The organism is Parabacteroides sp. AF14-59, from assembly GCF_003479515.1.
Taxonomy (GTDB): Bacteria; Bacteroidota; Bacteroidia; order Bacteroidales; family Tannerellaceae; genus Parabacteroides; species Parabacteroides faecis.
Genome location: NZ_QUHH01000003.1, coordinates 156,199 through 207,613, shown reverse-complemented (window position 1 = coordinate 207,613; position 51,415 = coordinate 156,199). Strand labels below are relative to the sequence as shown.

41 protein-coding genes, 3 tRNA genes, 1 rRNA gene and 1 other RNA gene (2 of these 46 running past the window's edge) are annotated in these 51,415 nt (G+C 44.7%); 19 read left to right on the top strand and 27 right to left on the bottom strand.

The window, feature by feature from the left end:
- From DWW23_RS04955 to DWW23_RS04925, 6 genes are all read right to left on the bottom strand, one after another.
- Positions 1–40, bottom strand: a tRNA-OTHER gene (locus DWW23_RS04955) (it extends 62 nt beyond the left edge of the window).
- A gap of 15 nt (positions 41–55) precedes the next feature.
- Positions 56–129 (bottom strand) — tRNA-Ala (locus DWW23_RS04950).
- Positions 130–184: 55 nt separating this feature from the next.
- Positions 185–258 (bottom strand) — tRNA-Ile (locus DWW23_RS04945).
- Between the two features lie 175 nt (positions 259–433).
- Positions 434–1,960, bottom strand: a 16S ribosomal RNA gene (locus DWW23_RS04940).
- Between the two features lie 489 nt (positions 1,961–2,449).
- Entirely contained in the window at positions 2,450–3,310 is an 861-nt protein-coding gene (locus tag DWW23_RS04935) for an RNA polymerase sigma factor RpoD/SigA (RefSeq protein ID WP_005641668.1), read from the bottom strand.
- A gap of 143 nt (positions 3,311–3,453) precedes the next feature.
- Positions 3,454–5,031 (bottom strand): Do family serine endopeptidase, encoded by a 1,578-nt coding sequence (locus DWW23_RS04925; protein ID WP_122352166.1) that lies wholly within the window; start codon positions 5,029–5,031, stop codon positions 3,454–3,456.
- A gap of 495 nt (positions 5,032–5,526) precedes the next feature.
- Here DWW23_RS04925 and rnpB point away from each other — a divergent pair.
- From rnpB to DWW23_RS04910, 3 genes are all read left to right on the top strand, one after another.
- Positions 5,527–5,883, top strand: an RNA gene (gene rnpB / locus DWW23_RS04920) — RNase P RNA component class A.
- A 44-nt stretch (positions 5,884–5,927) separates the two neighbouring features.
- Complete coding sequence (locus DWW23_RS04915) at positions 5,928–7,304, top strand: YihY/virulence factor BrkB family protein (protein WP_122352165.1); 1,377 nt, start codon at positions 5,928–5,930, stop codon at positions 7,302–7,304.
- Between the two features lie 10 nt (positions 7,305–7,314).
- Complete coding sequence (locus DWW23_RS04910; protein WP_122352164.1) at positions 7,315–8,682, top strand: MATE family efflux transporter; 1,368 nt, start codon at positions 7,315–7,317, stop codon at positions 8,680–8,682.
- A gap of 65 nt (positions 8,683–8,747) precedes the next feature.
- On the opposite strand, the gene DWW23_RS04905 is transcribed toward DWW23_RS04910, so the two are convergent.
- A complete protein-coding gene (locus tag DWW23_RS04905; RefSeq protein ID WP_122352163.1) occupies positions 8,748–9,350 on the bottom strand; it encodes a riboflavin synthase in 603 nt (200 codons plus the stop codon).
- A gap of 87 nt (positions 9,351–9,437) precedes the next feature.
- Here DWW23_RS04905 and DWW23_RS04900 point away from each other — a divergent pair, with 87 nt between their 5' ends.
- From DWW23_RS04900 to DWW23_RS04885, 4 genes are read left to right on the top strand one after another with little or no spacing between them, the layout of a single operon-like run.
- Positions 9,438–9,779, top strand: coding sequence for a TM2 domain-containing protein (locus tag DWW23_RS04900; RefSeq protein WP_122352162.1), 342 nt, complete (start codon positions 9,438–9,440; stop codon positions 9,777–9,779).
- 10 nt (positions 9,780–9,789) lie between these two features.
- Complete coding sequence (locus DWW23_RS04895; RefSeq protein WP_122352161.1) at positions 9,790–10,161, top strand: DUF2752 domain-containing protein; 372 nt, start codon at positions 9,790–9,792, stop codon at positions 10,159–10,161.
- A gap of 51 nt (positions 10,162–10,212) precedes the next feature.
- Complete coding sequence (locus DWW23_RS04890) at positions 10,213–10,545, top strand: NINE protein (protein ID WP_122352160.1); 333 nt, start codon at positions 10,213–10,215, stop codon at positions 10,543–10,545.
- Between the two features lie 53 nt (positions 10,546–10,598).
- Positions 10,599–11,237 (top strand): hypothetical protein, encoded by a 639-nt coding sequence (locus tag DWW23_RS04885; protein ID WP_122352159.1) that lies wholly within the window; start codon positions 10,599–10,601, stop codon positions 11,235–11,237.
- A 69-nt stretch (positions 11,238–11,306) separates the two neighbouring features.
- Here DWW23_RS04885 and DWW23_RS04880 read toward each other — a convergent pair whose 3' ends face one another.
- Together DWW23_RS04880 and DWW23_RS04875 are read right to left on the bottom strand one after the other, a co-directional pair.
- Positions 11,307–12,953 (bottom strand): diphosphate--fructose-6-phosphate 1-phosphotransferase, encoded by a 1,647-nt coding sequence (locus DWW23_RS04880; RefSeq protein ID WP_122352158.1) that lies wholly within the window; start codon positions 12,951–12,953, stop codon positions 11,307–11,309.
- A 97-nt stretch (positions 12,954–13,050) separates the two neighbouring features.
- Complete coding sequence (locus tag DWW23_RS04875) at positions 13,051–13,701, bottom strand: DUF1349 domain-containing protein (RefSeq protein ID WP_122352357.1); 651 nt, start codon at positions 13,699–13,701, stop codon at positions 13,051–13,053.
- An 89-nt stretch (positions 13,702–13,790) separates the two neighbouring features.
- On the opposite strand from DWW23_RS04875, the gene DWW23_RS04870 reads away from it, so the two are divergent.
- On the top strand, positions 13,791–14,543 hold the full coding sequence (locus DWW23_RS04870) for a response regulator transcription factor (protein ID WP_122352157.1): 753 nt from the start codon (positions 13,791–13,793) through the stop codon (positions 14,541–14,543).
- Positions 14,544–14,563: 20 nt separating this feature from the next.
- On the opposite strand, the gene DWW23_RS04865 is transcribed toward DWW23_RS04870, so the two are convergent.
- The 7 genes from DWW23_RS04865 to DWW23_RS04835 all read right to left on the bottom strand — a co-directional run bounded on the left by DWW23_RS04865 (position 14,564) and on the right by DWW23_RS04835 (position 23,401).
- Positions 14,564–15,796: a phosphatase PAP2 family protein gene (locus tag DWW23_RS04865; RefSeq protein WP_122352156.1), complete on the bottom strand. Its 1,233-nt coding sequence runs from the start codon at positions 15,794–15,796 to the stop codon at positions 14,564–14,566.
- Between the two features lie 64 nt (positions 15,797–15,860).
- Positions 15,861–16,931, bottom strand: a complete 1,071-nt coding sequence (locus DWW23_RS04860) for a HAMP domain-containing sensor histidine kinase (RefSeq protein WP_199664119.1) — start codon at positions 16,929–16,931, stop codon at positions 15,861–15,863.
- Complete coding sequence (locus DWW23_RS04855) at positions 16,928–17,602, bottom strand: response regulator transcription factor (protein WP_122352154.1); 675 nt, start codon at positions 17,600–17,602, stop codon at positions 16,928–16,930. Before DWW23_RS04855 ends, DWW23_RS04860 begins: the two co-directional genes overlap by 4 nt.
- Positions 17,599–18,015 carry an EamA family transporter gene (locus DWW23_RS04850; RefSeq protein WP_075556725.1) on the bottom strand — a complete coding sequence of 139 codons (417 nt, stop codon included), beginning with the start codon at positions 18,013–18,015 and terminating at the stop codon, positions 17,599–17,601. The genes DWW23_RS04855 and DWW23_RS04850 overlap by 4 nt, the downstream gene beginning before the upstream one ends.
- A gap of 52 nt (positions 18,016–18,067) precedes the next feature.
- Entirely contained in the window at positions 18,068–21,193 is a 3,126-nt protein-coding gene (locus tag DWW23_RS04845) for an efflux RND transporter permease subunit (RefSeq protein WP_122352153.1), read from the bottom strand.
- A 9-nt stretch (positions 21,194–21,202) separates the two neighbouring features.
- Entirely contained in the window at positions 21,203–22,096 is an 894-nt protein-coding gene (locus DWW23_RS04840; RefSeq protein WP_122352152.1) for an efflux RND transporter periplasmic adaptor subunit, read from the bottom strand.
- Between the two features lie 15 nt (positions 22,097–22,111).
- Complete coding sequence (locus DWW23_RS04835) at positions 22,112–23,401, bottom strand: TolC family protein (RefSeq protein ID WP_122352151.1); 1,290 nt, start codon at positions 23,399–23,401, stop codon at positions 22,112–22,114.
- Between the two features lie 357 nt (positions 23,402–23,758).
- On the opposite strand from DWW23_RS04835, the gene DWW23_RS04830 reads away from it, so the two are divergent.
- The 4 genes from DWW23_RS04830 to DWW23_RS04815 all read left to right on the top strand — a co-directional run bounded on the left by DWW23_RS04830 (position 23,759) and on the right by DWW23_RS04815 (position 27,389).
- On the top strand, positions 23,759–24,373 hold the full coding sequence (locus DWW23_RS04830) for an HU family DNA-binding protein (RefSeq protein ID WP_122352150.1): 615 nt from the start codon (positions 23,759–23,761) through the stop codon (positions 24,371–24,373).
- Positions 24,374–24,450: 77 nt separating this feature from the next.
- Positions 24,451–26,010 (top strand): ATP-binding protein, encoded by a 1,560-nt coding sequence (locus tag DWW23_RS04825; protein ID WP_122352149.1) that lies wholly within the window; start codon positions 24,451–24,453, stop codon positions 26,008–26,010.
- A gap of 23 nt (positions 26,011–26,033) precedes the next feature.
- Positions 26,034–26,930, top strand: coding sequence for a HEPN domain-containing protein (locus DWW23_RS04820; RefSeq protein ID WP_122352148.1), 897 nt, complete (start codon positions 26,034–26,036; stop codon positions 26,928–26,930).
- 78 nt (positions 26,931–27,008) lie between these two features.
- Positions 27,009–27,389: an MmcQ/YjbR family DNA-binding protein gene (locus tag DWW23_RS04815; RefSeq protein ID WP_122352147.1), complete on the top strand. Its 381-nt coding sequence runs from the start codon at positions 27,009–27,011 to the stop codon at positions 27,387–27,389.
- 85 nt (positions 27,390–27,474) lie between these two features.
- Here DWW23_RS04815 and DWW23_RS04810 read toward each other — a convergent pair whose 3' ends face one another.
- The 5 genes from DWW23_RS04810 to DWW23_RS04790 all read right to left on the bottom strand — a co-directional run bounded on the left by DWW23_RS04810 (position 27,475) and on the right by DWW23_RS04790 (position 40,240).
- Positions 27,475–29,799: a GH92 family glycosyl hydrolase gene (locus tag DWW23_RS04810; protein ID WP_122352146.1), complete on the bottom strand. Its 2,325-nt coding sequence runs from the start codon at positions 29,797–29,799 to the stop codon at positions 27,475–27,477.
- Between the two features lie 302 nt (positions 29,800–30,101).
- Positions 30,102–32,390 carry a GH92 family glycosyl hydrolase gene (locus tag DWW23_RS04805; protein WP_122352145.1) on the bottom strand — a complete coding sequence of 763 codons (2,289 nt, stop codon included), beginning with the start codon at positions 32,388–32,390 and terminating at the stop codon, positions 30,102–30,104.
- Positions 32,391–32,412: 22 nt separating this feature from the next.
- A complete protein-coding gene (locus tag DWW23_RS04800) occupies positions 32,413–34,749 on the bottom strand; it encodes a GH92 family glycosyl hydrolase (protein WP_122352144.1) in 2,337 nt (778 codons plus the stop codon).
- A gap of 17 nt (positions 34,750–34,766) precedes the next feature.
- Entirely contained in the window at positions 34,767–35,894 is a 1,128-nt protein-coding gene (locus DWW23_RS04795; protein WP_122352143.1) for a basic secretory protein-like protein, read from the bottom strand.
- A gap of 284 nt (positions 35,895–36,178) precedes the next feature.
- Positions 36,179–40,240, bottom strand: a complete 4,062-nt coding sequence (locus DWW23_RS04790; protein WP_122352142.1) for a hybrid sensor histidine kinase/response regulator transcription factor — start codon at positions 40,238–40,240, stop codon at positions 36,179–36,181.
- Between the two features lie 188 nt (positions 40,241–40,428).
- Between DWW23_RS04790 and DWW23_RS04785 the strand changes: the two genes are divergently transcribed.
- The 5 genes from DWW23_RS04785 (at position 40,429) to DWW23_RS04765 (ending at position 44,008) form a co-directional block, all read left to right on the top strand.
- A complete protein-coding gene (locus DWW23_RS04785) occupies positions 40,429–41,538 on the top strand; it encodes a TlpA disulfide reductase family protein (RefSeq protein WP_122352141.1) in 1,110 nt (369 codons plus the stop codon).
- 14 nt (positions 41,539–41,552) lie between these two features.
- Complete coding sequence (locus DWW23_RS04780) at positions 41,553–41,999, top strand: OsmC family protein (RefSeq protein ID WP_122352140.1); 447 nt, start codon at positions 41,553–41,555, stop codon at positions 41,997–41,999.
- A 123-nt stretch (positions 42,000–42,122) separates the two neighbouring features.
- A complete protein-coding gene (locus tag DWW23_RS04775; RefSeq protein ID WP_075556747.1) occupies positions 42,123–42,815 on the top strand; it encodes an iron-sulfur cluster assembly scaffold protein in 693 nt (230 codons plus the stop codon).
- Positions 42,808–42,999, top strand: a complete 192-nt coding sequence (locus DWW23_RS04770; RefSeq protein ID WP_122352139.1) for a hypothetical protein — start codon at positions 42,808–42,810, stop codon at positions 42,997–42,999. The genes DWW23_RS04775 and DWW23_RS04770 overlap by 8 nt, the downstream gene beginning before the upstream one ends.
- A gap of 7 nt (positions 43,000–43,006) precedes the next feature.
- Positions 43,007–44,008, top strand: coding sequence for a GGGtGRT protein (locus tag DWW23_RS04765; RefSeq protein ID WP_122352138.1), 1,002 nt, complete (start codon positions 43,007–43,009; stop codon positions 44,006–44,008).
- A 114-nt stretch (positions 44,009–44,122) separates the two neighbouring features.
- Here the strand turns inward: DWW23_RS04765 and DWW23_RS04760 are convergent, their stop codons facing one another.
- On the bottom strand, positions 44,123–44,755 hold the full coding sequence (locus DWW23_RS04760; protein ID WP_122352137.1) for a hypothetical protein: 633 nt from the start codon (positions 44,753–44,755) through the stop codon (positions 44,123–44,125).
- A 2-nt stretch (positions 44,756–44,757) separates the two neighbouring features.
- On the bottom strand, positions 44,758–45,276 hold the full coding sequence (locus DWW23_RS04755) for a DsbA family protein (RefSeq protein WP_233564266.1): 519 nt from the start codon (positions 45,274–45,276) through the stop codon (positions 44,758–44,760).
- A gap of 110 nt (positions 45,277–45,386) precedes the next feature.
- On the opposite strand from DWW23_RS04755, the gene DWW23_RS04750 reads away from it, so the two are divergent.
- Positions 45,387–46,613 carry a DUF763 domain-containing protein gene (locus DWW23_RS04750; RefSeq protein ID WP_122352135.1) on the top strand — a complete coding sequence of 409 codons (1,227 nt, stop codon included), beginning with the start codon at positions 45,387–45,389 and terminating at the stop codon, positions 46,611–46,613.
- A gap of 237 nt (positions 46,614–46,850) precedes the next feature.
- On the opposite strand, the gene DWW23_RS04745 is transcribed toward DWW23_RS04750, so the two are convergent.
- Positions 46,851–47,318 carry a hypothetical protein gene (locus DWW23_RS04745; protein ID WP_122352134.1) on the bottom strand — a complete coding sequence of 156 codons (468 nt, stop codon included), beginning with the start codon at positions 47,316–47,318 and terminating at the stop codon, positions 46,851–46,853.
- Between the two features lie 9 nt (positions 47,319–47,327).
- Positions 47,328–49,058: a serine protease gene (locus tag DWW23_RS04740; protein WP_122352133.1), complete on the bottom strand. Its 1,731-nt coding sequence runs from the start codon at positions 49,056–49,058 to the stop codon at positions 47,328–47,330.
- 434 nt (positions 49,059–49,492) lie between these two features.
- Between DWW23_RS04740 and DWW23_RS04730 the strand changes: the two genes are divergently transcribed.
- Positions 49,493–49,804, top strand: coding sequence for a hypothetical protein (locus DWW23_RS04730; protein ID WP_147382550.1), 312 nt, complete (start codon positions 49,493–49,495; stop codon positions 49,802–49,804).
- Positions 49,805–49,969: 165 nt separating this feature from the next.
- On the opposite strand, the gene map is transcribed toward DWW23_RS04730, so the two are convergent.
- Together map and DWW23_RS04720 are read right to left on the bottom strand one after the other, a co-directional pair.
- Complete coding sequence (gene map, locus DWW23_RS04725; RefSeq protein ID WP_122352130.1) at positions 49,970–50,821, bottom strand: type I methionyl aminopeptidase; 852 nt, start codon at positions 50,819–50,821, stop codon at positions 49,970–49,972.
- Between the two features lie 85 nt (positions 50,822–50,906).
- A protein-coding gene (locus DWW23_RS04720; RefSeq protein ID WP_122352129.1) for a hypothetical protein crosses the window boundary here: on the bottom strand, positions 50,907–51,415 show its 3' portion. The gene runs 22 nt beyond the window's last position; 509 of the gene's 531 nt are visible here — the last part of the coding sequence; the start codon falls outside the window, past its right edge; its stop codon occupies positions 50,907–50,909.

Genomic DNA, 51,415 nt, shown 5'->3' with positions numbered 1-51,415 from the left:
TATAATTGAAAGTTGAAAATTAATTCAAGAATAATTTCTCTGTTTCAATCTTGAGTGGAGAATAACGGATTCGAACCGTTGACCCTCTGCGTGCAAGGCAGATGCTCTAGCCAGCTGAGCTAATCCCCCGTTTTAGAGATTCTGTTAACTGTCAACTTTCACTTGTCAACTGTCAACTCTTTCGTAGTCCCAGGCAGAGTTGAACTGCCGACCTCTACATTATCAGTGTAGCGCTCTAACCAACTGAGCTATAGGACTGTCAACTTTGCCTTGGTTTCCCTCAGCATCATTTTTCTCTCTTACCGACGTTTTATTGTCGGTAGATCTATATTTTATACATATTCAACCGTAGTACAAGTCAATCAATACCTGACTTGTTATAATTTTCAATTGTCAATTTTCCATTTTCAATTGATCGGACTCTTCGCTCCAGAAAGGAGGTGTTCCAGCCGCACCTTCCGGTACGGCTACCTTGTTACGACTTAGCCCCAGTCATCGGTTTTACCCTAGGCCGATCCTTGCGGTTACGGACTTTAGGTACCCCCAACTCCCATGGCTTGACGGGCGGTGTGTACAAGGCCCGGGAACGTATTCACCGCGCCATGGCTGATGCGCGATTACTAGCGAATCCAGCTTCACGAAGTCGGGTTGCAGACTTCGATCCGAACTGAGACATGGTTTAGAGATTAGCATCCTGTCGCCAGGTAGCTGCCCTTTGTCCATGCCATTGTAACACGTGTGTCGCCCCGGATGTAAGGGCCGTGCTGATTTGACGTCATCCCCACCTTCCTCACAGCTTACGCTGGCAGTCTCTTTAGAGTCCTCAGCATGACCTGTTAGTAACTAAAGATAAGGGTTGCGCTCGTTATGGCACTTAAGCCGACACCTCACGGCACGAGCTGACGACAACCATGCAGCACCTCGTAAATTGCTATTGCTAGAAAGAGTGTTTCCACTCCGGTCAACTTACGTTCAAACCCGGGTAAGGTTCCTCGCGTATCATCGAATTAAACCACATGTTCCTCCGCTTGTGCGGGCCCCCGTCAATTCCTTTGAGTTTCACCGTTGCCGGCGTACTCCCCAGGTGGATTACTTAACGCTTTCGCTGTGCCGCTTACTGTCTATCGCAAACAGCTAGTAATCATCGTTTACTGCGTGGACTACCAGGGTATCTAATCCTGTTTGATCCCCACGCTTTCGTGCTTCAGTGTCAGTTATGGTTTAGTAAGCTGCCTTCGCAATTGGAGTTCTGCGTGATATCTATGCATTTCACCGCTACACCACGCATTCCGCCTACCTCAAACATACTCAAGTCTTCCAGTTTCAACGGCAATTTTATGGTTGAGCCACAAACTTTCACCGCTGACTTAAAAAACCACCTACGCACCCTTTAAACCCAATAAATCCGGATAACGCTCGGATCCTCCGTATTACCGCGGCTGCTGGCACGGAGTTAGCCGATCCTTATTCATAGGGTACATACAAAACAGGACACGTCCTGCACTTTATTCCCCTATAAAAGAAGTTTACGAACCATAGATCCTTCATCCTTCACGCGACTTGGCTGGTTCAGGCTCTCGCCCATTGACCAATATTCCTCACTGCTGCCTCCCGTAGGAGTCTGGTCCGTGTCTCAGTACCAGTGTGGGGGACCTTCCTCTCAGAACCCCTATCCATCGTAGACTTGGTGAGCCGTTACCTCACCAACTATCTAATGGAACGCATGCCCATCTATCAGCGATAAATCTTTAACAAATATCCCCATGCGGGACCCCTGTTTTATGCGGTATTAGTCCGACTTTCGCCGGGTTATTCCCCTCTGATAGGTAGGTTGCATACGCGTTACTCACCCGTGCGCCGGTCGCCGACAGAGTATTGCTACCCCTCGCTGCCCCTCGACTTGCATGTGTTAAGCCTGTCGCTAGCGTTCATCCTGAGCCAGGATCAAACTCTTCGTTGTATAAATTGTTTTGTCTTGCTCAGAATCCGTTGTTTATTTCAAGTTTTTGACGGTATTAATTTTTAATACTTGTACTACTTGTTGATATGTAAATCTTTCAAAGAACTCTTTCTGTTACACTCGCCAGATTTTTAGCGAACGTGGATGCAAAGATAAAGACTTTTATTCTACACTTCCAAATGTTTTGGAAAGTTTTTCTAAAAGTTTTTTTCATCATGTTTTGCTCTGCCATTCTCTCTCGAATGCGGATGCAAAAGTAGTGCTATAAAACATACGCTCCAAACTTTTTAGAAACTATTTTTTAGATAATAACGTTATCATCACACTATAATTCTGAAGGACTGACTATTAGATATCAAAAAAAAATATTCATAAACTTCACGCTTATTCGAGATAACAATTATTCCCTATATATTATGTACAAAAAAACAAAAGCCCCGTATCCTTCTGGATATGGAGCTTTGTTTACCTCTTTGGTTTTACCCGAGGTCAACCTAAATACGATTTGAGGAGCTTGCTACGTGTTCCTTGTCTTAATCTTCTGATTGCTTTTTCCTTGATCTGGCGGACGCGCTCTCTAGTGAGGCCAAATTTGTCGCCAATCTCTTCCAATGTCATTTCTTGACAGCCAATACCGAAAAACATTTTGATTATTTCACATTCTCTTTCGGTTAGTGTAGCAAGTGCTCGGTCAATTTCTTTTGCCAATGACTCGTTCATCAACGATCGGTCAGCGATAGGAGCGTCGTCGTTCACAAGCACGTCCAAAAGACTGTTGTCTTCGCCTTCAACAAACGGTGCATCCACAGAGATATGCCTTCCGGACACCTTTAGAGTATCTGAAATTTTATCTACAGGAATATCCAGTTCGTCTGCCAATTCTTCGGGAGAAGGTCTACGTTCATTTTCCTGTTCAAATTTAGAGAAGGCTTTACTGATCTTATTCAGCGAACCTACCTGATTCAACGGAAGACGAACAATTCTCGACTGTTCTGCCAAAGCCTGCAAAATAGACTGACGAATCCACCATACAGCATACGAAATGAACTTAAACCCTCTGGTTTCATCAAATTTCTCAGCCGCTTTAATCAACCCCAGGTTACCTTCGTTAATAAGGTCAGGTAAACTTAATCCCTGGTTTTGATATTGCTTAGCTACAGAAACGACGAAACGCAGGTTAGCTCTGGTTAATTTCTCCAATGCTCTCCGGTCGCCTCTTTTAATTGCCTGTGCCAATTCTACTTCCTCTTCCACTGTAATAAGATCTTCACGGCCTATTTCCTGAAGATACTTATCAAGCGAAGCACTTTCGCGATTGGTAATGGACTTTGTGATCTTTAACTGTCTCATCCAATGTTTTTAATTGAGAAATATCAGGGTGCAAAGATAATATTATTTTTATTGACAAAATTGGTCGAGTGCACCCTACACCCGACCAATTATAAACCTTTAACAATCTTCCCGCCAAATAAGACGAATATAACTTTATTTTATTATTCGGCTAGATCAATAGCATATACTTTTGTACGTCCGTTCGGATAGAAACCTTTCACTACGATGTAACGATCGTCTGCATTTCCTTTCAAGACCTTATCTACCAACTTTTCCAGTTGTTCGGGTGTAGAGATCTTCTGGTCATTGACAATCATGATAACAAAGCCTTTCTGGATTCCGGCATCTTTCAATTTACCTTTCAACAATCCTGTTACTTCAATACCATAACTTACACCAAGTTCACGTTTTTGTTTATCCGTCAACGCTTTAAAAGCGGCTCCAAGAACATCTGCACTGTTATCACCTGCGCTCTTCACTACAGATGTACTACCTTGTGCATTACGAAGTTCTACATTAAATGTCTTACTGCTACCATTACGGTCTACAGTGATCTGAACTTTATCACCCGGGCGATATTTGCTGATCTGTTCCTGCAATGCATTAGCATTTTTAATCTTAGCTCCATTAACAGCAATGATCACGTCACCCTTCTCGATTCCGGCTTCCTTAGCAGAACTTCTTTCAGCAAAATCTGAAACACAAGCTCCTTCAGAAACTTTAATCTTCGATTTCAATTCGGTCAGTTCTTCTTTCAATTTACTATCCAGATTCGGATAACTCAGCTGATCGGCAATATCACCCACACTCATCATCAATACACCGAGGATTGCACGCTGAACAGTTCCATACTGTTTCAAATCGCTAGCCACTTTACCAGCAATACTGATAGGCACTGCAAATGAATATCCGGCAAAGTTTCCTGTTTCAGAATAGATAGCTGTATTGATACCAACCAGTTCACCTTTCGTATTCACCAAAGCACCACCACTGTTACCAGGGTTTACTGCTGCATCTGTCTGGATGAACGATTCGATTTTACTTCTATCGCCTCCCATAGAGATACCGCGTCCTTTTGCACTAACGATACCGGCAGTTACAGTCGATGTCAGATTGAAAGGGTTACCTACAGCCAGAACCCACTCTCCTACTTTCAGTTTCTCAGAATCTCCGAACGGAATAGTCGGAAGATCTTTTGCATCTACTTTAATCAATGCAATATCTGTTGTAGGATCGGTTCCGATCAACTTCGCTGAGAATTTACGGTTATCATTCAACGTTACTTCCAATTCATCAGCACCATCAATCACATGGTTATTAGTGATTATATATCCATCAGTAGAAATAATGACTCCTGAACCAGCTCCTACACGAGGTTGCGGCTGAGGACGCTGGAAACCTCCACGGCCCCCGAATCCAAAGAAGTACTCAAAAGGATCCATATACTGCTGCTGGCCTCCGCCATCTGCAGATTGTTTAGCATTCGTTGTTGCCTTGATATGTACAACTCCGTGCACAGTACTCTCCGCAGCAGTAGTAAAATCGGTATTCTCTGCAGCAACTGCATTCATACCCGTCAACCGATAAGGCTGATTAAAAGTATTCGCCGCAGTCGAGTTCGAGGCATTATATACTGATTGATTTTTATTCATCAAATAAGCACTCGTCCCAACTGCCGCACCCGTACTGATCGCAGCTACGAGAACAAAACCAAGCACATTTTTCCACATCTTTCTCATACTCTTTTTATTTTATCAAACATTTAAATTTAACACTTTTCTTTCGACAAAGAAAACTCAAAAAACGTGCGATTATTCCATTTAGCCTTGATTTTTTATCACTTTTAACGGCGAATTATCCGGGGTTAACTGCGCTTAACAGTACTGTGCATTGCAAAGTACCTTTTTAACAATCATTCCCCTGCCAAATGGTCATGCTTTCAGTAATATAACAGTAAGAACGGCAGAAAGTTCAACTAAGTTGACAGTTGACAAGTGACAGTTGACAGATTAAAGAAAGAGTTTCCTTTACTTATCAAGTAACCTTTGATCCACTTATTAAGTAACTCTTCGCCAACTCGATAAGCAGACATCTCTACTACTTACTAAGTAAACCAGCCCTTATTCGGTAAGTAACCCAAAGACAAACAGATAAACACCCTGCCCTTATCTTTACCCAAAATTGTCAACCGTCAACCGTCAACTGTCAACTAAAATACCTATCTTTGTCGCATTGCAGCCTGCCGGTCTGTCGCTCATCTTCGGATGTGAGGAAAGTCCGGGCAACACAGAGCACCATACTTCTTAACGGGAAGCAGTCCGCAAGGGCTGAGTAATGTAACAGAGAATAACCGCCGGATCCGTCCGGTAAGGGTGAAAAGGTGAGGTAAGAGCTCACCGGATCCTGTAGCAATACAGGATGCCGTACATCTTATGGGTTGTAAGGTCATGTATACCGGCGTATGTAGGATTGCTCGTCCGATGCCGGGGGGTAGACCGCTAAAGCTTGCCGGTGACGGTAAGACAAGATAAATGGCAGACACTCCGACTCCGGTTGGAGCACAGGACCCGGCTTACAGGCAGGCTGCATTTTTTTATTCATCCGGCAAACACCTTTTGCCCTTACAAATCACAGCATGAAGAAGAAGACGGATAAAAAGACTGGTGATAAAAAACCTCTGATAGAACGGATCAACGCCTTGCTGACAAGAACCATTCGTTTTGTAACTTACGACATCTGGAGAATTACAGAGAATGAAGTAAGCGGCCTGAAAGAGCTTTATATCAACACGATCAAGACAATCATACTTGCTGTACGCGGATTCAACAGTGAGAATTTGCAAACCAAAGCATCAGCCCTTACCTACAGCACATTTCTAGCCATTGTTCCTTTATTAGCTGTATTAGTAGGTATTGCCAAGGGGTTCGGATTTCAGGCAACCGTCCGGAAAGAGTTGCTCTATTACTTTCCCGGACACGAAAACGAACTCAACAAGGCTTTCCAGTATGTAGAGAATTACCTGGCACAGGCACAAGGCGGTGTTATTATCGGAATCGGTCTTGTCTTGCTGTTTTATACGGTCATCAACCTGATCTCTTCCATTGAAGATACCTTTAACGATATCTGGCAAATAAAAAAGTCACGACCCTGGTATAGAAAAATATCCGACTACCTGGCTTTGTTCCTTATATTACCGGTACTGATGACAGCTTCCAGCGGACTTTCCATCTTTGCTTCTACCTTGCAAAATTCATTCCTGAGCAATTACCTGTTTTTCACCCCACTGGTTGAACTTGCTCTGAATGTAGTACCTTATATTATTACGATCATGGCTTTTACCGGTTTATACCTGTCTCTTCCCAACACAAAAGTCAGGTTCATCAACGGATTGATCGCAGGTATAATCGCAGGTTGTGCTTTCCAGTTCTTCCAGTTCATTTACATTACCGGACAAATCTGGGTAAGTAAGTACAATGCCATTTACGGTAGTTTCGCCGCCTTACCTTTATTATTACTATGGTTACAATTATCTTGGTTGATATGTCTTTTCGGGGCCGAACTGTCGTATGCCTCACAGAATGTAAAAAAGTTCAGCTTTGAACGCGACAGTAAAAACATCAGCCGCAGATATAAGGACTTCCTGACTTTGCTTATCTCTTCCCTGATCATAAAACGATTCGTTAACGGGGAAAAACCATATACGGCCGACGAATTGTCGGATGCCTACCGCATCCCTATCCGTCTTACTACAGATATTCTTTATTTGCTTACCGAACTAGGTATCATTATAGAAGTAAATTACGGAGATGATGAACGAGTCGTTTATTATCAACCCGCTATCGACATAAATAAAATAACAGTCGGTTACCTGTTCACCAAAATGGATGAATACGGTTCCGAAAATTTCAAGATAGATACTTCCAAACTTTTTACCAAAGAATGGCATGCATTACTAAAAACCCGGGAAGATATGATCAAAGCGAACGACAACATCCTTCTCAAAGATCTCTAAACAATTGAAAATGGAGGATGAAGAGCTGACAGTTCCGCCCAGGAACAAAAATGACCTGACACATGGTCCCGTGTGGAAAGTGATCGTACGTTTCGCTTTGCCGCTTCTTATCGGGAACTTGTTACAGCAACTCTATAATATCACAGACAGTATCATTGTCGGACAGTTTCTGGGAAAAGAGGCTTTAGCCGCCGTTTCTGCATCCTTCTTTATTTACTACTTTATCATTTCACTTGTCATCGGTGTCGGAAGCGGTACATCAGTGGTCGTTTCACAATTCTTCGGAGCTAAACAATATGACAAAGTACAGCGGGCATTTTCCTCCTTCTTTATATTTATGCTGGTGGCAGGCATTGCACTTTCAATTGCCGGGATCATATTTGCAGAACCGATCTTCCGTCTGACAAATACGCCGGAGGAAGTTATACCTGGTGCCGTTGCTTATTTCAGGATTTATATCGGAGGAACTTTCCTGTTCGTTACATTCAACAGTATCATCTCCATATTGAGAGGCGTAGGTGAATCCGTCCGTCCTATGATCTTCATTTTCATTACGACAGTATTGAATATCGTACTGGATTTACTTTTCATCGTAGGGTTCGACTGGGGAATTGAAGGTGCGGCACGTGCAACTGTCATAGCACAGGGAATCGGCATGTGTGTCGCATTGGGATATGTAAACAATACGCATCCCCTACTCTCCATCAAAAAGCAGGATCTACTGTTTGATATGACACTCTTCAAAGAAGGACTGAAAATCGGACTACCCACCAGCGTCCAGCAATGCGCAATCGCATTGGGCCTGATCGCACTTCTCGGGATAGTGAACAGTTTCGGCACCGATACACTGACAGCTTATGGCGCTGCCGGAAAAATAGATACCATAATAACACAGGCCGTCCTGACCCTGTCGGGAGCTTTAGCTGCCTTTTGCGGACAAAATATCGGAGCCGGACATTTCGACCGTGTCCGCAAAGGGCTCCGGTTTACCATGCTGGTCAACGTTATATTCAGCGTAATCACCTTTACCGCCGTTTACTTTTTCGGAGAAGAGATGATGCGTGCATTTACCAGCGATCCGGCCGTAATCGCTATCGGGAAAGAATATTTATTGATTATCGGAGGTTTCTTTATCGTCCACGGTGCCCTGAACATATACAACGGAGCCCTTCGTGGTGCTGGCGATACCATTTTCACGATGGTCACCAGCCTGCTTTGCCTGTGGTTGATCCGCATACCATTGGCTTACCAGCTAAGTGCCTGGTACGGACGACAAGGTATCTGGTGGGCAATTGGCATCAGTATTGCTATCGGATTGCTCATTACCTATATATATTACAAGATGGATATCTGGAAGAAAAGATGTGTCGTGAAATAACGATCGAACGTGCCGGGTCGAAGCCCGGTCGTTCGGTCGTTGTTTGGCTTATGAGAGGAAAACTTTCATTTGAACTGCATCATCTTACTGATGTATTTGCCTACGATATCAAATTCCAGATTGACAACCGTTCCCTCTTCGATCCGGCAAAAGTTCGTATTATCGTGCGTATAAGGAATAATAGCCACTTCAAAGCTATTTTGCTGCGAGTTGCAAACAGTCAGACTGACGCCGTTCACACAAACGGAACCTTTTTCCACCGTCATATAGCCCTGCTGCGCCATTGCCTTATCGAACGTATATTCAAACGTATAATACCAACTACCATCCGCTTCGCGTACATTCTTACAAACGGCAGTCTGATCCACATGCCCCTGCACGATATGGCCGTCGAGGCGACCGTTCATCATCATGCTTCGTTCAAGATTTACCAGATCACCCACTTTCAATAATCCCAGATTGGAACGGTCCAATGTTTCCTGAATGGCTGTCACCGTATACGTATCGTCGGTCAGGTTTACCACCGTCAGGCAAACGCCGTTATGTGCCACACTCTGATCAATTTTCAGCTCATTTACAAATGAACATTTCATTGTGATATGCAGGTTTCCCTGATCTGCGTTCAACGCAACCACCTGAGCAGCTTCTTCTACAATTCCTGAGAACATAGTATTGTGTTGTTTAAATTAATATTATCAGGTTCAAAGATACGAAAAAACACTATATTTGTCGTTAGTAAATCAATCTATAAAATTATGGACGCACAAAAAGTGGATATGTTCCTCATGACAAACAGCAGCAAATTGCCTGCCAGTCAGATGCCTTTTATCAGAGATCGTTTGTTAGCCTTAGATGAATCCAAGCTGATTTATTTACAAACCTGCGATTTCAAAGACCCGACAACGATACTGATCATCTCTATTTTTCTGGGATCACTGGGAATAGACCGTTTCCTGATCGGCGACGTCGGACTCGGTGTCGGCAAACTTGTTACCCTGGGTGGTTGCGGAATATGGATGATTATCGACTGGTTTCTGATCATGGACGCAACTAAAAAGAAAAACCTGGAACAGTTACAAAACATACTAATGCTCTAATTCCATTCTCGTGGAAATAAGAAATAAATATGTATATCCCGTCCTGGTCATCATGGCGGGATATATATTATTGTCATTCCCATGTATCTTTCACACAATTACCGGATATCCCTGTCCGGCATGCGGTACACGACGCGCCTTAACCAGCTTACTGAAAGGAGACATCTACACATCAGTCCTGATCAATCCGTATGGTTTACTGTTCACTTTACTGGCTATTTTCTATATAACCGGATTAGCTTCCGACTTCATACGGAAAAACCGTCAGTTCCGGGACTGGTTAAACAGATCGGAACATCATCTTACCAATAAATACGTTCTCCTACCGATCGTCTTACTAACGATCCTGAATTGGATATGGAATATCCATAAAGGGCTGTAGAAGACAAGAGAAATGACTATCTTTGCAAAACATTAATTAATCGACTAATATATGGAAGCTGAAAAAGTAGACCAGTTTCTTCTGGCCAATGAACATAAATTCCCTGAATATGAGATTCCGATCAATCGCCTGCTTAATCTCACTCCGGAACAAGAATTCCTTCTCACGACAACTCCTTTCAAAAGTCCGGGCAAGATACTTCTCGCCTCTATTTTCCTGGGAACAATCGGCTTAGACCGTTTTCTGCTCGGCGATATCGGAAAAGGGATCGGCAAACTTCTCACCGGCGGCGGACTGGGACTTTGGTGGATCGTCGACTGGTTCCTGATCACCGGTGCAACCAAACGACATAATATGAATATATTGATGAAAATAGTATCATAAGTCAACTATATTTTGTACATTGTCTCCGTATTAATATTAATAAAACAACTATTATGAAAACAACACAAAATCAGATTGATCAGCTTTCTAAATCAATGATGGATCATCCGATATGCGGCAGAGCGATGCTAATGTATACTCTGTTGACCGGATATTCACTTTTCGACTCCATCCAGATAAAAAAGGATTGTACAAAGACTGATATAACATATAAAGATGCAGAATTCATTGCTGATAAATTCGAAGAGGTAACCGGGATAAATATTGCTCCTACAAATCTTTTGTTCGATAAAAACCAGTTAGCCGACGATTTGCTTGACGACTATCAGGAATACCAGTTTTTGCTAAATAGCTACGATGAGAATACACGCTCCATGGTAATTTCATTTTATCATCATTTATTTTATAATCGCAGAGTGCCTCATGATACCGTTCAGATTTTACTAAATGCTTTGTCTGCATTTATACAGTATGCCTGCGGAAGTATCAATAAAAAGAATTTAAAAAAACAGATTATTGACATTGACCTTCAGAAGATGAAAATTGTCCCGGTAGACTCCATGTATGTACGTCACAATTTCATCTATATAGAAAAAGACTTCAATGATATTTGTCTCAAGAAGGCAAACAGAATACTGAAACAAGCAGGTGAAGAACCGCTGAGCAAATACTCAATTGATGTCAGCATATAGTCGTTACCTAAAAAAATAGAGGTAAAGCCTACGCCTTACCTCTATTATATAGACTATATTTCTAACTAATTATTTAGCCTGTTCCAACTGCAACGTCTTAGTCGGTTCGTCGCAAACTTCCGTCGGACCGAAGTACTGGATCGGACCCGGATAAACGTAGCTGGTAGTCAACGCCCATTCGTCGCGGTTGGCAGCGAATTTCTTGAAAGGAGCACCGTCCAGTTTCACCAAAGCTTTCTGGATAACCGGTTTCATTTCGCCATGACGTTTTTCCATGTTCATCATCATTGTTACAGGAATACCACCTGCGATCCACTTTTCAGCAGGAGCAGTCGTATTACGAACAGATGACATATAACCAGTCTTACCGGCAGCGATCAGGCAAGAAGCAGTGTAACCTAAAGAATAGCAGTAGTCAGCATCGTAGTTAGACGGAGCAGCGCAACGGCCTTCGTAACCAAAGAAGTGGTGCAAAGCAGAGAACTTACCGTTATATTTACCGGCTTTCTTCCATTCGTCCAATTTCTTACCTACCATTTCAGACAACAACTTTTCTGTTTCGATCAGAGAAACCTGAACGTTTCCGTGCGGGTCGCGATCCAAAGACAGCTGACGTGCAACGCCTTCCGGCAGAGAAGCATATAGGTCAGAGTTTTCTTTTGTCAGTTTGCTGATGATATAAGCACGCTGTTCGCTCTTCTTGATCATCTTGAATTCTGCATCGTGTTTAGCCAGGAAGTCGTTCAATTCGGCGATCAAACGTTTCATTGCCGGAACGAATTCGATCAGACCTTCAGGGATCAATACAGTACCGAAGTTGTTACCAGCTTCTGCACGTTTTGCTACGATTTCAGCAACATAAGTTACGATATCGTCCAAAGACATATTCTTAGCTTCTACTTCTTCTGAAACGATAGCCACATTCGGCTGAGTCTGCAAAGCACATTCCAGTGCGATGTGAGAAGCTGAACGTCCCATCAATTTGATGAAGTGCCAGTATTTCTGAGCTGAGTTACAGTCACGTTGGATGTTACCGATCACTTCTGAATATACTTTACAAGCAGTATCGAAACCGAAAGAAGTTTCAATTTGTTCGTTCTTCAAGTCACCGTCGATCGTCTTCGGGCAACCGATAACCTGTACACCAGCGTTGATAGCTTTGTAATATTCAGCCAATACGCAAGCATTTGTATTTGAGTCGTCACCACCGATAATAACCAGAGCAGAGATACCCAGTTCTTTCAGGATTTCAAGACCTTTGTCGAACTGTTCTTTTGTTTCCAGTTTAGTACGACCTGAACCGATCATATCGAAACCACCTGTATTACGATATTCATCGATAATATCAGCAGTCAGTTCCATATATTTGTGATCGATCAGACCACCGGGACCCAGGATAAAGCCATACAGACGAGAGTCTTTGTTTGTAGCTTTTACACCGTCGAAGATACCGGCAATCACGTTATGACCACCAGGAGCCTGACCACCTGACAGGATCACACCTACATTGATAGCAGGCATATTTTTCTTTTCGCTGCTCTTTTCGAAAGTAACGATCGGCATCCCGTACGTGTTAGGGAACAGTTCTTTGATTTCTTCCTGATCGGCAACTGATTGTGTATACTCACCGTCAACGGCTTTTACAGCACCTTTCAATGCAGCGGGTACCTTAGGCTGGTAAGCTGCTCTTGCAATTTGTAATGCGCTCTTTGTCATTTCTTAATCTGATTTATATAGAAATTATCTGATTTACTCCTAAAAGCGGTGCAAATATAGAATTTTTTCTTTAATCGTGAAAGAGGTACACAGAGGTTTATTCCGCATTTTTCTTCAGCCACTCCAATCTGCGCAGATCAGGCAAATGCTTTACCTGGAAATGTTCGAACTTTACATTAAAACCGTTCCCATCAGGACAAGCACCCATAAAGCCGACCTTTACCGGCGTATTATCCTGCAACCAGGCATTTCGCATCATGGTGTAGGTCTTGTCATCGAAAGAGTAGAATATTTCGACGGCATCCAACCGTCTGACTGCCTTGATCCAGATATAAGGGACAGGTTTATCCAGCGTTATCACACTCCAGTCGCTGGTCTTATGGGTAACGACCGTGCTCAGATTGAATTTACCGTCTACAAATTCGATACCGGCCTTGATATAATTCTCATGGTCTATACGCAGCATCAGTCCCGCCTGGTCGAAACGCTCCGTATAATCGCCCGTGATCTTCACTTTGGCTTCAAACTCGCCGCCATAAGTCGCATAATAGAAAGGCGCATCATCGACGGTAAATCCATAATGAGAGATACGCCAGTAATCGCTTTGCGGGGTGACGAACATAGACAATGTCTTGTCCTTGATCTCCCATTGTGCTGGTTCGTTGAACCACTGCATCTTTTCGAGTGTCTGTGCCGATGTTGTTTCCATTGCCAGTAAGGCGAATACGCCTAAGATTATTTTCTTCATTATTTTCATACATTTTATTTACCTTTGCAAAGGTAGACGCTTACCGATAAACATGCAATACTGATTAATAACCATTCTACCCGTCAGATATGGATATCGTAAACAAACTGAACGACGAATTACTGAAACAGACATTCACAGAAGAGCAACAGTTGTCGAACCGGCTCAATGAATGTAAACTGATCGCATCCACATATGCACAGATTGAAAATTCGATCGCAGTACTAAGTGATATGAAAACGAACACGAGCCATATCTACTACGGAGGAATGGCGGAAAAGCTGGGGCTGACCGAACGAGGCTCCAACAAAACGATCCACTCGATCTGGGAAGAAGAGATATTCAGCCGTATCCATCCCGACGACCTGCTGGAAAAACATCTGCAGGAACTCCGGTTCCTGGACTTTCTGAAAAGTATTCCGGAAAAGGAACGTGCCGACTATCATATTGTCAGTCATATCCGGATGCGTGATAATACCGACAAATATATCCATGTACTACACAGAATGTTCTACATCGCCAGCCAATCCAACGGCAGCATCCGGTTGTCTTTATGTCTTTACAACCTGACAGCCGATCCATCTTTAGACAGTGCCATTATCAACTCCGCCGACGGACAAATCCTTGAACTGCAGAAACAGACTTATAACGATATTTTATCTGTAAGAGAAAGAGAGATTCTACAGCTAATAGAACAGGGCATGATGAGCAAAGAGATTGCTTCCACCCTCTCGATCAGCATAAATACGGTAAACAGGCATCGGCAGAATATCCTGGAAAAGCTGCACGTAAGCAATTCCATCGAGGCATGCCGGATAGCCAAAGGGCTGAAACTGATCTGATGGCACCGATCTCTCCCTGATTAAAACGTTACCGAAATAGAACTCCCCACCGTAAGGATCTGTGTACACTTCTTATCGGACGGGGCAGCCACCGGCGTCAAATTGTAATCCAGAAAGAACTTTACCCCCAGATTCTGTTTAGCCAGAAACGTCATCGAACCGCCCGTTTCCATACTCATACCGCCCCTATTACCGATTGTCACGGTCGACAGGTCACACGCGGAATAGTGACCGTATCCGGCCAGCAACTTACTACCGACCAACAGACGGGAAGCCAACGGATAAGAGAAGTATGCTCCGGCATATCCCGCTATCCAATCCAACGACTCGTCTTCGGCTACCTCATTCAAGATCACAGACATATTCGCTGCCGTGAACTTTCCGCCGAACCCGACATACGGGTTGATGAACCAAGCACCCTCGACACCCGCACTGCTACCGGAAGAAAAACTCATCCGGGAATGACCATTTAAGCGATACTCGCCGGGAATAACACTAAGCCCCAGATGAAGCCCCAGAAATGAAGGAACATGGAAACGATCGAATGTCTCAGAAGAAGCGGAACGGTTCAGCCCTTTCTCTTTGAAGATCAGGTCAGCAAAGAAATATCCCAACTCCGTCGACAAGATACCGAAACCGGCCCCTGCCAGGATATCACTCAGCCAATGCTTGTTGTTTGCCATCCGCGTAAGCCCGGTCGCAGTGGCTACCGAATAAGCCCCGATACTATACCACGGACTTTTGAAACCATATTCTTTGCTCATCATTGTCGCCGTCATAAATGCCGTTGCCGTATGGCCGGACGGAAAAGAATGATCGTTGGAACCATCAGGACGCATCACTTTGGTATGAACTTTCAACTGCCCCACCACCGTCGACATGATCACAGCGGAAAAAGCATCCGAAACCAGCATCCGTCCCCACGAACTTCGACTTTCCACGCCTCCCGCTTTCATTCCCAGCATCACGGCAGCCGGAAGATATTGGGTATAATCATCGTAACGGCGGCTGAACGCAGGCAGGTAAGCATTCCTCAACTGCCGGAAATGATCGTCTTCACTTTTCACGATCAACCCTCCGACAACAAGCGGGACACCGATATAAGTCATCTGATAAGCCCGCGAAGAAGTCACCTTGTTTATAGTCCGCTGAAAGCCACTCTCACGGGGAAAGATCTTTACAGTATCGACCTGTGCATGCACACCCCAAGAGACAGATAATAAGAATAAAAAGAATAGTTTGCTACGCATCATTGAATATAACTATGAATGACGGCAGCAAAACTAGAAAGCAATTTTGTAGACAATTTGAATTTGGTCAGCCTACTTCCTTCTTGTCGAAAGATACGGTAAACCGATGCAAACCTTCCTTATATATATAATGTATATGCCAACCATGATATTCACATATAGCCTTTGCGATAGCCAACCCCAAACCGTTCCCCTGCACCTTCTCCGAAGGACGGTAAAAACGGCTGAACAACAACTGCTCGTCCAAACCCGCCTCCGCCGACGTATTCGCGATGGTCAGCCGACGATCCGTTACGGAAATAAAGATTTCCCCGCCTTTCACATTATGACGCACAGCATTTATAATCAGGTTATTTATCAGGCTTTCCAATAACGTCCGGTTGGCCTCTACCTGAACCGGAAGAGCTCCGAGATCCGTATGCACCGTTATCCCTTCCGTCAGCTTTTCCAGTAAAGGCAACATTTCTTTCAAAGTCCGCGCCACATCCATCTCTTCCATCTGTTTATACTGATCGTTCTCGATACGGGCAAGCAGCAACAGGTTTTTATTCAGGCGGGACAGGCGGCGCGTCACTTCATACAGGCTCTGGACGATCTCCGCCTGTTCTTCCGTCATATCGGACTGCTGCAACAACAGATCCAGTTTGCTTTGAAACACAGCTAAAGGGGTTTGCAGTTCGTGCGAAGCATTCTCCGTAAACTCCTTCTGCAAACGGTAGCTCTCCAGGTTCTTTTTCATCAGCTGGGTAAGGGCGGCATTCAGCCGGGTAAACTCCTGTGTGTCATTCGGCATAAACCGGGGAATACTTCCTCCTTCGAGAGAGAATCTCTCTATACGCCGGAGCGTATCGTCGAAAGGTATCCACAGGCGCTTGGAAATAAGCCTCATCATCAGGACAAGGGCAATACTCAACACACCGGTGATCAACACAAACTGCAGAACCACTCCGACCAGCAGATCCCTCTCCAGATCCATTGCCGGCAACGGATTTCCCGCCTCTACCGCCTCTATTATATCTATCAGATCCTCGGCATAAAAATACTTCGTCAGATAATAGAACAAAGGAGTAGCAAGCAACAACAACACAGCTGCACAGACGATAAACTGCGTCAGGCTTTTATGTAACAAACTTTTCATTCGATCCATTTATATCCGGTTCCATACACGTTCTTGATACAATCGTCCGCACCGGCTTCCGCCAGCTTGGCCTTCAGGTTCTTGATATGGGCATATACAAAATCCTGGTTATCCAGCATATCGGCCATATCACCGCTCAGGTGTTCGGCAAGGGCACTTTTAGAGATCACCTTGTTACGATTTCCGATAAAGAAAAGCAACAACTCATATTCTGTCCTGGTCAGAACCACTATCCGGTCCTTTACATGGACTTCTTTGCTTAACAGGTCGACACTGATATCGTTGCTACACAACGTATTGCTGCTTGAAAACTGCCTGCGGCGGATAATAGCATAAATACGCATACTCAGTTCAGGCAGATGGAAAGGCTTGGCAAGATAATCATCAGCCCCGATCTTCAAACCGTTCACCTTATCATCCAGAGAGTCTTTCGCTGAAACGATGATCACTCCCGCCGGATTGTTCTGCCGTTTTATCTCCCGCAGGATATCCAAACCGTTGCCTCCGGGCAGCATCAGGTCCAGCAGGATACAGTCGTAATCGTATAAATTGACTTTCTCCATCGCCTCCCCGAAAGTAAAAGCCTGCTCACACAAATAGTTCTCGGAATTGAGGAAGGCGGCAATGCTGCCGGACAATTCCCGTTCGTCTTCAATGATCAACAGTTTCATTTCACAATCATTAAAATGCTTCCACCGGTTATCAGCAGTCCGCCGATAATCACTCTCAAACTTACAGGTTCCTTCAGAAAGAGGAAAGAAAGACAGATCGTGAGAACAACGCTCAGCTTATCGATCGGAGCCACACGTGAAACATCCCCTTCCTGTATCGCCTTGAAATAAAACAACCAGGACAGTCCCGTCGCTATCCCCGACAGAATAAGAAAAGTCCATGTATGCCGGTTGATCTCTTTTATCTCACCGACATGATTACCGAAGAATACGATCCCCCACGTGATCAACAAAATAACCAACGTCCGGATAGCCGTTGCCAGGTCTGAATTAATACCTTTGACACCCACTTTCGCAAATATAGCCGTTAAGGCAGCAAAGAGAGCCGATAGAAGCGCATAATATTTCCACATAATACATACTGATTAGGATATGACAAATTTACATATTTCCTGAGAATTCTTTTTACCGTTTATAAATTAACATCATCAGGCTCGGCAGAACGATCAGCAGCAACGGCAGCCCGGCAACAAACCCTCCTATGACGGCTACAGCCAGCGGTTGCTGCATCTGTGCCCCCATACCGATACCGAGAGCCAACGGCATCAGTGCCAGGATCGCCCCTATGGCCGTCATCAGTTTGGGACGGATACGCAAAGCGATGGCATAATTGACAGATCCCGCCACATCGCCACCGGCTTTCCGGTTCATACGATACTGATGGACCGTGAAGATAGAGTTCTCCGCAATAATACCGACAATCATAATTATCCCCGTATAACTGCTGACATTCAACGGAACACCTGTCACCCACAATGCCAGCAGGCAACCACAGATACCCGTTACCGAGATAAACAGCACAGCCAATGAAATCCTCCACTGCCGGAACAAGGACATAAGTACACCAAACACCAACAAGATTGCCAGACCGAGAATCAACAATAACTCTTTAAACGATTGCTGTTGCTCGGAGTAAGCGCCTCCGTAGACAAGGCTGCAACCTGCAGGTAACGTCAATTGCCGGGCAAACGCCTGTTGCAGGTCACCCACCGCGCTACCCAGATCACGATTTTCCAGGCGTGCAGTCAGGGTGATGTTACTTTTCAGGTCTTCACGCCGTTGTTCTATTTCACCGGGAATGACTGTTACCCGGCAAAAGAAAGAAAGCGGGCGCGTACTTCCGTCGGGAAGGAAAATCAACTGGTTACGGAGCTTTTCGGGTGAGTTGTCCGCAAAGTCGGTAAAACGCAACAAGATACGCCTCATCTGTTCTCCCTCCTGAATAGAACCGATCTGTAAACCACCGGTCATAGCCGCCTGTGCCGGGTTAGGCTCGATGACGTCTGCATGAAGTCCCAACGGAACACCCCCTGTATATGCAGTCAGTTGCTCCTGAAAGTTTGTCAACGAGATACCGAATTGCGACAATCGTTCCTGGTCGGGGATAAAAACCAGGGAAGCTCCGGCAGGAATCAGTCCGTTATCGATATCCACTACGCCGGGCACAGTTCTCATCACCTCCTCCGCCCGGGCTGCCAGCTCCTGCAAAGTAGCATAATCATTTCCGAATATTTTCACTTCAATGGGTTTGGGTGTGCTCATCAGATCACCCAGCAGATCGGAAATACGTTGCCCGAAGTCAATGGTCATGGCCGGAACAACTAAAGAAAGAGAGTGACGGAGGTCACTGATCACCTCCGGCGTCGTCTTCGTCCTCACCTTCTTCAGTTGGATCAGATAATCTCCGAAATTACTCGGACGCGTCTTGAAAGACATCCCCAAAGCAGTACGACGGGAATAAGTATCCACATCGGGATGCGCCAGAATAATCTTTTCCATCTGCCGACAAAGACGATCAGTCTCTTCAATATCCGTACCGGAGGGAGAATGATAGTCGAGTACGATCGTCCCTTCATCCAGATCAGGCAGGAAACCGGTAGTCAGTCGTGAAGAAGCGAACCATCCGCTCCCTGCCAGAAAAAGGACAAAGCAGACGGCAATCCACGGTTTGCCGTAAAGTACGGTAAGCCAGTGAACTTTATGAACGGCTTTCTCTTCCATATTATTATCGGCCGGAGCATCTGCCCGCTTCGGTCCGAATGCCTTTTTATAGCCGATCATCAGATGAAAGACCGGAAGTAAAAGCCAGGTCACCAGAAACGAAGCCACCATCGTCAACTGCATCGTGTCGGACAACTCTTTAAAGAAACTTCCCGCCAACCCGCTCATCAGCCGGAACGGGAAATGAATCACGATGGTAGCCAGCGAAGAAGCGACCATTGCCGGAAACAGATTCCGTATGGCATGCCGGACAACCGTAAACCGGTCGGTTCCGGGACGCTCTTCATGCTCCCGGTAAATCTGTTCGATAATAACGATCGCATCGTCTATTATCAGTCCAACAGAAGCGGCTATGGCTCCCAACGACATGATATTGATCGTGATACCAGCCAGATAAACCAGTAAAATACTAAAAGCCAGTGTCACCGGAATGGTCAGCATAACCACCAGACTCGCACGCCAGGAGCGCAGAAAAAGAATCATAACTACAATGGCGAGGAACAATCCTTCATAAATCGTCTTTATAACGCTGTGTATGCTGTCGCCGACAAAAGCACTCTGATTGTAATAAGGTTTCAACTCATAGCCTGCGGGAAGCTGTTCCCGGACCTCATCTGCCCGAGCTTCCACATCCCGGGCAAATTCGAGCAGGTTGACTCCCGGCTGCTTGACCAGGTCGATCAGTACGGCATCATTCCCTCCGGCATTGATCTTCAGAAACTCCTGTTGTTCCTGCACTTCCACACAGGCGATATCTTTCAGGCGGACCGTACGGACACCGTCGTTGCGGATGATCGTGTTCTCCAGTTCCTGCATATCATTGATACGGGTATCGGTCAGGGTCAGATACAAACGGTTATAATCCGCCACATTCCCATTGCCCAGCACAAAGTTAGTCTGTTCAAAGACACTTTTTACCAACTCCGGAGTGATGCCGAGGGAAGACATCCGTACCGCATCCGGAATAACGACAAACTCTTTAGCCTTCCCGCCTCTCACGACCACGTTGCTGATCCCTTTAACCTGTGAAAAGACAGGCCGCACGATCAAATTACCCACATCCCGCAACGCGATACGGCTATGTGTTTTACTCTCCAGCGTATAACCGTACACCGGGAACAAAGACTGGTTCATCGCCTCGGCAGAAATGACAATCCCTGCCGGAAGGAAACTTTTTATCTCGTTAATCCGGCTTTCCAGTTGAGTTTTGAGCGCGTAGATATCCAGTCCCCAGTTAAAATACACTTCGATCACGCAACTGCCCCGACTGGTGCTGCTTTTCACCACGGTTACTCCCTGCACTTTCTTTACTGCACTTTCCAGAGGTTTGGTCACGGTAATCATCATCCTGTCTACCGGCTGCTGCCCCGCATCGGCAATGACGGTAATACGCGGGAACAACACTTCCGGAAACAGATTCGTCTGCATACGGGTATAACAAAAGATACCGGCCATCAGCAACAATAAACCGAAAAAGAGGATCGGTTTGCTATAGAGCTGATGAAAACTTCTTTTCTGTATTGTGTTCATTGCTGCTTTCTATTTGAGGATAACGACACGGGCACTGTCTTCCAATGCGTAACTGCCGCTCAGGACAATGCGGTCGGAAGCAGAAAACAAAGGGGATACTATCTCGATACTGTCCGCTGAACTATTTCCTATGATTACGGGAATCCGGACAGCAGTGCTATCGTCTGCCAGCTTCATCACCCAATAACCGGTCAGCATCTCATCGCTTTGTATGGCTGCTTTAGGCAGAAGCCTGATTTCATTTCCGGTATGTCCGGTATCGACCAGCACTTTGACGGTCAATCCTTCAGGCAAGAAAGACGAACGAGCGTGGGCCACTACCTGCTGGACCTGCGAAGCGGTGTTCATAGTCGCCAGCGGAGTCCGGATAACAGCCTTCAAGACCGTCGCATCCGGTAATACGATCGTACAGGTCTTCCCCGGTATAATATAACGGCTTTGTTCGTAAGGCACGTTCAACTCAAAGACCAGGCTGTTCAGATCGGCAAGCGTGCAAAGGGCAGTCCCTTCGGCAACGAAACTGCCTGTTTGCTGCATCACAGACGTTACGATTCCGGAGGCAGCCGCTCTGACAGCCACCATCCCCAACCTGTTTTCCTGCGGTTCACCGGACAAGGCACGGTGTTCCTTGCTTTCCAATTTGTAAAGAAGCTGACCAGCCTCTACCTTCATACCGGGTTGTACATTTACTTCAGAAATAAAGGAAGGGATAGGAGCCGTAACTATCGTTTTGTTCTGATAGACAGTCGTACCGGAAAGTACGATTTCGCTCCTGATCCTGCCGGGTGTAACATGTGTCAGCGTAACGGATGTCCGGGGCTTCTCATAGGAAGTCTCCGCATCGCCGGATGACCGCCCGCAGGCAGTCAGGCATATTGCCAGTAATAATACGATACATTTCATAAGATATGATATTTATTACCAATTCCAGTAATTAAAAGTATTGATGAGTAATTGACGGTTTGTCTCCAGTAATATATATTCTTTTTCTGCTTCTATCCTGTTCCTCAGCACGGTAATATAATCGATGACAGATAATTCGCCTGCCTGCATCTCTTTCCTGTAGCCCGCAAGTACCTGCCGGTATTCCGCCAGACGGTTTTGCAGCAACCGGCACCTTTCCCCGTAGGTCTTCAGTTCCGTCAGATATTGTTGCCTGCGTAACTCCTGTTGCATATTGAAATTGTCTTTATAGAAAGCGATGCTGTTCATACGGGCACGCGCCTGCTTCTCCATCAGCCGTTTTTGTTTGCCGTCATACAACGTCCATGAAAAGGTAAGCCCCGCACTCATCCCGAAATGCTTCTGCATGGAAGCAAACTCCGAGATACGCAGACCTCCGTCGACAAACAAATGGAGCTGTGGTTTATATTGTACGTTGAACGAATGCAGAGACATAAGCGTGTTCAGGCTATCCAACCGGTATTGCTCCATAAAGGCCGACGAAGCGGCAGGAAGCAGCCGTAGCGTCAAAGCCGGTTCTTCCAACAAAACCACCGCAGTATCTTTGATACCGCACAGCATATTCAAATCCATCAAATGCGTATAAAAAGATTGCCGCGAAGCGATCTTCATCTCCTGATTACTCTGCCGTTCTATCGTCACCAGTTGCAAATCCGAAAGCTTTGCCAGACCGCTTTCCGCCAAATGCCGGACAACGGCAGCCTGACGGTCGAGCAGTTGTCCGACAGAATCGGCAAAGGCTATCTGTTTACTATCCAGCAGGCAAAGAAGATACTGTTCCGTTACCACCCGCTCCAACTGATGTTGCTCCAGATGCATCTTATCGTTCAGTATCTCCGTATTCATCCGTGCTTGCTCGTCAGCTACTTTATAGGCACTGTGCCCCAGCAACGGCTGCGTCCAGGTCACTCCCGCCTGAAAATGACCACTGCTCTGTCCCAGATCATAACCATAATAATCGACCCCATCCTGCGGATTCCATTCAAAAGAAGTCTTCCCGTTATCCTTCGAGATGACAGGAACAAAGAGGTAATCTCCGTTCAGTGTTACCTTCGAACGAGTGTATAATGCTTTCAGCCGTTGTCGTTCATAAACCTCAATTTCTTTCTGATTCCTGTAATCCTGAATAAGAGGACTGTTCTCCCGCGCCGATTCCAGATAATAATCCAATGTATACGAAACCTGTTGTCCCTTTACTGAAAGCAGGCAACAACTAAGCCCCAAACCAATCAATAACGTCTTCATCTCTCGTTTTTTTGCGGCAAAACTAAGAGGGAATATTGAAGACATTTTGAAGATGACGGCGTAAGGACGCATCTACTTTACCGCGACCTGACAGGAAATGTCTGCATCTTAACTCAAATAAGCCTTGAGTTACTTGCTTTCTGACCCAATGTTCAGTATCTTTGGAAGGCGGGGAAGTTGTTGCCGACACTGTCGGCAAAATAAACGACAGTGTCGGCAAAGCTTTCGACAGTGTCAACAATATTGTCGACAGCGTCGGCAACAGATTATATAGGCAGATAAATAAGATTCGGACGCACCTTGTCTAAGATACATCCGAGGTAATAACAACTATATCAGTACTAAAATTAAACGATTATGGGAAGAATTAAATTCGGAGTATACAAGGCCCCTAACACCAGCGGCAAGGAGCAACAGTCTTGCGCCCGGCTTATATCCAAAGGGACCATGAGAATGGAAGACGTCTGTGAATACCTCTCTGATTCGAGTACCCTCACTTCGGCAGATGTGAAAGGAGCGATCGAGGCATTGATTACTTATATCGGAAGGAATTTATCCAACGGATATTGTGTGGAACTGGAAGGATTGGGGCACTTCTCCCCTGCCCTCAAAACGTTACAGAAAACGGATGAGAAAGGCCGGACTGTCTTCTTTGCGAGGGCTGACGGGGTAAACTTCCGCTGTTCCAAACGATTGAAAACATTGGTCAACAAGGAGCGACCGATAAAAATCAAAAGAGAAAATATGACTTCCAACGAACAGGAAGACCGGAAAAAGAAAATGCTCAGATACCTGCAAAACAATCCGTATATCAATCTGACGGATTATGCGTCGTTGAACGGTTGCAGCCGCTACCGGGCTACGGAGGATATGAAACAGTTTATGAAGGATGGAATAGTGATCAAGATGGGATACCGGACACACAGGGTGTATTCGTTGCCGCCGCAAGCAGAGGATATATCGCCCGCATAGACAAATGTGCCGACAGCAACCTGCGGCAGAATTCAAATTAAATAACTATATTTGCTACTTTATAAAGCAGTACAACTATGGCTAGATCAATCTTACGCAAATTCCCGATCGGGGTGCAGAGTTTCAAAAAGATCCGCGACAATCAATTCCTGTATGTCGACAAAACAGCCCTTGTTTATGAACTGGCCAACAGCGGAGGTTCTTATTTTCTGAGCCGTCCACGGCGATTCGGCAAAAGCTTGCTGATATCGACCTTCGAGGCCTACTTCAAAGGGCAAAAGGAGCTATTCGAAGGACTTGCCATCGAGCAGCTGGAAAAAGACTGGATCACCTATCCGGTATTGCACATAGATCTGAATGCCGAAAAGTTCGACGCCCCCGAACAGTTGGACGCCCTGCTCAGCAACCAACTGACACAATGGGAAGAAATCTACGGAAAAGGGGAGGATGAAACAACCCTTTCCCTTCGTTTTAAAGGGGTGATACGCCGTGCTGCCGAGCAAACAGGCCACCCCGCCGTTGTCCTGGTTGACGAATACGACAAGCCGCTATTACAATCGCTGCATAAAGAAGCACTCCATTCCGCCTACAAGGATACCTTGAAAGCGTTCTACGGCGTACTGAAAAGTGCCGACCAATATCTGAGATTCTATCTATTGACAGGCGTCACCAAATTCAGCCAGGTCAGCGTATTCAGCGACCTCAACCAGCTGAACGATATAAGTATGGACAAGCGCTATAACGAGATTTGCGGCCTCACCTGGCAAGAGATAGCCGACAATTTCGAACCCGAACTGAAAGAGTTGGCCGAAGACAACGACCTCACTCCCGAAGAGACACGCGAAACCATGACACGCCTCTACGACGGTTACCATTTCATGTTTGGGCAGGAAGGTATCTTCAACCCCTTCAGCGTCTTGAATGTGTTGGATAGAAGTCAATTCGACAACTACTGGTTTAAGACCGGAACCCCGACCTTCCTCGTTGAGCTGCTGAAAAAGACAGATTATGATCTGCGCGACATCGACGGCGTACAAATGGCAGTCGATGGTTTTGCCGATTATAGAGCCGACGTGCAACGTCCCATCCCGGTGATCTATCAAAGCGGTTACCTGACGATTAAAGACTACGACAAAGAATTCCGCCTTTATACCCTGGGATTCCCAAACGAAGAGGTAAAATACGGATTCCTCAGCTTTATCGCTCCCTTTTACACTGCTATCCCCTCTACCGAAAGTCCCTTCTATATCAGCAGATTCGTCATAGAACTTGAGTCGGGGGACGTCGATGCCTTTATGGAGCGCCTGCGTGCCTTCTTTGCCGATATTCCCTACGAACTGAATGACAAGACCGAACGCCACTATCAGGCCGTCTTCTATCTCGTCTTCAAGCTTATGGGACAGTTCACGGAGGCCGAAGTGCGCAGTGCCCGCGGTCGTGCCGATGCCGTGGTGAAAACCCGCGACTACATCTACGTCTTCGAGTTCAAACTCGACGGTACCGTGGAAGAAGCCCTCCGCCAGATCGACGATAAGGGCTATCTCATCCCTTACCAGTCCGATGGCCGCCAACTAATCAAAGTTGGTGCCAATTTCAGTGCCGAAGAGCGCAATATCGAAAACTGGACATCACAGTAATGTTGTACATAACATAAAGCATAATGAAAGACTCAATAGCTTATCTACCAAAAGACAAACAGGCAGAATTGAATTTTCTGGTTAAAGAGATATTAAAAAGATTACCTCAAACTGAGTTTATTATTCTTTTTGGTAGCTATGCAAGAGGGAACTATGTGCGTCGTAGCGTAAGAATAGAAGACGGCGGCATCCCTACGGTCAAAATATCCGATTATGATATTTATGTAATAACAAGCGGCATCAACAGCAAAAAGGCGGAGACCGTTCTGGATAATGTAGAAGATATATTCTTTGCCGGAAAAGATTTTGACCGGGATACACCTGTCGAATTTATCAACGATGATATTAAGATGTTGAATAAGTATCTGGAAGAAGGACGGTATTTCTATACACAAATTAAACAGGAAGGCATCATCCTTTATAATAGTGGAAATCATAAATTAGCTCGTAGAAGAAAACTGAACTTTGCAGAGATAAAAGAACAGGCACAGGCTTATCTTGATGAAAAGTATGATAGAGCCAATAGTTTTTTAAGACAGGCTAAGTATGCGTATGAATATGAAGATTACAGAATGGAAGCTTTCTTATTACATCAAGCCTGTGAAAATTATTACTATGCCATTCGGTTGACATTTACTTTACGAAATAGCAAGCAACATAATCTTTCCAAACTCTCCTCTTCCACTAAAAGGTATTCCGAGGATTTGAAAACAGTTTTTCCACAAGATACTCTTGAAGAGAAACGTCTTTTTACTTTACTTAAGTCTGCTTATGTGGAAGCACGGTATAATCCGTACTTTGTTGTCACTAAAGAAGACATCGATGCACTTGTCCCTAAAGTGGAATTGCTTAGAAATATTACAAAGCAAATTTGTACTGCAAAGATTAAAGAGTACGAAGAGCAGGGTAATACACAATAAATACTGTCAGACAAAGATCTGGTACTTTCAGACCACAGATGTTTTGCTAACTTTGTGTAGTTCTAATTAATCAGGATTATGAATATCGAAGAGTTCAGAGAATACTGCCTTTCATTGAAAGGAGTGCATGAGAAGATGCCGTTTACGAATGTGGCAGATAAATACAGTCGGGACGTCTTGTGTTTCTATATTGCGGACAAATGGTTTTGCTTTGTGAATATCGAAATCTTTGATTTCTGTTGTATCAAATGCAATCCGGATGAATCGGGAGAACTGCAAGGAAAGTATGCAGGCATTACGCCCGGATGGCACATGAACAAGAAGTATTGGATCAGTGTCCATTTCAATCAGGATGTACCGGATCAGAAGATTAAAGAGCTGGTGAAGAAATCGTATGAGATCGTAGTCGGAAGCCTGACAAAGAAAGAACGGGAGATGATAGAAGAAAGGGGTGCATGAAAGAAAAATCACACACCCCCTGCCCCCTCTCGGAGAGGGGTAAAGTTGCACTCGTCGTTACTTAAATTTCTAAATGGTCATAGTCTTATTTGTCAACAGGTTTCTGATAGAGCATTGTTTTGCCGGGTAAGGACAAAGAAGCCGGATAGGCATCGGCTGAGACAGCACGTTTGTAATTCGGCTTGTCGCTCATAACGAAATGCAGGGTTATACCGGATTGCACATCGTCGTATGTCAGATACGATTTGTTGTATTTCTTTCCGTTCACATACAATTCCTTGACGTACACGTTGTCTTTCGACCAGTTTTCGGTCGTCATGCGGATCTCTTTACCGTTGCTCATGGCAATGGTCAGTGCCTCGACGCAAGGTGAACCTACATTATATATATTACTGGACGGGGCAACCGGGTAAAAGCCTGCACAGTTGAACATATACCAGGCCGACATCTGACCACAGTCGTCATTACCGCTCAGAGAACCGGGTTCATTGCCATAGAAACGGTCGACTATTTCGCGTACCCACTTCTGGCATTTCCACGGCTTACCCAGGTAATTATACAGATAAGCGACATGATGGCAAGGCTCGTTGCCGTGCCAGTAACCGCCGATGCGTCCCTGAATGTCGTGGGCTCCCGGAATATCGTCCGGCAGCTCGACAGTAAAGAGTTCATCCAGCCGTTTCTCGAACAGCTTCTTTCCCGCCAGGTTGATATATCCCTGTACGTCATGCGGAACGGTCCAGGTGTACTGCATCGTAAAGCCTTCGGTGATATCGCCCCAGCCATTAACCGATCCCGGCCCCTGATAAGCAATCGGGGCAAACGGAGTACGCCAGTTTCCCTGACTGTCGCGGCCACGCATGTATTTGGTTTCCGGATCTATCAAAGTCTGATAAGAGAGGGAACGGTTCAGGAAATAAGTATAATCGTCCGTCTTTCCTAAAGCCTGGGCAGCGCGGGCAATACAATAATCGTCGTAGGCATACTCCAACGTTTTGGAAACCGACTCGGCTTCTTTATCGAAGGGGACATAACCGTTACGGTCGTAATCGGGCAGGCAATCGTAATGCTTATTCATTGCGGTTGTCTTCATGGCTTCGTATGCCCGTTCGTAATCAAAACCTTTGACACCTTTCACGATCATATCGGCCAGGACTGAAACAGCATGGTAACCGATCATACACCAGGTTTCATTGCCGTAGAAAGACCAGATCGGAAGCATGCGTTCCGTACTTTTATCGTAATGGGCAAGCATGGAATTTGCTATATCGGCGTTCACGTCCTGATGAACCAGGTTGAACCAGGGATGCAAGGCGCGATAGGTGTCCCACAAAGAGAAAGTCGTATAATTCGTAAAGCCTTTGGCTTGTTCGATATTCTTGTCCAGACCTCTGAAACTACCGTCGGCATCCTGGAAGATAAAAGGATGCAAAGCGGCATGATAAGCAGAAGTATAGAATGTCTCTTTTGTCTTCCGGTCGGCTGTCACGCGATACTTTTCCAGTTCCTGCTCCCATAAGTCGATACCTTTTTCTTTCAGGCCGTCGAAGGTCATCCCGTTCAGTTCCTGCATATTCAGTTTGGCACCGTCGGTGCTGACTGCGGAGACAGAAGTTTTTACAATGACTTCTTCACCGGCTTCCGTTTCAAAGGAAAGACAAGCCATCAAGTTCTTTCCCCAGGCTTCGTTCGTGCTTCTGAAACGGGAGGTATTGTAAATAACCGGCTTCTTATCCTGCATGATACGGAAGTCTTTCAGCTTTTTGGAGAAGACGGCGGTGAAATAGACATGGCGCTCCGGTCCCCAGCCTTTGACCAGTTTATAGCCGGTCAGGGTCGAATCGTTCTCAACACGAAGGTTAGACCATTCGCAGGATTGCCACAACGTATGGTTCAGGTCGATCATGATGAAAGACTTGTCCGATTTGGGATAGGTGAAACGGAACATTCCGCTGCGCAGCCCGGCTGTCATTTCGGCTTTCACACCGTAATCCTGTAACAGGACGGCATAGTAATTGGGAGAAGTCCATTCCTGATCATGGGTATAACGCGAGCGGTAACCTTCATCGGGGTTTTCGCGGGTTCCCGGGTCGAGTTTCATCTCACCGGTGCCGGGTATAAACAGGAAGTCGCCCAGATCGGGGATACCCGTTCCGCTCAGATGCGTCAGGCTGAAACCGAGGATGGAAGTATGGTTGTATTTATAGCCGGCTGCCGCATCGTAATATTTAGAGTCTGTATCCGGACTGATCTGGATACCGCCGAACGGAATCTGTGCACCGGGGTAGACATTCCCGTAACCGTCTGTTCCAACCAGAGGTCTGACGTAATCTGTCAGTTTCTCACTCCGGGCTGTAGTGGTCAGAACAAAACAGGAAATAGCGAGTAAGGTATATATTCGTTGTTTCATATCTTTGCAGAAGTGAACTATCCCATAATCAAAGTAACTTGATTATTACTGGTTTATTTGCCGTCAGTTTTAACTGACGGTTTACAAGCTATTTCTCTTTTGGCTTTAGCCACATTTCTCTTAAATAGAGAGACTGTTTAAGATGGGACTAAAGTCCGAAGAGATAAACTATTTACTGATCCGTCAGCTAAAGCAGACGGCAAATAAACCTGTAATAATCAAGCCATCCTATTCATTGGATAGTTCTATTATTTCTAAATTGGCACATTGGCATATTGCCACATTAGCTTATCATTTTCTATTTATTCCTTGATTTCTTTTGAGAATGAATAAGGCGCATCCTTTTCCTCCGTACCACGTTTTTTGTTCGGAGTATCGGACATGGTGCAATTGATCGTCATACCACGCAACAGGTCTTCATGGGTCAGGTAATTACGGGTGTAATTCTTGCCGTTTACCTTCATGGAAGAGATGTAGCGGTTGGCTTCATTGTTATTATTTGCATTGATCACGACCTTCTTACCGTTTTCCAGATTCAACGTTACGTTCTTGAACAACGGGGAACCAAGGATATACTGGTCAGTTCCCGGACAAACCGGATAGAAACCGAGGGCAGAGAACACATACCAGGCAGAAGTCTGTCCGTTATCTTCGTCACCGCAATAGCCGTCGGGAGTTGCGAAATAAAGTTTATCCATCACCTCACGTACCCAATACTGGGCTTTCCAGGGTTCGCCGGAGTAGTTATACAGATAGATCATATGCTGTATCGGCTGGTTACCATGTGCATAGTTACCCATATTCATGATCTGCATCTCACGGATCTCGTGGATAACACCACCATAATAACTGTCATCGAACAAAGGCGGCACATTGAATACGGAATCCATCATTGCATTAAAGCCGGACTTTCCTCCCATCAGGTCGATCAATCCCTGCGGATCGTGGAAAACAGACCAGGTATAATGCCAGCTGTTACCTTCGGTGAAAGCATCCCCCCACTTCAACGGGTTAAACGGAGACTGGAATGTTCCGTCTTCATTACGGCCACGCATCAGCTTAGTTTCGGGATCGAACAAATTCTTATAGTTCATTGCATGCTTCGCAAAGATCGCAATTTCAGATTCAGGTTTGCCGAGTGCCTTTCCTAATTTATAGATAGCCCAGTCATCGTAAGCATATTCCAGTGTACGAGCCGCACTTTCGTTAATCTTCACGTCATAAGGTACGTACCCCAGCTTGTTATAATAGTCGAAACCCCGACGGCCGGTAGATGATACTTTCGGGTGTACATTATTAGCTCCATGTACAACAGCATCCCAAAGCGTTTCGATATCGTAACCACGCAATCCTTTCAGATACGCATCTGCTACAACTGAAGCAGAGTTGTTACCTACCATACAACCGCGATGACCGGGACTTGCCCACTCCGGAAGGAAGCCGCTTTCTTTATAAGTATTCACCAATCCTTCCTGCATCTTTGTATTCATCGACGGATATACAAGGTTCAGGAATGGGAACAAACAACGGAAGGTATCCCAGAAACCGGTATCGGTAAACATATAACCCGACAGCACTTCGCCGTTATACGGACTGTAGTGCACCACTTTTCCATTGGCATCCACTTCGTAAAAGCTACGCGGGAAAAGAACGGAACGGTACAGGCAGGAGTAGAATGTACGCAGTTTGTCGATATTATCGTCATTTACCTGAATACGTCCCAGCACTTCATTCCATGTCTTGCGTCCGGCATCAACGATCTGGTCGAAAGAACGGTCACCCAGCTCTTTCAAATTCAACTCAGCCTGTTCAGTACTGATAAAAGAAGAAGCGACACGTGCATGAACGATCTCTCCGCGGCGGGTAGAAAAACCGATAATCGCACCGGTATGATCTTCCTGAGCTTCTGTTTCACCCTTACGGATTTCATTGTCCCCTACTGCTGCCTTATAAGTAAAAGGCTTATCGAACACAACAACGAAATAGTTCTTGAAATTCTCCGGAACACCACCGCTGTTACGGGTCGTATAGCCGATGATCTTATTCTCTTCCGGGATGATCTTGATATAAGAACCGCGGTCGAACGCATCGACGATCACATACGATTTATCTGTTTCGGGGAAGGTGAAGCGAAACATCGCCGCACGTTCTGTCGGAGTGATCTCCGTCACCACATCATGGTCGGCAAGGTAAACGCGGTAGTAATTCGGTTTGGCAACTTCTGCCTTATGAGAGAACCAGCTGGCACGTTTGTCCTGATCGAAAACCACCTTGCCGGTTATCGGCATAATGGCAAACTGACCGTAATCGTTGATCCAGGGACTAGGCTGATGTGTCTGTTTGAAGCCGCGGATCTTATCGGCATCATACGTATAGGCCCAGCCATCCCCCATCTTTCCGGTTTGAGGCATCCAGAAATTCATACCCCACGGCATAGCAATAGCCGGATAGGTATTTCCTGTTGACAAAGATATTTTCGACTGTGAGCCGACCAGCGGATTGACATAATCCACCAGATCAGCCTTTCCGGCAGCCTTCATCGTGAAAAGGCTGCTGCATAAGGCAATCGCTAGAATAAATAATTTCTTCATGGATAAATTTATAGAATGATGATTAGTTAGCAGATAAAGAATAAGGCTTGTCGTCGCCGGTAAATACACGTTTCTTATTCGGCGAAGATGTCATTTCAAAGGTCAGTTCTCCCCCGTTCATGATATCCTGCTGGGTGATATATCCTTTTGTGTAAGGTTTACCATTCAGCTTGACAGACTTTACATAGCGGTTCTTATCGCTTACCTTATCGGCTTTGACTTCAAATGTCTTTCCGTTCTCAAGCGAAACCTTCATATATGGAAGATAAGGAGCTCCCAAAACATATTGGTCTGTTCCCGGACAAACCGGATAGAATCCCATAGCCGACAGGATATACCAGGCCGACATCTGGCCGCAGTCGTCGTTTCCACACAGGCCGTCGATATTATTACGGTACATCTTGTTCATGATCTCACGCTGCCAGTACTGGGTTTTCCAGGGTTGGGTAGTCCAGGCATACAGGAACGGGATATGGTGGCTCGGCTCGTTACCATGAACGTAACCGCCCAACAGACCTTCTTTCGTAACGTCTTCCGTTTCGGCAAAGAACTCATCCGGCAGATGCATCGTAAACAGTGAATCGAGTTTAGAGATGAAAGACTTGTCTCCCCCCATCAACCCGATCATATGATTGACATCCTGAGGAACATAGAACGAATAGTTCAGACCATTGCCTTCGATAAAACCTTCGCCATGCGTACTCAACAGATTGAAATTCTCTTTCCAGCGTCCGTCCGAATAACGGGGACGGGCGTAACCGATACTGGTGTCGAATACATTGACATAGTTCATGGCCCGTTTCTTGTAGCGATCGGCAACTTCACGATTACCAGCCAGTAGGGCAGTATTGTAAATCGTCCAGTCGTCATAGGAATACTCCAATGTCAGCGAAGCGGCACTACCGCTACGGTCGAGGGATACATATCCTTTTTCCATCAACTCTTTCGTCCCGTCGTAATAAGGGATGGTAGAGCTGCTGACCATTGCTTTCAGCACTTCATCTTTATCCAGCGGCAAGCCTTTTGCCACGGCATCAGCCAATACGGATACAGAATGATAACCGATCATACACCAGTTCTCGTTTGCCATATGGCTCCACACCGGCAATGCCTTATGTACGCTTTGTTCACAATGTTTCAGCATAGAACGGGCAATATCGGTATTCACCTGCCGCTTGATGATATTAAATAACGGGTGCAAAGCCCGATAGGTATCCCAGACAGAGAAGACCGTGTAGTTGGTAAAGTCATCTGCCTGATGAATATTACCGTCCAGGCCACGATACTGACCGTCGACATCCGTATAGACACACGGATTGATCATTGTATGATATAAAGAGGTATAGAGCATTGCCTGCTGGTCATCGGTACCTTTTGCCTCGATAATGGAAAGTTCCTTGTTCCAGGTATCCGAAGCCTTTGCCGCCAATTCGTCAAAGCTATAGCCGGATGCTTCAGCACGCAGGTTTTTCAGCGCACCATCGGTACTGACACCGGAAAGGGCAACCTTCACTTCCAACTCTTGCGAAGCAGCCGGATCAAAATCGAAATAAGCGACGATCTTCCTACCGCCGATATCCGGGAAGTTCTCTTTCATATTGAACTTGCCGTAACCGCCGCGGTAATTCACTTTCGCCTTTTCATCACAGCCGTAATGAACGACCGGCTTAGAGAAAGACATGGCAAAATAGGTGTAATTGGTCCGCGCCCAACCATTCGTTATACGATAACCGGTAACCAACGTATCATTCTCTACGCGAATATTCGTCCAGAGCACTTTCCCGTCGTAATTGTAAATACCATGAATCATATCAAGAATGATACGTTGGTTACCGCTATTCTCAGCAAAAGTATATTTATGGACTCCCACCCGTTTGGTAGTAGTCAGTTGTGCCTTTACTCCATAATCGTCCAGCATCACTTCATAATAACCAGGACGGGATATTTCCGTATCGTGTGAGAAACGCGAACGATAGCCGCCATCCGGATCGGTTGCAGTTCCGGGATTCAGTTTCAGTTTACCCGTTGTAGGCATGATCAGGATATCACCCAGGTCGGAATGGCCGGTCCCGCTGAAATGCGTATGGCTGAATCCGACGATACTACTGTCTTTGTGTTGGTAACCTGCGCAATATTCGTAAGCGCGGGGTTGGTACTTACCGTCGACATTATGCGGAATCGTATCGGTATCCGGGCTTAACTGTACCAGTCCGAACGGCACACAGGCTCCCGGAAAAGTATGCCCCATCCCGTTTGTTCCGATGATCGGATTGACCAGAGATACTTTCTCCCGGGCAAATAATGTTCCTCCTGCCAACGCTACAGACAGAAATAAGGCTAAACATCTTGAAGATTTCATAAGTATGTAGTATTAATTTATTCTTTTGTCAAAAAAGCCTGATATTCATTCCACATGCTTTCAATACCGGACTCCTCGCCAAAGATGCTCTTGATCGCCTTGTCAAAACTCCAGACATCCAGGTCACGGACTGTAAGATGGAATTTACGGATAGCATCCGGATCTTTGGTTTTCAACCACTGAATAAAGAACCCAGTCGTGCGGTAGCCATCCATCCAGTTTCCACCCGGTTTGCGGGTACTCATATCGAAAAAGCCGGATTCTGCCCGGACGGCATCTGCCATTCCTTCGATACATGCCCAAAATTCTTTGTTTGTAGAATATGAACCGATTCCTTTCGGCTCAAACTGGTAAGCATGAACCAGTTCATGGAATAACACACCGCGCGTTTCAAAATCCAGTTTGTAGAGCGATTCATTCATCGACTTCTCGATATGGCGGGTGCTATATTCAATATAGATAGCAGGCGGGTTTCCGGATTTGGCAGAAACACCGTCGTAGTCTTTCAACGTATAATGAATGGTCTGAACATCATTCATCGTATCTTTTGCAGTATAAAAAAGGATTTCCGCCACCTTGCGGGCATGATATTTTATGTAAGCATCCGGATCTTGTACCAGGTCTGCATAGATCGCTGCCCCTTTGGTATCCGGAGCAAGCACTTCAAAATCGACTTCGGGATAGTTGAAGTCTTCCCAGTCCGTTACTAAATTCTTTTCGGAGAATGAAACATCACCGATCACCAACGTATCGTTCCCGGCGGTTTCGGCTTCCAGCATATATTGTTTATAGTTAGAAGGGTTGGTTATCGGACAAAGGATTTCCTGATAACGGGAACAGAAACGCTGGTCTTTCCGTTCATCTACCACCACCCAGTTCTTTCCGTCGTAGGAACCTTTCAGCACCCAGTTCACCGGATCGTGTGCAGGTGCCTCACCTGACGAATAAATTTTATAACTTTGGATAGGAATGCTGTATTGAGAATCAAAAACAACCCGATTCAGTTTCTCTGTTCCTGTATAATAAGTTGTAGGGTCCCCATCCGACAACTCCTTTACATTCACTGAAACCTTCTCCCTACATGCTGAAAGCAAAAAACTACCAACTACTAAAACAAATATATTTATGTAACACAACTTCTTCATAAGACAAAATAAAATCAATAAAGCATTCACTATCCAAAGAAAAAAACAACTCCCAGTTACACTTGCCCGAAAATGCCAATCGGACGAAGTGCTTTTATTCATTGTTCTGATTTATCCTGTATTCATAATAAAGCATGTATCGGGTTTCACAAATCTGAGTGCAATATTACTTTATCGTTCTTTTCCGGGATTACTCCCGAAAAGCAAAAAAAGTGCCCTGATATACATCTGGTACATCAGGGCACTTTTTAGGTAATCCAGGACACTCACAGAGAATCAACCAATTACCCTTTATTTCGGTACTCTTTGGGTGTCTGATTATACTTGGCGGCAAACTCCCGGTAGAAATAAGATTTACTGGATATACCGACTTTATAGATAATTTCCTGTACATTCAGATTGGTTGTCACCAGCAATTGGGCAGCATAGGTGAACCGGTAATCCTTTATAAACTCAATCGGAGTAAGAGGTGATATTTTCATGAAACGACGGTAGAGCGAACGGGTATTCATTCCCAGTTTTTCGGCAATCAGCTCCGGACGCAGATTTTCCTTATCGAGATTTTCCCTGATAATAGTTGTTACGGCATCCATGAATTCCTTATCCTCCTGATGGACCAACTGGCCGCCGGACTGTTCATAGGCACTTTCCGGAGAATAATAATAATCTTTCAGTTCTTTCTTGCTTGTCATCAGCCTATTGACCACCGAACGAAGTACTACCGACGAGAACGGTTTCGTCAGATAAGCATCCGCACCCAGATCCAGTCCTTCCGCCTGGTCGCGTTCCGATATTCTGGCAGAAGCTACGATCAACGGGATATGGCGGGTAAACTTATCCGATTTTACACGGCTGACCAGCTCCAGGCCATCTATCTCCGGCATCATAATATCCGTAATGATAAGGGCCGGCGTTTGTTGCTCCATGAAACGGAGAGCTTCTTCCACGCTATATGCTTCTTCTATATTATATGTAGGAGACAACGATTCTTTGATCAGCCAGACGATATCTTTATTATCGTCCACCACCAGAATACAGGATTTGTTATCCGGAGAAACGACCTCCGGCACCTCTGTCCCCTCATCGGTAGGGATAGACACAAGGGGAGAATCCTGTTCCTCTTTCTCCTGTTCTGTCTCTTCCTCGTCTGCTTCGAGATAAGGCAGCCGGACAATAAATTCGGCATATTTACCTTCCTCGCTCCGAACATCTATATTCCCCTGCAGGGATTGTACGATACTATGACAGATAAACAGGCCTAATCCATTCCTGGAGGTTGTTTGTGTATAATTGTTTCCATCCAGATCGCCCAATATCCGGTACCGGTCAAAGATCGTTTTCAGGTCTGTTTCCGAAATACCTTTACCCGAGTTGTAGACACGGATGATCAACGATTCATTTTCCGCAACGACAGAGATAGATATATCCCCGGCTTCATCTGCGTATTTAAAAGCGTTGGAAACGAGATTGACCAGTATCTTCTTTAATCCGGTAGGATCTGTATTCCAGTAAAGCTGATCCGGCAGAGACAAGGTAAACTTTATCCCGTTCCGCTCGGCGATAGGCGTAAAAGATTCATACTGCCTGCGGATGATATCAGAAACAGAGATGTGTTTGATACTGAAATAGTTCAAACCCGCCTCTTCTATCTTACGGAAATCCAAGATTTCCTGGATCAGTTCATTCAGGCTCATAACGTTGTCCCTCAATATACGGATATACCTTTTCAACTTATTATCGGAAGTATTCTCCGCATAGGAATGGATATAATCCCCTACTCCGTTTATCAAAGTCAACGGCGTACAAAGCTCATGGGTTATATTTGCAAAGAAATTCAATTTGGCTTCATACAGTTTTTCTTTCTGTTCTTCATGGATTTTCCGGGCAACCTGTTGTTGCTTTTCCGCAATACGCCTGTTGATCCAATAAGCCAGCAAGCCTAAAAAAGCAAATAACAAAAAGATATAGATAACGATCGCCCAGGTTCCGCGATACCAGGGAGGGAGAACCTTCAGCGGTAACAGATATTCCCGTGCATTCGAGTCATAGACATCGTTCTTGTAACGCACTTTCAGGGTATAATTTCCGTAAGGCAGTTTGGTAAACGATATTTCATTATTCTTCTGTAACTCTGTCCAGTTGGTATTATAATTCTGCAACAGATAAGAATATTCATAGTTATCTCCATGAATATAATCGGTTGCCACAAAGGAGATACTGAAGGTTGAAACATCAGGAGGAATAGTGACGGGAACCGGATTTGTTTCCGTATAATCGTACAAGCTGACTGTTTCCCCTCCCATCTTCAATTCAAAAAAGTGAAGATCGGGACTATAACTCTCCAACCGGTCGTTCTGGGGATCGATCCATATCAACCCGTCGATGCCGCCAAAAAACAGACGTCCGGTATAAGGACATTTCCAATAAGCATCATCGGAAAACTCCGTGACCATCAGTTCCTGACTTCCGTAATTATGGAAAAAGCTGTTATGGGGATTATATTTTGTCAGCCCCTTATTAGTACTCAACCAGATACATCCGTCCTGATCTTCCAGAATACCGTGAATCATATCATTGCTGATACCATCACTCCGGTCGTACTGCCAGACTTCGCAGGTTCCCGACTGGTCGCATTTCATCCGGGTCATCCCCGAACTGGCTCCCAGATAAATGGTCGAGTCGCTGCTGTAATACAAACTCAAAACATCACCGATAGCCTGATTGCCGGAATTATTCATCGACATGAAATCATACTGCCTGGTAGTCAGGTCGAAGCGTGCCATCCCATACCCTCCACGACTACCCAGATAGAGAGTCGATTTTCCATCATAATACATGGAATAAAACTCATTGCATATTTTACCGTCCTTCTCTAACAGATAAGATTGCAGGTATTTAACCGCCAGTCCGGATTTATCCTGTTCCAGAATCACCTCGATCAACCCGTCACCCGTTGTTGCCATCCATAATGTCGAATCGTTTATCTCGCAAACAGAATGGACATACCGTATCCGTGTATCGATTTTACTGGGCAACGTATGGACTTTTTCATCTTCATAGGAATAATAGGAAAGACCGGGGCCATCCGTACCGATCCAAACCAAAGGATGATACTGGCTCCTGTAAAAACAATAGACCCGGTTATTGGAAAGACCGTCAGCCATCGTATAGCGATCGATCTTATCTGCCGGAATCTGTTCTTTCCCGTATGAATCATAGTCTTTTATACGGATAAAACCATCCCCTTTCGTCCCGAACCATAATGTCTTATCTTCGTCCGTATAAACAGAACGGACCGGGTTACGCATCACAAAAGGTAGGTTTTCCAGAGATAATCCGTCGAAACGTTCATATTTATCATATAGCATCCGGACTCCCTGCCCATCCGTACCGATCCAGAGGATATTCTGTTTTTTGTCTTTAAACATACTGAAAACACCTATATTCAGGTCGACTGCTTCTTCCGGGAAAGCTGGTTCCAGCAACAGGCCGTTCCTGAAAACCAGATACAGCTTCGACTGGAAAGAAGCGATACGGGCTATATTTCCATATTTTTCTATCCACCCGGAAAGGTCGAACAGATACTCTTTTCTATTTTTATCTATGCTATACTGGTATAATTTGTTGTCAGCATCCAAATAATAGATAATACCCTCTTCATAAAAGGCCTGACTTATCTGACCATCATGTATTTTGTTTTCCTTTATTTGTATGGTCAAAGGCAGTCTGGAATAGTCAGGAACCAGTTGCTTCAGAGCTCCGTCCGAAGAGAGAAGATAAAAACCACCTTGCCGGTCAGTAAATAATATCTTTGTCGTTTCCGTGTTTATGCCTTGGGTATAAATATCCTGAAAAGCTCCGGTCCGGGCAGTATGGCAGGATATAAAGTTCTTTTGACTGATAACCAATGTATTCTCCAATGAGTCGGTTGCAATTAAAACACATTCCGGATATTCCGGATATGACTCCGTTACTTTGCGGTCGCGCAGTGAGAACCTGTTCAATCCCATAGACGTGGATATCCACAGGTGTCCGGGACCACCATCCGATATCTTATTAATAATGTTACTGCAAAGGGTATATTTATTATCAGGCTCAAAACGATACACATAGGTATTTCTTCCATTAAAAAGATTCAGGCCGTCGTAAGTACCGATCCACATATAGCCATGATCGTCCTGATAAATATCGATGATTGCATTATTCGACAGATCGATATTTGCCTTATGCAACGATATCGATGCCTTTCCGTCTGAAAATATGCAGAATAAAAACGAAACGAGCACCAACAGTTTCACACCAGGAAACCATCTCACTGTCCGTTCATTATTATTGGTCCAAGTCATAGTTTGAATATTTGTAAAATAATCCCCGCTATCCGCCTGTAAACACCCGGATACCGATCAGACAACAAATATAATCCATCTTTTCGGTAATATTAGAACTTTTTAAGCCTAAAGAAATAAACTATAATTAATAAAGCGATAACTTCGCAAATTACAAGGTGATGACATCGTTTTAACACATATAATATATGAAAAAGTATCTTTCATTGGCTGCCTCCGCCCTGCTTCTTGCAGCTTGCAGCGAAAAACCGGGTTACGAAATAACCGGTACAGTTTCAAACGCCGATCTGAACGGGAATTACGTATATCTTTATGAGTACGGGAATCCGGATGTTTTACCTTTCGACAGTGCGCTGGTAGAAAATAATACATTCAAATTCAAGGGTACTCAAAATGAATCACTGATTACGATCATTCAGTTCTCGCCCGATGTTGTTCAGGCAGAACGCGGCATAGCTACTCCATTCAAGACAACGTTCACACTTGAAAACGGTAAACTAACTATCTACCTGGACACCTTATCAAGTGTAACCGGAACTCCCGCCAACGATGCAGAAAAGGCTATGAAAGACAGTCTCAAACCATTTTTCGATGAAATGGGAAAACTGGGAGACGAAATACGTTCCGAAGATAAAACGGTTGCCGCTGCTGCAGAAAAGAAGTACGATGAAATCAGCGACAAAATAACCAAGGCTATCTGTAACTATATTCTGGCCCATATGGACCAGAAAATGTCTGCCAGATATTTATACGATAACCGTTACAACCTGAGTGAAGAGCAACAGAACGAAATATTGTCAAAAGCCGACTCAACCTTTAAGGCACAGCCGAATATCGACAAAATGGTCAGCCATCTGGAAGTTCTGAAAAACGTTGCAGTCGGTAAAAAATTCACTGACTTCGAAATGGCTGATCCGAAAGGTGAAGTTCATAACCTGTCAGAATATGTAGGCAACGGCAAAGTTGTCCTGATCGACTTCTGGGCATCCTGGTGTCCTCCCTGTCGCAAAGAAATGCCGCATCTGGTTGAATTGTACAAACAATATAAAAATAAAGGTTTTGAAATAGTAGGTATTTCGCTCGATAGCAAACCGGAAGCCTGGGCCAAAGGTGTAAAGGACCTGAACATTACCTGGACACAGCTTTCCGACCTGAAAGGATGGCAGAATGCTGGTGCTGCTTTATATGGCGTGAACAGTATTCCTCATACGATCCTGGTCGATAAAGACGGTACGATCATTGCCAAGAACATTCACGGCGAAGAAATAGATGCAAAACTTCAAGAAGCACTTAAATAATAAAAAGTTACGATATGTCTGCCCAAATCACTCTCGACTGGAAAAAGGATTCTACCTTTGAAACCCAGATGGATGGCCATACGGTAACGATCGACACCAGCAAAGAAGACGGCGGCACCGGTTCGGGTGTCCGCCCGAAAGCGTTGATGCTCGTTGCTATGGCCGGTTGCAGCGGTGTCGACGTGATCTCTCTTTTCAAGAAAATGAGAGTTCGCTTCGACAAACTGTCGATCGATGTCAAAGCAGAGACATCCGATACGATCCCGGTGCTTTATACTGCTTTCGATGTTACTTACCATGTTACAGGAAACACAGAAGACAGTGCCCGGATAGAAAAAGCGATCCGTCTCTCACAGGAAAAGTACTGTGGTGTAGCGCTTATGATGAAAAAGATAGGCCCCATCACTTACCGGATACTACTTAACGGCAACGAACTGAATATTCAGCCTACCGATAAATAACGAACTTTGCTTCTTGCACGGCTGAATTAAAAAAATTATCTTTGTGCGGTCTTTTAGAAAGCGATATTACATAAAAATTAGCATAAAGTTTTATTATCACTTTAATATAATAAATTAGCGATTATGATTTATTCACATGAAGTTCAACACATGTGTGTTGTAAAGAAGGGAGCCAACCATCCTTGTGCTCCGATTCCTGAAGAAGGAAAATGGGTTAGATCTACTCAGATCACTGACATCTCAGGTTTGACTCATGGTGTGGGTTGGTGTGCTCCTCAGCAAGGTGCATGTAAACTGACACTGAACGTTAAGGAAGGAATCATTCAGGAAGCTCTGGTTGAAACTATCGGTTGCTCTGGTATGACTCACTCTGCTGCGATGGCATCAGAAATCCTTCCGGGCAAAACACTTCTGGAAGCATTGAACACTGACCTTGTTTGCGACGCTATCAATACAGCTATGCGCGAATTATTCCTGCAGATCGTTTACGGACGTACTCAGTCTGCTTTCTCTGAAGGTGGTCTGCCTATCGGAGCCGGTCTGGAAGACTTAGGTAAAGGTCTGCGTAGCCAGGTTGGTACTATGTTCGGTACTTTGGCTAAAGGTGTTCGTTACCTGGAAATGGCAGAAGGTTACTGTACTCGTATGGCATTGGATGCTGACGATCAGGTGATCGGATATGAATTCATCCACCTGGGTAAATTCATGGATATGGTAAAGAAAGGCATCGATGCTAACGAAGCACTGGAAAAAGCGAAAAGTTCTTACGGTCGTTTCAAAGAAGCTGTAAAATATATCGACCCTCGTAATGAATAAGAAAACACTGACACGCGTCCTGACCGGGCTAATAATCATAACTGTTATCGCGACGGTAATCACCTACTTCGTTATGAAGCCGGACCGTCCCTGGATGGCATTCTATATGGCCTGTTGCGGCGGTGTACTTGTTTTCAACTTTCTAATATCTTTATTCCTGGTAAATAAGAATTTAAAAAAGTAAAAATAATATGGCTTTATTTGAAAGTTACGACCGTCGTATTGATCACATCAACGCGGTTTTAAAAGAATATGGTATCAACGGAATCGAAGATGCAAAAGCTATCTGCGACGCTAAAGGTATCGATCCTTATACAATGTGTAAGGAAACTCAACCTATTTGTTTCGAAAATGCATGCTGGGCTTACGTTGTAGGTGCTGCTATCGCTATCAAGAAAGGTTGCACAAGCGCTGCTGACGCTGCCGAAGCTATCGGTATCGGTCTGCAGGCATTCTGTATCGCTGGTTCTGTTGCTGACGACCGTAAGGTTGGTATCGGCCACGGTAACCTGGGTGCACGTCTGCTTCGTGAAGAAACAAAATGTTTCGCATTCTTAGCCGGTCACGAATCTTTCGCTGCTGCTGAAGGTGCTATCAAGATCGCAGAAATGGCAAACAAAGTTCGTAAAGAACCGTTGCGCGTTATCCTGAACGGTCTGGGTAAAGATGCTGCTATGATCATTTCACGTATCAATGGCTTTACTTATGTTCAGACTCAGTTCGACTATGCAACAGGTGCTTTGAACGTGATCAAAGAATATCCGTATTCTACAGGTCTTCGTGCAAAAGTAAAATGCTATGGTTGCGACGATGTTCGTGAAGGTGTTGCTGTAATGCGTGCTGAAGGTGTTGACGTATCTATCACAGGTAACTCAACTAACCCGACTCGTTTCCAGCACCCGGTAGCCGGTACATACAAGAAAGAATGTATGGAAAACGGTCACAACTACTTCTCTGTTGCTTCAGGAGGTGGTACAGGCCGTACTCTGCACCCGGATAATATGGCTGCCGGTCCTGCTTCTTACGGCATGACAGACACAATGGGCCGTATGCACGGTGACGCTCAGTTCGCTGGTTCTTCATCTGTTCCTGCTCACGTAGAAATGATGGGCTTCCTGGGTATGGGTAACAACCCGATGGTAGGTGCTACTGTTGCTGTAGCTGTTGCTATCGAGGAAGCTATGAAGAAGTAATTAAACTTACTGATATAGTAAAGCCCTTGCAGCATAAGATTGCAGGGGCTTTTTTATATACCTATCTCAGTTACACGCCATTCAATAGAAAAGAAAATATGGAATAAAGACTTACTATCTTCGTCCCCCATTCCTTCCGTTTGTATTTGATCTGTCATTCGTTTTTGACTCACTATTCGTTGGATTTCTATATTGTTCCGTACGGTTACTTGTTCCGCTATTCGACGGACGGGTAACTTCTGAAGGTTTTGTCTGCGGACGATTGGTTTCCGGACGGCTTGGCCTATTCGATTCGGGACGATTCGAGCCGGGTCTGTTGGACTCCGGACGACTTGGTCGATTGGACTCCGGGCGATTCGAACCGGGACGGTTAGGCTTGTTTGGACGATTCGGATGATGATGGTCCGGAGGGTAAATATAAATAGGACGACCATAATCCGGAAATATCATCGGAGGAGCTACCGGTGGAATATAGGTTACATCGTCATACAAATATTCATATCCTGTCAGATAGTTATCCCAGAACTCCAACGCATACACTTCATCACGGGCTGTCCGATATTCCAAAACTTCCTGCACATAACCATCTTTCTTGTTTACAGCCAATACCCGGTTAGGAGGTCCCATCATATTCTCCACCTCGGCAACAGTCATACCCGTGGTTAACATACCCAGATCCAGATATTTATATGCTCCGCAAGCTACCAACAAGAAAGAGGTCAGTATGATCAAACTTATTTTTTTCATTTTCATTTTGAAATTAAAGACTCCAGATATTCGATGAATTCGGAAGTCGTCCAGTTCCCGTCAAAGACTTCACCATTAACGAAGAAAGTTGGCGTTCCCTGTACGTCATTTTCCAATCCGGAATCGTAGTCATCTCTTACTTTCTGATAGAAACGGTCTTTGCCGAAATCCGTTTCAAACTCTGCTGCATTTATTCCTAACTTCTTAGCATATTCCAGCAGATAATAGTCATCCAACGCATTTTGATTTTCAAAAAGAAGGTCGTGCATTTCCCAGAACTTGCCATGAGAAGCTGCGATCTCTGCTGCAATAGCAGCATGCAAAGCGTGCGGATGTAACTCCGTCAACGGGAAGTTACGAAAAACAAACTGCACTTTGTCACCAAGTTTCTTCTGTATATCTTTTACTATATGATAAGCTTTTCTACAATAAGGACACTGATAATCAGCATACTCAATTAATTCTATCGGTGCATTGACCGGACCTTGAACGTGATCGTTCTTATTTACTTCCAAATACATAGCTGTTACTATTTGATTTCTAATTAATAACATCACAGACTTTTCTTTTGTTGTTTATATTAGCATTTCATTAACTGAACCGATCCTGTTTTTTAGCTATCTTCGCATCTATGAAAAGAGGTACAGCAGATTTACCATTACATTACGGAACCGTTCCCCCCTGGTTGGCCGAACGAATGAGCCTGCTTGGCGGAGCTATTGCAGAAGCCATCATCATCGAATACGGACGTCCGGCTTTGCTGCAACGCCTGAGTGACCCGTTCTGGTTCCAATCGTTAGGCTGCGTGCTGGGAATGGACTGGCATTCGTCTGGTATTACAACGTCTGTTATGAATGCCCTGAGAAAAGCGATCAATTACCGTTCAGAAGAACTTGGTGTTTATATTTGCGGAGGAAGAGGTAAGTTTTCGAGAGAAACACCTAATCAATTGCTGGAGGTAGCCAACAAAACCGGATTAAACGGGAATGAATTGGTAAGACACAGCAAGCTAGCAGCTAAGGTCGATAACACAGCTGTACAGGATGGTTTTCAGCTTTATCTGCATACATTTATCGTTACGAAAGAGGGCGACTGGTCTGTCATCCAACAGGGAATGAACCCGAATGAACGCATGGCACGGCGTTATCACTGGCTTTCGTCTTCACTCCGTTCTTTTGTGGAAGAGCCGCATACTTCTGTTTGCGGAAGGAACCAGGGATTGATTCTCAATCTGACGGATAAACTGGCTGCACCGACAAAAGAGGGTATTGTTGAACTGACAAAAGAATCCCCCGACAAGCTGATGCGCGAAGTTTCCATTATCCTTCCCAATCACCATGAGGTAAAAGCTGAAGATGTAAATCTTAAACGGCTGGGAGCAGCTCTGATTCTGGCTCATGAAACAAATATATCCGATATAGAATCGCTTCTTTTGTTGGAGGGAGTGGGACCAAGAACATTACAATCACTCACTTTAGTCAGCGAAGTGATACATGGGACGCCTTCCCGGTTCTCCGATCCGGCACGTTTCTCTTTTGCCCACGGGGGAAAAGACGGGCATCCGTTCCCGGTTCCGACAAGTGTTTATGACGAGACTATTGAAGTGTTTAACAATGCAATCCATAAGGCACATCTCGGAGAGAAAGACAAGTCCGATGCACTAAAGAACCTTTCCAAAATATCACAGGAGATGGAAAAAGGCTATACGCCCAACAACTATTTCGATGATTGGGTACAATACGAACGGGATAACTCTTACAAATACAAAGGAAAAACTGTTTTCGGAGATGCCAAAAAGCCCGTAAAGAAAAAAGAGGACAAAGGGGAAGGGGGAATACAATTAAGTCTGTGGGATTAAAGTTACTTTTCTCTTGAAAGAAAAGTAACCAAAAGTTCAAGGCTGCACCTGCCTCGCTACTCCGCATCCTGCGTTCGCTGTCGCCTCCGAAACTCGCTGCGCTCAAACAGCGGATGCTCCGGACGCTCTCTACGGATGCTGCGCTTAACGCTCACCAGCTGAGGCCTTTCAGAGAACGCAAAGCGTTCTCTTATGATTGCCGATACTGCCTGTTAAAACCGAAAGCACTTGTTATAGCTAGCGTCGTACCAACGTATATTTATACCCAGTCTCCGTACAATCCTGGATAAACAAGGTATCGCCGTTTATCGACAACGGATAAGCCGGATTGGTTGCATAAAAGACATCCATCAGATAGGCTTCGTATCCTACCCCCGTATCAGCTTTCCGCCAGTTCAGATCGCCGGGTTCGTCTTTGCCATCTTCCGACCAGATATATTTATCACCGTCAAATACAATGAAAGTATTTTCAAACTCGCAAAGCTGACCGGCGTTCTGGCCGCTGACCAATTCCCACTTTCCATTGACAAATTCCTTGATCTCGGGAAGTGATTTATCAAAAAGAGTCGCCTTAACTTTCGCACGGGTTCCTGTCTTCTCTACTGTTTGATCTCCCCCCTGCTCCGACTTACCTTTACAACCACTTGTACCGATCAGGCACAAGCCCACAGCTGCAATAATGAAAATACTTTTCACGTTATTCATATCCGGTCCTTATTTACAATGTTCCTTTATCAGTCTTTCAGCTAACGGATCACCCAGTTCTTTTGCTTTATTCAAGGCTTCACAGGCTTCTGCTTTCTTTTCCATGCGCACATAACAAATACCTTTCAGACGATAACAAGCTGCAAAATCAGGAGCAACCTTCAATGCCTCATCAATACATGCCAATGCTTCCGTATAGTTTTTCAAACGAACATACACAGACGCTTCTTCCGCACGGTAATCCGGGATATCCGGACTCTGGCGAACGGCTTCTTTGATATCAGCCAAAGCACCATCCATATCGCCGGCACGGAATTTAGCCTGTTCGCGGTAGAAATAAAAATCGCTGCCGACACTGCCGTTCATTGCTTTATAATACAAGTCATAATCTTCGACCGCTTCTGCATACTGTGACAGACGGAGTTTCCAGTCCACACGCTCCAGAATAAACTGACCGGCATCGGATGTAAGCGGTAACCCACACTTTTCTACAGCATTATCCAGCAGGGCGATCACATCTCCGATATTGAATCCGGGTGTATTTTCCTTAGCCTTAGCAGCCCAATAGAAAGAGTTAGGCGATGCCAGGTCACTATTGTTCACGATCATATATTCGTTATAAGCCTGGTCGAATTCTTTCAGGAAGAAATGAATATCTCCCGCCAACTGATGATAAACCGGAAGATCTTCTTCACTTATAGCTTTCTGAATTGTTTCCATTGCAGCCTGTACAGTCCATGCCGGATCGGTCAAAGTCGTATCGGTGGCAGCTACGCTATAGATCAGTTTCGCTTTATTATAATATACATCTCCTTTTTTATTGCTGTATTTGGAAGCTGTTTCAATATCGTCCAACGCCAATTTCAGATACTTATCCTGCTCGGCAGGAGTAGAAGCCAGTTCGGCACGGCGTCCGGCATAATGATTGGCACGGTTCAGATAGCCGTCAACAGAACTCGGGAACGTCGCGATAAAATCGTTCAATGTTTCCAGATATGTTTTTACATCCTGTGTACTTCCTTTCAGGAACAAAGCGACCTGGGCCTGCTCTACATCTGCCGGCCATGCTTTCTTTATCCCTATACTATTATATACGGAATTCAGGAAATCGGTGGGAGCTATAGACAGACTATTCACATAAGATGCCGAAACGGCATACGATACATCTTTCTTTCCGGATGCATCAGCCTGCGCCAAACCGAAAACTTCACCTTCGGCATTCAATATCGGCGAGTTCACCCGGGCATCTTCCAACGGAATGGATAATTTGTAGTAACTGTACGGATCTTTCAGTTTGCTGACCTCCGTAATCGTTCCCTGTTCGAAATCAGCTTTTTTTTCTGTTGTATAGGGTAATAAATAAGCTACAGCACCTACAGCCAGCGGATCGGCAGCGATAGAAAAGAACTGTACCTTTTTGGGAGTTTCCGCTTTCACCTTTATAACATCATACAATTCATCCGCACCGACGACCGTTGTAACCGGATATGTTTTTCCTTCCACATCCGTCACCGTTGCCTTTTCTGCCCCTTTGAACAGATCGTAAGCTGTAAGGACATCCCCTGTTTCAGAAACAAAAATACCTGTTCCCGAGGTAAGTTTGGTTCCGTCTTTCCCGTATGTAGTGATTAAAACAACAGCTTTTTTACTTTTGTCCATCCATTTAGGAGCGGCGTTTTTCTGCGCAGTTGCCGGTAATAGGTGGCAACAAATCAAAATAAGTAATAGTATTCGTTTCATTTCTTTTCTCATGTTATCAGATATGCCGACAAATGTAATACTTTATTATCTGAGTACATATTGTCTGAGTATAAAATTATCCGCTTATGAAACTTAAAATGTTATTCCTTTTCACAACCAAAGACGGCGGAGAGCTTGTTATCACCTTTATTAAACATCATGGCGGGAGATACAATAATACACGTTTCAGGTTTCAGTCATTTTCATGCGTTGATATCCGGGGCTTCGGAATGAAAAGTAATTATACAGCCGCCTTTTTCGGAAAACCAGGGTCTTTTGAATACAAAACTAGGGACTTTTGACTTCAAAACATATATGCTTTGCAGACAAAACATATATGTTTATTTTCAATAGATACCTACCACATATCAAATAATAGTAGTATATTGCGAAAGTTCATTATTTGTCAGAAATTAACGGATAGCAAACATACCATGAATATAATTAAATATGCACTTTTATCAGTTCTTTCGATATGCCTGTTAACTTCCTGCGGAGCAACGCTATCAAACGCGATGGCTGCTGATAACAATATTCAGAAACTGGAATTGGGAATGGCAAGGCAGGATGTTATAAATATTATGGGGAATACTTATAAAAGGCTGGAAGTAAAACAAACTCCTACAGGTTATCTGGAGACGCTTGGATACGTTGACTATGTGGAGGGAACTTATAGGTTACGTCTGCTTGACGGGAAACTGCAGGAATGGGATTACATACAGCCTCATAAATGCAAGGAAAAATAAACCCTTCAGGATAAATAGATGGTTTATAAATATTTAAACCACCTGAAACCTGCAACGTACTGTTTGAAATACTTATGGATTCATGCTAAAACACTTAAGTATTTGTTTCCAGACACATAAGTATTTTATCAGAAAAACATAAGTATTTCAACAATAAAACTTACTTTAATCGGATAATATCTCCAGTCCGTCTTCCCGCATCACGAAAGTATGTTCCCATTGGGCGGAAGGAAGTTCGTCGTCGGTAATGACAGTCCAGCCATCTTCTTCCGCAATATAAACACGATATGTTCCCATATTGATCATCGGCTCGATAGTGAAAACCATGCCCGGAACTAGTAACATACCGGTTCCTTTACGGCCGAAATGGGTAACTTCCGGCTCTTCATGAAATTCCAGGCCTACTCCATGACCGCATAAGTCACGGACTACAGAAAAACCATTCTTCTCCGCATGTTTCTGGATCGCATGACCGATATCGCCCACATAACCGAACGGTTTAGCAGCTTCCATACCTATTTCCAGGCATTCCTTTGCCACACGCACCAATTTTTCTTTTTCTGGAGAAACCTTGCCGATCATATACATCCGGGAAGCATCCGAATAATAACCGTCCAGGATCGTAGAAACATCCACATTGATGATATCACCATCTCTCAATATCTCTTTTTCACTGGGAATTCCATGACAAACAACCTCATTGACGGAAGTACAGACACTTTTCGGGAATCCCTCAAAATTCAACGGAGCCGGGATAGCCCCGTGGGAAACCGTATAGTCATAGACCAGTTTATCTATTTCAGCGGTCGACATACCGGCTTTTATTTCCTTCCCCACTAAATCGAGGATTCCTGAATTTACAACTCCGCTTTTGCGGATACCTTCAATCTGTTCTTCTGTTTTAATCAATTTCCGGGAAGGAACCAAATGACCTTTATTCTGGAGATAGAGAATCTTTTTATCTAGTTCGGTAAGTGGTTGGCCCTTGATTACCTGCCAATTATTTCTTTTTCTCATACATTTATTCCGTTATTCTTTAGTAATAACACAACAAAGGTACATTAGTTTTTAATCTTTACAGGTAAAATCAGTTTAATAAAGTTCAAAAAACGACACCCAGTTTGACTGAAAGACAATGATAATTCAATGATTCTTCATAAGAGGAAACAAAATGGGAGGTTGAATATTCCCGCAAACGTTTTAGTCCCTGCAGCCCATATCCCAAAGCAAACAAAAGTTTCTTATCAGACCATACATTCATCCGGACCCCGACGGAAGGCGACAAATAAAATCCTCCCACCACCTTTCCGGAAGGAGCAAAAGAATAACCGGCCGAACAATCGAGATAAGGAGTAAACCGGGCCGGTTTCAACAGATCGAATTGCAAATTACCGGTTAAAGGGATCAGAATATGTCCGTTATAAAAGGAAAAGCCGCTCCCTAATCCAACCGAAAAACGATTACTAAAACGATAAAACGCTTTACCCTCCAGTACGAACGGGACAGCAGAAGGCGTGTTCATCGGAATCCCCGTACTGACAGTTACCTGATATTGAACAGGTTTATAATCCGTTTGACCTTTTGACACAAAAGGTATCAGAATAAAGAAAA

Coding starts and splice junctions, on each gene's coding strand:
- DWW23_RS04935 (WP_005641668.1), bottom strand. CDS start 3,310: ATGAGACAGTTAAAGATCACAAAGTCCATTACCAATCGCGAAAGTGCT.
- DWW23_RS04925 (WP_122352166.1), bottom strand. CDS start 5,031: ATGAGAAAGATGTGGAAAAATGTGCTTGGTTTTGTTCTCGTAGCTGCG.
- DWW23_RS04915 (WP_122352165.1), top strand. CDS start 5,928: ATGAAGAAGAAGACGGATAAAAAGACTGGTGATAAAAAACCTCTGATA.
- DWW23_RS04910 (WP_122352164.1), top strand. CDS start 7,315: ATGGAGGATGAAGAGCTGACAGTTCCGCCCAGGAACAAAAATGACCTG.
- DWW23_RS04905 (WP_122352163.1), bottom strand. CDS start 9,350: ATGTTCTCAGGAATTGTAGAAGAAGCTGCTCAGGTGGTTGCGTTGAAC.
- DWW23_RS04900 (WP_122352162.1), top strand. CDS start 9,438: ATGGACGCACAAAAAGTGGATATGTTCCTCATGACAAACAGCAGCAAA.
- DWW23_RS04890 (WP_122352160.1), top strand. CDS start 10,213: ATGGAAGCTGAAAAAGTAGACCAGTTTCTTCTGGCCAATGAACATAAA.
- DWW23_RS04885 (WP_122352159.1), top strand. CDS start 10,599: ATGAAAACAACACAAAATCAGATTGATCAGCTTTCTAAATCAATGATG.
- DWW23_RS04880 (WP_122352158.1), bottom strand. CDS start 12,953: ATGACAAAGAGCGCATTACAAATTGCAAGAGCAGCTTACCAGCCTAAG.
- DWW23_RS04875 (WP_122352357.1), bottom strand. CDS start 13,701: ATGAAGAAAATAATCTTAGGCGTATTCGCCTTACTGGCAATGGAAACA.
- DWW23_RS04870 (WP_122352157.1), top strand. CDS start 13,791: ATGGATATCGTAAACAAACTGAACGACGAATTACTGAAACAGACATTC.
- DWW23_RS04865 (WP_122352156.1), bottom strand. CDS start 15,796: ATGATGCGTAGCAAACTATTCTTTTTATTCTTATTATCTGTCTCTTGG.
- DWW23_RS04860 (WP_199664119.1), bottom strand. CDS start 16,931: ATGAAAAGTTTGTTACATAAAAGCCTGACGCAGTTTATCGTCTGTGCA.
- DWW23_RS04855 (WP_122352154.1), bottom strand. CDS start 17,602: ATGAAACTGTTGATCATTGAAGACGAACGGGAATTGTCCGGCAGCATT.
- DWW23_RS04850 (WP_075556725.1), bottom strand. CDS start 18,015: ATGTGGAAATATTATGCGCTTCTATCGGCTCTCTTTGCTGCCTTAACG.
- DWW23_RS04845 (WP_122352153.1), bottom strand. CDS start 21,193: ATGAACACAATACAGAAAAGAAGTTTTCATCAGCTCTATAGCAAACCG.
- DWW23_RS04840 (WP_122352152.1), bottom strand. CDS start 22,096: ATGAAATGTATCGTATTATTACTGGCAATATGCCTGACTGCCTGCGGG.
- DWW23_RS04835 (WP_122352151.1), bottom strand. CDS start 23,401: ATGAAGACGTTATTGATTGGTTTGGGGCTTAGTTGTTGCCTGCTTTCA.
- DWW23_RS04830 (WP_122352150.1), top strand. CDS start 23,759: ATGGGAAGAATTAAATTCGGAGTATACAAGGCCCCTAACACCAGCGGC.
- DWW23_RS04825 (WP_122352149.1), top strand. CDS start 24,451: ATGGCTAGATCAATCTTACGCAAATTCCCGATCGGGGTGCAGAGTTTC.
- DWW23_RS04820 (WP_122352148.1), top strand. CDS start 26,034: ATGAAAGACTCAATAGCTTATCTACCAAAAGACAAACAGGCAGAATTG.
- DWW23_RS04815 (WP_122352147.1), top strand. CDS start 27,009: ATGAATATCGAAGAGTTCAGAGAATACTGCCTTTCATTGAAAGGAGTG.
- DWW23_RS04810 (WP_122352146.1), bottom strand. CDS start 29,799: ATGAAACAACGAATATATACCTTACTCGCTATTTCCTGTTTTGTTCTG.
- DWW23_RS04805 (WP_122352145.1), bottom strand. CDS start 32,390: ATGAAGAAATTATTTATTCTAGCGATTGCCTTATGCAGCAGCCTTTTC.
- DWW23_RS04800 (WP_122352144.1), bottom strand. CDS start 34,749: ATGAAATCTTCAAGATGTTTAGCCTTATTTCTGTCTGTAGCGTTGGCA.
- DWW23_RS04795 (WP_122352143.1), bottom strand. CDS start 35,894: ATGAAGAAGTTGTGTTACATAAATATATTTGTTTTAGTAGTTGGTAGT.
- DWW23_RS04790 (WP_122352142.1), bottom strand. CDS start 40,240: ATGACTTGGACCAATAATAATGAACGGACAGTGAGATGGTTTCCTGGT.
- DWW23_RS04785 (WP_122352141.1), top strand. CDS start 40,429: ATGAAAAAGTATCTTTCATTGGCTGCCTCCGCCCTGCTTCTTGCAGCT.
- DWW23_RS04780 (WP_122352140.1), top strand. CDS start 41,553: ATGTCTGCCCAAATCACTCTCGACTGGAAAAAGGATTCTACCTTTGAA.
- DWW23_RS04775 (WP_075556747.1), top strand. CDS start 42,123: ATGATTTATTCACATGAAGTTCAACACATGTGTGTTGTAAAGAAGGGA.
- DWW23_RS04770 (WP_122352139.1), top strand. CDS start 42,808: ATGAATAAGAAAACACTGACACGCGTCCTGACCGGGCTAATAATCATA.
- DWW23_RS04765 (WP_122352138.1), top strand. CDS start 43,007: ATGGCTTTATTTGAAAGTTACGACCGTCGTATTGATCACATCAACGCG.
- DWW23_RS04760 (WP_122352137.1), bottom strand. CDS start 44,755: ATGAAAAAAATAAGTTTGATCATACTGACCTCTTTCTTGTTGGTAGCT.
- DWW23_RS04755 (WP_233564266.1), bottom strand. CDS start 45,276: ATGTATTTGGAAGTAAATAAGAACGATCACGTTCAAGGTCCGGTCAAT.
- DWW23_RS04750 (WP_122352135.1), top strand. CDS start 45,387: ATGAAAAGAGGTACAGCAGATTTACCATTACATTACGGAACCGTTCCC.
- DWW23_RS04745 (WP_122352134.1), bottom strand. CDS start 47,318: ATGAATAACGTGAAAAGTATTTTCATTATTGCAGCTGTGGGCTTGTGC.
- DWW23_RS04740 (WP_122352133.1), bottom strand. CDS start 49,058: ATGAAACGAATACTATTACTTATTTTGATTTGTTGCCACCTATTACCG.
- DWW23_RS04730 (WP_147382550.1), top strand. CDS start 49,493: ATGAATATAATTAAATATGCACTTTTATCAGTTCTTTCGATATGCCTG.
- map (WP_122352130.1), bottom strand. CDS start 50,821: ATGAGAAAAAGAAATAATTGGCAGGTAATCAAGGGCCAACCACTTACC.